The following is a 55,392-nucleotide window of genomic DNA, read 5'->3' on the forward strand; positions in this document are numbered from 1 at the left end:
TGCCCGAGAATTGGGCGAGAGCGCCCGATTGGTCGGCACTACCGCCGGACCCGAAGGCCAGCCGGAGGATGATGTAGGCGATCAGCAGATGCAGGATCCCGCTGACGATGTGGCCGCCGCGCGCGGCCCGTTCGAACAGGTTGCTGTCGGTGGCTTTGTCCACTGCCTGGGTTATTTGGTTGTCGGCCATGAGACACCTCATCACATCCGGGTGTGCCGTGGGTCAGGCCGCCTCAGGAAGAGCGACGCGCTCGCGCAGGAGCTCGATGATCCGTTGCACGGCCGGGTTGCCGCGCACCGCCTGACGGGTGCGCACCGAAATGGTGCGCATCGGAGTCGGGTTGATCAGCGGTCGACTGACCACGCCCGGTGGCAATATGCCGGCACCCAGCGATGGCAGGACCGTGACACCGACACCGGCCGCGACAAAGCTGATCGCGGTCGGATAGTCGTGGGTCTCGATGTGAAAACCGGGACTGAAGCCCACCACCGAGCAGGCATCGAGGATCGCTTGCCTGCACGGCCCGCGGGAGACGTCGTTGTCGACCCACCGCTCGTCGCGCAAGGCGCCGAGGTCGACGTGTTCGCGTCGGGCGAGTGGGTGATCGTCACGCAGCACCACCACGTAGGGCTCGGCGAGTAGTTGTTGGACGTCGTAGCCGCGCAGCGACGTGGACGCGGCGCCGTCGACGTAGATCTCGACGTCCGGATCACCCGAGCTGTCGTGCGCCAACTCGATCAGCCGCAGTTCGACGCGCAGATTGGGGTACTCGCGGGTGAGGGTCGCGATGATCGGGGGTATCCAGGCGGCGCCTGCCGAAGAGAAGTAGCTCACGGACAGGCTGCCAACCCGGCCCGAGCGCAGATCGGCGACCAGGGATTCGAGTTCGGCAAGGCGCTCGAGAACCTTTGCGGCCTCGTCGGCGACCGTCAGCCCGACCGCAGTGGGTTTGATGCCGCGGCCGTCCTTCTCCATCAGGGTCAGGCCGGTCTCTTTCTGCAGCGCCGTCAGGTGCTGACTGATCGCGGACGGGGTGTACCCGAGTGCGGTGGCCGCTTCGTTGATCGAGCCGGCAGCCACCACGGCACGGAAGATTCGCAGGCGATGGACATCCAACATCCTCCCAATGTACAGCTGCACTGAAGTGACACCAAGGAAAAATTACTTGTGCTTATGGGTTGTGTGGGTGAAGGTGGAAGTCATGAAAGCAGGCAACTCGTGAAAGCCGCGCTGGCGAACAACCTGGCCGTGGTGGCGGCCGCGGTGACCGTCCTGCTCTGGGCATCGGCGTTTGTGGTCATCCGGTTTGTCGGGGAGACGTTGTCCCCGGGACCGATGACGGTGGCAAGGCTGGGTGTCGGCTCGGTTGTCCTGGTGATCATCGCGCTGCGCTACCGCCGCCCGCTTCCCCGGGGCAAGGGATTGGTGCTGGTCGTCGGCTACGGACTGGTGTGGTTCGCGGGTTACACGGTGTTGCTCAATTGGGCCGAGCAGCACCTCGACGCCGGGACCGCGGCGTTGCTGGTGAACTTCGCACCGATCCTGGTGGCGATGTTCGCCGGTCTGTTCTTGGGCGAGGGCTTTCCGAGGCAACTGGTGATCGGGATCCTGGTGGCATTTTCCGGGGTGCTCCTCATCGCACTCGGCGGGTCCGGTGGCAGTAACAACGACAAGCTCGGGATCATCCTGGGCCTGATCACCGCTGTGCTCTACGCGATCGGTGTGCTCATGCAGAAGGTGGCGCTGCGAACAGTCGATGCCATCACCGCGACCTGGGTCGGCTGCGTTGCCGGGCTCCTCGCCACCATCCCATTTGCTCCGCAGGCCGTCTCCGAGTTGTCGCAGGCCTCGGCCGGAGCGATCGCGGGAGTTGTCTTCCTGGGTGTGGGACCCACCGCCATCGCCTTCCTCACCTGGGCCTATGCGCTCTCGCGGACGGATGCGGGGAAGATGGCGGCCACCACGCTGGCGGTTCCGGCGATCGCGATCGTCCTGTCCTGGATCTTCCTCGGCGAGGTCCCGACGCTGCTCGGATTGGTCGGTGGCGCGATGGCACTGGCGGGTGTGGCAATCAGTCGCCGTCGCGGTCGAGCCGGTGCGCAATCGCCAGAACCTGTGGTCACCTCCTAATCTCAGGGGTATGGAACGAGATCGGATGGTCGACGTCGCCATCGCCGTCGTGGAGCGTTTCGGCGCAAGGGCGTTGAGCCTGACGTCTGTGGCACGGCACGCCGGTGTCGGCCGGGCGACCGCATACCGGATGTTCGGTGGCCGCGACGAGTTGGTGCAGGCGATCGTCGAACGCGAGGTCAAAAGCCTGGGTGATCTGATCGCGGGCTGGATCGCCTCGGAGACCGAGCCGGCCGCCAAGGTGTCGACGATGGTGGTCAACGTCCTCGCGTATATCAGGGAACACGAAGCGCTGCAATACATTCTGCGCAACGAGCCCGAAGAAATCATTGCCACGATCGTCGCCCGTGGGCCTGATCGTGACGCGGCCACCACCATCGTCGACATCATCGTGGCGAACAGTGTCGGAAATTTCACCGCCGAACCCGAATTGGAGGCCGCGCTCATCCCCGACGCGCGCCGGGCCACGGAGTTCATGGTCCGGGTTGTTTACTCCTACATGCTGATTCCCGGAAGTGCGATGTCAGATGAGGACATCGCGGAGATGGTGGTGCGCTCCACGGTCCGCGCGGTCGAGTGACGCGCGGCGGCCGGGTCTAGGCTGGTCGCATGGGCGCTTCAACGTCGAACAGCATCTATCTGGCATCGCCTGAAGGCGACACGGGCAAGTCGACAGTGGCGCTTGGGGTCTTGCATCTGCTGGCGGCCTCCGGTGGGCGGGTCGGGGTGTTCCGTCCCATTTCCCGGACGAACTCCGGTCGGCGCGATTACATCCTGGAACTGCTGATCGAGCACGATTCCAGCGATCTGAGCTACGAAGACTGTATCGGCGTGACCTATGAGGAGGTCCACGCCGATCCTGATGCCGCCCTCAGCGAGATCGTCAACAGGTTCCATGCGGTGGCGGAGCGTTGCGATTCGGTCCTGGTCGTCGGGTCCGACTACACCGATGTCGCGAGCCCATCGGAACTGAGCTTCAACGCGCGCATCGCAGCGAACCTGCAGACTCCGATGCTGTTGGCGCTCAAGGCGGCTTCCCGCACCGAGGATGAGGTGGTGTCCCTGGCCGAGCTGTGCCTGGCGGAGTTGTCGGCCAATCACGCGCAGGCCGTCGCGCTGATCGCCAACCGCTGCGAGCCGAATCGGTTGGGGGAGGTGAAGGCCGCACTCGAGCTGGCCACCGGGCTGCCCTGCTGGGCATTGCCGGAGGACCCGCTGCTGGTCGCTCCGACAGTTGCGGAGTTGATGTCTGAACTCGACGGCGAAATGTACAGTGGCGATCCGGAATTGCTCGGCCGGGAGGCAGTGCAGGTGATGGTCGGCGGGATGACCGTCGAGCACATCCTCGAACGTCTGACGGAAGGGATGGCCGTGATCACGCCTGCCGACCGGTCCGACGTGCTGCTCGCCCTGGTGGCCGCCAATTCGGCCGATGGTTTCCCGAAGCTCTCCGGCATCATCCTGAACGGCGGTCTCAAGCCCCACCCCAAGATCGCCGCTCTGGTCGAAGGCCTCAACTCCGCGCTACCTATTTTCTGCTGCGAACAGGGAACATACGAAACAGCAAGGGCTGCAGTAAATGCCCGCGCCCGGATGAAAGTCGATTCGGCCCGAAAGATCGACATAGCCTTGAACCTCATGGAAGCGCACGTGGACGCGGTCGCGATGCTGGAGAAGCTCCAGCTACCGATTCCAGAGGTCGTCACTCCGCAGATGTTCGAGTACCAGCTGATTTCGCGTGCCCGCAAGTTCCGCAAACGGATCGTCCTGCCCGAAGGTGGCGACGACCGGATCCTGCGCGCTGCCGGGCGCCTGCTGCGCAGGCAGGTGGCAGATCTGACGATCCTGGGCGACGAACGGGCGGTGCGTGATCGGGCGGCGGAGCTCGGGGTCGACCTGTCCGACGTGGTGGTGATCGATCCGACCACATCCGACCTGCTCGATGAGTTCAGTGCGGTCTATACCGAGCTGCGCAAACACAAGGGGATGGACACGCAGCGGGCCCGCACCATTGTCAAGGACGTGTCGTATTTCGGCACCCTGATGGTGCATCTCGGCTACGCCGACGGCATGGTATCCGGTGCGGTGCACACCACCGCCCACACGATCCGGCCTGCGTTCGAGATCATCAAGACGGCTCCGGGTATTTCGACGGTATCGAGTGTGTTCTTCATGTGCCTCGCCGATCATGTTCTGGCATACGGTGATTGCGCCGTGATCCCGGACCCGACCGCCGAACAGTTGGCCGACATCGCGATCTCGTCAGCGGCGACAGCGGCCCAGTTCGGGATCGAACCACGGGTGGCGCTGTTGTCGTATTCCACAGGCGAATCCGGCAGTGGCGCCGATGTGGAAAAGGTGCGCGAGGCCGCCCGCCTGGCCCGGCAGCGGGCGCCGGAACTGTTGATGGAAGGGCCGATTCAATACGACGCCGCGGTTGACCTCGCGGTTGCGAGTGCGAAGATGCCCGGTTCCGAGGTCGCGGGCCGGGCCACCGTGCTGGTGTTCCCCGATCTCAACACGGGTAACAACACATATAAGGCCGTGCAGCGCAGCGCCAATGCCGTGGCTGTCGGTCCGGTCTTGCAAGGGCTGCGTAAGCCGATCAACGATTTGTCGCGAGGTGCATTGGTGTCAGACATCGTCAACACGGTTGCGATCACCGCGATCCAGGCACAGGGGATCGCCGGTGAGTGAGCCCGATACCGTCCTGGTACTCAATGCCGGTTCCTCTTCGCTGAAGTATCAGCTGGTGCAGCCGGATTCGGGTTTCGTGGTGGCACATGGTGTGGTGGAACGCATCGGGGAGTCGCAGGGACGGGTGCTGCTTGTCCGTGGGGATGTCCGCAACGAATACGTCGGTGAAGTCATCGACCACCAAGACGGGCTGTCCAAGGCGTTCGCACTGTTCAAGTCCTCCGGGCATGACCTGGAATCCGAGGGCATCGCCGCGGTTGGCCACCGGGTGGTTCATGGTGGGCCGGACCTGTATCGGCCGACCGTGGTGGACGAGGATCTGATCGAGGCCATCAAGGGACTCGAAGACATGGCCCCGCTGCACAACCCGGTAAATCTTCTGGGAATCGAAGCCATCCGGAAGTTGCTGCCCGAGGTGCCCTCCGTGGTCGTGTTCGACACGGCGTTCTTCCACGGACTTCCCGAGCATGTCGCCACATATGCGATCGACCGGAAGTTGGCGCTCGAACACAACATCCGCAGGTACGGATTCCACGGCACATCACACGCGTACGTATCGTCGCGGACCGCCGAGTTCTTGGACGTCGAATTGGAAAGTATCAATCAGATTGTGCTGCATCTGGGTAACGGTGCATCTGCGTCTGCCATCGCGGGCGGCAAGCCGGTCGAGACGTCGATGGGATTGACCCCGCTCGAAGGTCTGGTGATGGGGACGCGAAGCGGTGACATCGACCCGGGCGTGGTGATGTACCTCAAACGCGCGGCGGGTCTGGATGTCGCTGACATCGACGCGGTGCTCAATCGTCGGTCGGGGTTGAAGGGTTTGTGTGGGGAGAACGACTTCCGTGTGATCACCCGATCAGTCGAGGAGGGCGACCCGGACGCGACACTTGCCTACAACGTCTATATTCACCGGTTGCGCAAGTACATCGGCGCCTACATGGTGACATTGGGCCGAACCGACACCATCGTGTTCACTGCGGGCGTTGGGGAGAACTCTGTCAATGTTCGTGCGGACGCCATGGCCGGGCTCGAAAACTTTGGCATCGTGCTCGATGCCGAACGCAATGCGGCCAGAAGTCGTGAGCCGAGGATCATTTCAACCGACGATTCCCCGGTCACCGTGCTCGTGGTGCCGACCAACGAAGAACTCGCCATAGCGCGGCAAGCAGTGGAGGCACTCTCATGATCGTTGAAGGCACGCAGGTCTCGCCGGAGTCACCATACGAGGTGACGCAGGCGGAGATCGACGAGGTGGTGGCGGTGATCGGTGGACCGCAGGCCACCTCCGGCGAAGCGCCGCCGAGCTTTGTCAATGTGGTCTTGGGTCCCGCGATCAAGATGTTCCTGACCATCGGTGACGTGCCGTTCATGGGTGTGGTCCACACGGCCGAAACGACGATCTACACAAGACCTTTGAGGGCGGGTGACGTGGTGAACACGAGCGTGACGGTGACGAACGTGCGGGCGAGGGCGGCGATCACGCAGTTCGAGATCGTCTCCATGGTCACCGACCCGGACGGGCACGAGATCGTACGGGTCAACTCGGCATTGATCTGCGAGACCGAGGCAGCCGAATGAGCGATCTCACGGTCGGGACCGAGTTGTTCAACGTGTCCGAGACGATCGACCAGCAGAGAATACGTGCCTACGCGCGGGCCTCGAAGGACAACAACCCAATCCACGTTGACGAAAAGGTTGCAGTCGCAGTCGGTTTGGCCGGTCCGGTGGCACACGGAATGTTGACGGTCGGGATCGGGGTCGGGCATGTGATGTGGTGGCTCGAAGACCAACCACATCGATTCCTCCGTTACGAGACCAGGTTCGTCAAACCCGTTGTGGTGCTGGACGACTTCCCCGCGGAACTCTCGGTATCAGGCGTGGTCGGTGCCGTGTCGGACGAGGAGATCCGGATCGACATCCAGATGAGGCTCAAAGAGACCGGCCAGTTGGTGCTGCGGCCGTTCCGGGTGTTCGTGGGCTGATCAGCGCGCTCAGAACAAGGTATGCGGCCGAACGAAGTTGGCAAGGTCGACGAGGCGGAAGCGTTGGGTGCGGTTGACCGTGCTGCGGGCGAGTCGGCGCAATGACTGTTCGCAGCCGACCCGCAGCCCGTGGTCGTTGAACGGATAGCCGAGGATGTCACCCCGCGCGGACGCGTCGGTGGGGGACTGGTCGGGGCGGCGATGGATCCAGCCGAGTGCGATACCCAGGACCAGGATCACCAGTCGTTGCTTGCGGGGCTCGGCATCCGACATGGACTCGAGTCGCCGTGCAGCCTCGCGTAATTGGTCTTCGGAGACCTCGGCGGGGTCGCGGCCGTGGACCAGGGTGAGGACCGAGGTGCAGTTGGCGGCGTTGTAGTGGCGGCTGGTGGGTGGCACATCGTCGAGCGCCTTGACGGCACCGGGGATGTCGCCCTTCGCAAACCGCATCCGCGCGAGGCCGAACGCGGCGGTGATGATGGCGCGGTCGGTCTGCCACAGCGTGCGGTAGTGGTGCAGCGCAACGTCGTGGTTGCCCATCAGTTCGGCGGTGGCGGCGACGGCGAGCTTGGGCGCAGCCTCACCGGGCATCGCGGAAAGGACGTCGTTGAAGCGTTCGTGCGCGGTCGGTACGTCGCCGATCAACAAGGTCCCCAGCCCGATGAACCAGTCCGTGCGCCAGGACTTTCCGTGGTGTTCGGTCGCGTCGTGCAGGAGATTGAGGGCGGTTTGCGCTTCGCCGAGCTCGAGGTACGCGCGGGCCTCGATCAGGTCGATCTCTCGGGATGGATGATCATCGGACGGGTCGGTGCCGATGACCGACGACAGGCCGCCTTCGCGCGCGCTGCGGATCGAGTCGAGTGTCTGGGTCGGCTCCGACAACACCGTCGAATTCAGTAGCCCGGCAGCCGGATCCGACTGGTCGACCAGTGGGACCGGAAGGGCTGCGACGATGTCGATCGTGTCCAGACTTCTTCTGGTGCGGACCGGTTCGAGGATGCCGTCCACCGGTGCGAGCATCATCTCGGTGCCGAAGGTTGTTCGCTGGGGACTGAAGACCGTCGACAACCCGGGCCGGGGTATCCCGGTGTGGGCTGCCACGGTCTCACGCAACACGTTGAGGAGCTGGCCGGCCATCTCGTCCGCGGAGGCGAATCGCTGGGTGGGATCGGGGTTCGTGGCGCGCTGCAACAGTCGATAGAATGACGGATTCTCTTGGAAAAGCGGCACATCCGCGGGGTCGGGAAGGCCGTCGAGGTAGCGGCCCTTCTCCATCGGCATGTCGACGGTGAGCACCGCCAGCGTGCGTCCGAGGCTGTAGATGTCGGACGCGACCTGCGGCCCGGTCTTGACGATCTCGGGTGCCTGGAATCCGGGGGTGCCGTAGAGGTGACCGTAACCGTTGATCCGGGAGACGGCACCGAGGTCGATCAGCTTGACGTCTTCGCTGCCGATCATGATGTTCTCGGGTTTGATGTCGTTGTACACCAGGCCGACCGAATGCAGATATGTGACGGCGGGCAGGACCTCGAGCAGGTACGCGATCGCCTGTTCCGGTGGCAGTTGCTTTCGGTGCGAACCGGATTCGTCCTCGGCGGACGTGATGTCCTTGAGCGTGCTACCGCCGATGTACTCCATCACGATGTAGCCGAAGGTGTTGTCGCCGACATCGGGATGCTCGACGAAGTTGTAGATCTTGACGATTCCGGGGTGTGAGACCGATGCCAGGAACTGGCGCTCTGCCAGCGCAACGGCCTGTGCCTGAGAGTCTTTCGAGTTCAGCAGTCCCTTGAGGACCACCGGCCGATCGGAGACGTTGTGGTCGATGGCCAGGTAGATCCAGCCGAGGCCGCCATAGGCGATGGCGCCGACGATCTCGTACTGATCTGCGACCATCGTCCCCTTGCTCAACCCCGGGACAAACGAGTAGCGGGCCCCGCAGTTGTTGCAGGTGCCGGTGAGCGGACCGCGGCCCTCACCCGACGACCTGCCAACCGGCCGACCGCACTTCCAGCACAACCGATTTGCCTCGGGGATGACGGCGTCGTCCATCACGGCGTCAAACGGTTCGATGTCGTGGATCCGCGGCACATCCACCAGGCCGCCGCCCATCCGCCTGCGACTACGAGAACTCCGGCTGGTGGGTACCAGGAGGTTCGGCTGGCTCGTGCTGCCGACCGGCGCGCGCAAGGTCGGCTCGGTGAAGTCCGTGTCAGTCCCTACGGCCTGCGTCGGGACTTCGGCGTGACGGACACCGGACGGCTCCGTACCCACCTCGAGATCCCTGAGGGTGGCAGCTTGCGTGCCGACCTCAGGGGTCTTGTCGGAGGAAGGATGATCAGTCAACGGATTCGCGTCCTAATCCCGGTACTCGGGTTGCGGTGGATAGTATTTCGGACCCAGGATCGAGAGCCACTTGTTGTAGATCTCGAACCAGGTGCCGTCGTTGCGGATCTGCTCGAGGATCCCGTTGGTGAACCGCACCATGTCCTCGTCGTTCTTGTTGATGCCGATCCCGTACGGTTCTTCGCCGAGGCTCTGGCCGACCACGTGGACGTATGGATCCTGGGCCGCCATCCCGGCGAGGATCGCGTCATCGGTCGAGACCGCATCCACCTGACCTTGCTGCAACATCACCAGGCAGTCCGCCCAGGAGGACACGGTGTCGACGATGGCATCGGGAACCCGTTGCTGGATGCGGGCGATCGAGGTGGTCCCGCGTGCGGCACAGACCCTTTTGCCTGCCAGGTCGGCAACACCGTTGATGCCGGAGCTCCGCATGGTCAGTATGCGCTGAGATGCTTCGTAGTACACCGTGGAGAAGGCGATCTCTTCGAGCCGGTCACAGGTGATGCTCATGGTCTTGACGACGATGTCGACCGATCCGTCTTTGAGCGCGCTGATCCGGTCGTCGGAGTTGAGGATCCGGAACTCGATTCGTTCGGGATCCCCGAAGATGCCGCGCGCGATCTCCTTGGCGATGTCGACATCGAATCCCTCGATGGTCCCGCTGACCGGATCGCGGAACGAGATCAGGTTCGAGCCGATGTCGAGGCCGACCTTGAGCCAGCCGCGTTTGTAGATGGCCTCCATGCTGCTGCCCGCCGGCATCTGTCCGGGCGTCGGAAGCGGTCCGGGAGCCAGGCTTGCGGTGGAGTCGCAGGATTCGGTGGCCGGTGGCGCTTCCACCGGAACATCGGTACTGACACCGGCCGGGCTGGGCCAGACCGCGGTGGCAGAAGGCGGATCATTCGGCGGTGCCGCGGCGTGCACGCACCCCGCGAGGAGGCTTGCACTCACCGCGATGACGGCGGCGGCCGCAGCCGGACGGAAAGTGCGTCGCGTGGTCATCGATACTCCCGAATCCGTGGTGCGATGCCGACCGCTGACGCGACGCCTGCGGCGATCCCCAGCAGCAGGATTCCCAGTCCGGCGTATCCGATCACAACCCGGGCGGTGTTGATGTCGTCGCGGAAGGTTTCCCGGGTGCGGGTGATGCCGTCGACCAGTGCGTCGTCCAGCGCGGTGTATGCGGCCGCCGAACCGTCCGGGTTGTCCCCGACGGCGATGGCGGTGGCGCCGTTGAAGTCGCCGGCGTTGGTGCGTTCGAGCATCGCTGCGTGGGCGTCGCGCCACAGTGCGAGGGCATCGAGGGCGTCGGTGACGGAGTCCTCTGCGACATCCTTGCTTTCGTCATCGAGATATTCGTTGAGTACCACGTCGATCTGGTTGGAGGCCTCGGTCCAACTCGCCTCGATGTCTTGCTGATCGCCGCGTCGGACAAGCGAGAGGGTTTCGTCCGATCGGGCCTGCTGGGTGAGGATCCGGGCCGAGGTGAGTTCACCGAGGGGAGCCGCACCGAGTTTTTCGGCATCGCTGGTTGCCTTCACCGACAACAGTCCGCCGATCAGCAACCACATCAATCCGATCACCAGGCATCCGATGGCCACGAGCAGTCCGATGTTGAAACGTCGTCGGCTGCGACGTGCGATGTAGAGATGGGTGGCGATCAGCGCGGCCAGGACGAGAGCGAGGGCGAAGTAGACACCCCACGGTGGGCTTGTGAAGTTGGTCCGCGCGTTGCCGATGGCCTCGAAGCGTTCGGTGTACAGACGTTCGGCTGCAGGCAGGATGGTCTCCTGCATCATGTTCGACGCCTCGCCCAGGTATGCCGATCCGACCGGATTGCCAAGGCGATTGTTGATCCGGGCCGACTCGATGAGGCCCGTGTAGACGGGGAGCTGTGTCGACAGGGTGGTCAGGTCCTGCCGGACCTGGGCATTGTCCATGGCGGTACCGCTGACGGACTCGATCATGGCGTTCGCGGCGGTCGCCACCGCGTCGTTGTAGCTCGCCCGAAGTGCGGCCGGTTCCAGGCCGCCGGAGATGAACGCGGTGTTGGCGGCGGCGTCGGCGATCGACAGTGAGCTGTAGAGCACCTGCGACGCCTCGGCCAGCGGTTCGGTCTCGTCGATCATCACTTCGAGTGTGCTGGTGCGCTGGTCGAGGGTGTCTGAGGCATACCAGCCGACCGTGACGCAGGAAATGATCAGGACCGCCATGATGATCATCAGTTTGCCGGGGCTGGTCTTGGCGAGTTCGCGCATGTTGGTGATGGGGTGCGGCGACCGCTCGCGCGTGAGATTCATCAGTTCGCGCCGGGTCAGCGGAGCCGGTCGGTCGGAGTAGGGCTTATCCGCACGCATGAACCGGGTACGCAAAGATGTTGCGTTGCCGCCGGTCACGCGGTCCCTTCTTCCTGGAGCTCGCCGGGTCGAACAGGTCGTGTCCTGATCGGAGTTTTTTTCGAACTGACTGCGACATTACTTCGATTGATCATGGACTTGTTGCAGTGCGACCCCGTGTCACTCGCTGGTTGCAAGTAGCGTGACTACCAACAAACGCGGGCTGGCGAGGAGGTTCTGGTGCGAGGCGACGGCGACGGATGGGTTTTCGACGCGGATGGATCGCGTTACTGGGGCCGTCACGGTGCCGCCGGACTATTACTCTTCACACTTAGTGAAGCGAGTGAAGCGCTGATTCTGTTACAGCATCGCGCGGTCTGGAGCCATCAGGGCGGGACGTGGGCACTGCCGGGCGGCGCCCGCGACTCCCACGAGAGCGCGGTGGACACCGCGGTGCGTGAGGCCGATGAAGAGGCCGGGATCGCCGATGCGGTACTGACCGTGCACACCGAGTTGGTGACACATCGGGCACCCAGCGGCTGGACCTACACCACCGTGATCGCAGAGGTTGCGAATCCGCTGGTCACCACGGCCAACGGTGAGTCGGTGGAACTGCGGTGGGTCAGCTCTGATCAGGTGAACGAATTGCCGCTGCATCCGGCGTTCGGGGCTAGCTGGCCCGATCTGAGGATCCAACTCGGCTCGATCGTCGGCGCGGCCGATACCGGCACCGTCAGCTGAGCCGGTTCGCCGCCGCGATCAGTGCGGCCAGCGCCGAGTCCTCACCGTTGGTGCCCGACCCCATCGACCAGGTCCGTCGACCGTCACGTTCGCAGCGCAGGAGTGTGGTGACACCCCCCGCGTGGTCGTACTGGTGGAGGTCGGCGATCTCGAGTCTGGCGCCGAGCTGATACAGCATGTCGGTGAGTGCGCCGATCGGTCCGGATGCGGTGGCGGCCAGCGCAGAGATCGAGTCGCCGTCGGCGATGGTCGCCTGACAGAACAGCAGGTCATCGGCGCCGCGGTCGGCAGTCCAGTTGCCAAGGCGGAGCGGACCCGAGGTGGGGGCGTAGGTGCTGGTGAAGGCGGACCAGCTCATACCTGCGGCTTCGGCACAGAGGGCCGATGGCAGCGGGCGTCCGAACCGGGCAGTGAAGTGGTCGCGATGCTGATGTTGTGAATCAGTGGAGATCAGAGTGTTCATGAGAGCGGGTCTTCCGGGAAAGAGGATGACCAGCGGATAGCGCAACGGCCCGCAGCGGGGGGCCGGTCGAATCAGACCCCGCTACGGCGGTGAACTACGAGAAGCTGCTTCATCATGATCTCCCCACCATAGCTCTCAGATTTTGATGGATGCAAGCAGATTGTCCTTCAAACGACGGGCAGCAGCCTCCGGGTCGGGCGCGGCCGTGATCGCCCGGACGACCACGATGCGTTGCGCGCCTGAGGCGATGACCTCGGGCAGTCGCTGCTCGTCGATGCCTCCGATTGCGAACCAGGGACGGGCCGGGGCGTGGCCCGCGGTGTCACGGACGAGGTCGAGCCCCGGTGCACTGCGACCGGGTTTGGTGGGTGTCGGCCAGCAGGGGCCGGTGCAGAAATAGTCGACCCCGGGTTCTGTTGCGGCGCTGCGTGCCTCGACGCTCGAGTGGGTGCTGCGTCCGATGATGACGTCGTCGCCGACGATTCGGCGCGCCGCTGCCACCGGCAGGTCGTCCTGGCCGAGGTGCAGGATGTCGGCGCCCGAGAGTGCAGCGATGTCGGCGCGGTCGTTGACCGAGAGCAATGCGCCGTGGCGGGCGGTGACCTCGGCCAGCTCGGCGAGGAGATCCAGCTCATGGGCGGCTTCGAGTGGTCCGAACTCGCGCTCGCCGGGTGAACCCTTGTCGCGGAGCTGGATGATGTCGACACCGCCGGCGAGTGCGCGGTCGGCGAACCGGGCGAGGTCACCGCGCTCGCGGCGGGCGTCGGTGCAGAGATAGAGCCGGGCAGCACTCAAACGAGCACGGGCAGGGGCCGATTGGTTGTGGGCAGTCACAGTCCCCGAATGTACCGGCGTACTCTGTTCGGCAGTACACACACGGGTGCTCGAGGGAATCGCTCGGGCTGAGACCGCAGGACACGAACCGTCCGCGAAACCGTTACACCTGATCCGGATAATGCCGGCGAAGGAAGGACGTGGGATGAAGACCCTCGGAATTGTCGGTGGCGGCGTCATCGGGCTGTCTTGCGCGCTTCGGGCCGCCGAAAGTGGCTGGCAAGTAACCATTTATGACCCCGACCGGGGTGATGCAGCATCGGCGGTTGCGGCCGGAATGCTCGGCATTGCCGGCGAGAGTCGCGTCGGTGAAGACACCTATCTCACCTTTGCCGAACGTGCGATGGCCCGATGGCCTGCGTTCTTGGACAGCCTCGGAGATCCCCGTGTGGTTGCGGCGCGCTCCAGCGTGATGGCCGGAGTGGACAGCGCCGACGTCGGCGAACTCGCGATGGCCGCCGACTGGCTCGGGCAACGTGGTCATCGGGTGCAACCGTTGACCGGTAACGAGATTCGTGAGCTCGAACCGGCGGTGTCGACGCGGGTACGCAGTGGTTTTCTGGCCAGTGGTGAGATGGCCGTGGACAACCGCCGGTTGTTGTCGGTGCTCACCGCGAGTGCGTCCACCCTCGGGGTGCGCTTCGTTCGTGACGAGGTCACCGACCTGGGCGGCCCACCGGACGATCAGCTGTTGCTGACCGCGGGCGTGGGATCGGCGAAACTCTTGCCTGGGTTGCCGGTGTACCCATCGAAGGGGGAGGTGCTCCGGCTCGGCTGGGCGCAGGGGGCGCTTTCACCCCCCAAACACGTTGTCCGAGGGCTGATCAACGGTCGTGCCGTCTACGTTGTGCCCCGATCCGACGGGGTGGTCGTGGGTGCCACCCAGTACGACGGCGATGCGGATCTGCAACCGGTGGTCGGCGGTGTGGCCGATCTGCTGGCGGACGCCATCGAGCTGATGCCGTCGTTGCGCGAATATCGCCTGTTCTCCGCCGATGCCGGGCTGCGTCCGCTGACGCCGGACGGACTCCCGATCATCGGCAGAATCGACGAACGCGTCTGTGTGGCCACCGGACACGGCCGCAACGGCATCCTGATGAGCGCTATCACCGCCGATCTGGTGGCGGACATGCTCGCGGGCAACACTATTGACGAACCGGCCATCGATCCAGGGAGATTCTCATGACAACCGACGTGGTCGTCAACGGCGTTGCCACCGCGCTTCCGGAAGGGATGACCGTGGTCGAACTGCTCGAACACCTCGATCTGCCGCGCACCGGCGTTGCCATCGCGATCGACGGGGTGGTGCGTCCGAAGTCCACCTGGCACACCGCACTCGGATCCTGCAGCAGCGTCGAGATCCTGACGGCGGTGCAAGGTGGATGATCCGCTGATCATCGGTGATCGCACACTGCACTCGCGGCTGATCACCGGCACCGGTGGCGCAGCGAATCTGGCTGTGCTCGAAGAGGCCCTGATCGCCTCGGGAACCGAACTGACGACCGTGGCGATGCGGCGTGTCGACTCCGCGGGCCGGACCGGTGTGCTGGACCTGTTGCGCCGCTTGAACATCGATGTCCTGCCCAATACGGCCGGCTGTCGGTCGGCCGCCGAAGCGGTGCTGACCGCTCAGCTCGCCCGCGAGGCCCTCGGGACCAATTGGGTGAAAGTCGAGGTCGTCGGCGATGACCGCACCCTGTTGCCAGACGGACCGGAACTGGTCGCGGCGACCACTGCGCTGGTCGACGACGGATTCGTGGTGTTGCCGTACAGCAACGACGATCCGATCCTGGCCCGGCGGCTCGAAGACGCGGGCGCCGCGGCCGTCATGCCGTTGGGGTCGCCGATCGGCACCGGACTCGGGATCATCAACCGGCACAACATCGAGATGATCGTGGCGTCGGCGCGGGTGCCGGTGATCCTCGACGCGGGTATCGGGACCGCCAGTGATGCGGCCTTGGCGATGGAGCTGGGATGTTCCGGAGTGCTGCTGGCCTCGGCGGTCACCCGTGCGGCAGACCCGCCGCGCATGGCCGCGGCGATGCAGGCCGCGGTCGTCGCCGGCCGGCTCGCGCATGGTGCGGGGCGTATTCCGAAGAGGTTCTGGGCGCAGGCGTCGTCGCCTCAGATCGATCGCTGATCACACCTGATCCCACGTCTGATTTGTCAGACTGAAGGATGATGCGGTTGACGACAGCTCGATGGCAGACTGTGAGCCATGATCAGTGTTCAGGGATTGACAAAGGTCTACGGCCAGAATCAGGTGGTCAGTAACCTCACCTTCGATGTGAAGCCCGGTCTGGTGACCGGATTCCTCGGACCGAACGGTGCAGGTAAGTCGACGACGATGCGCATGATTCTCGGTCTGGACCGGCCCACCGCCGGAACGGCAACCATCAACGGGAAGCTGTACCGCGACCTGAAGAATCCGTTGACGCAGGTCGGGGCCCTTCTCGACGCAAAGTGGGTGCATCCGAACCGATCGGCTCGCAACCACTTGCGGTGGATGGCGGCAGCGAACGGCATACCTCTTCACCGCGTCGACCAGGTCCTCGCCGATGTCGGCCTGACCGAGGTGGCGGGCAAGAAAGCAGGCGGCTTCTCGCTGGGTATGTCGCAGCGTCTTGGCCTTGCCGCCGCACTGCTCGGCGATCCCGGGGTCCTGCTCTTCGACGAACCGGTGAACGGACTCGATCCGGAGGGCATCGTCTGGATTCGAAAGTTCATGCGCGCCTTGGCTGACCAGGGGCGTACTGTGTTGGTCTCCAGTCATCTGCTCACCGAGATGGCGCTGACGGCAGAGCATCTGATCGTCATCGGCCGCGGACAGTTGATCGCCGACTCATCGGTGAAGGATTTCACCGGTGGGGCGATGGTCACCGTACGTGTGCGGAGCCCTCGGCTCGCCGAACTCCAATCGGCCTTGGCGGCAGCCGGACTGCGGTCCGTGCCGGTCGCCGATGAAGGCTCGGGGCCGGCACTGAACCTGGAGAACGTCACCACCGATCAGATCGGTGACGTCGCTGCAGCCAGCGGGATCGGCCTGCATGAACTCTCCAGTACAACTGCGTCGCTCGAGGAAGTGTTCATGTCGATGACGGCCGGTGCCGTCGAGTACCACGGCAACGAATCGATGGCGACCAGTGCACAGCAACCGCCACCGGGGTGGCAGTCGAATCAGCCACCGCAGAAGACGTGGAATCAGCAGAACGTGAACCAGTACGGAGGGGGCAACTGATGCTGACACATTCAATTGCAGCTGAACGCATCAAACTACTCACCACCAAGTCGCCGTACTGGTGTGTCGGCATCGTGATCGTGCTGGGCCTCGGCATGGCCATACTGTTCGGCCTGGTCGACGACGGAGGGACCAGCAGCGACAGTCTTGACGCCTCAGACTTTCTGTTCGGGGTGAGCGGTTTCGGTGTTGTCGTCCTGATGATCATGGCCGTATTGGCGGTGACGAGTGAATATCGCTTCGGCACGATCCGAACCACTTTTCAGGCCATCCCGAATCGGCACAACGTGTTGTTCGCCAAAGCTGTTGTCTACGGGGGTCTGGCCGCCGGCATCACATTTGTGCTCGCTGTGTTGGCGATCGTGCTGGGTAAATCGTTGTCCGGCAGTGACTTCGATCTGCTCGGATCCGATGCGGTACGGATGTACTGGGGAGTACCGGTCTATGCGTTCTTCTCGGCGCTGATCGCACTGGGCCTGGGTGCGATGATCCGGCAGACAGCCGGTGCGATCGTCATCCTGCTGGTATGGATGCTGGTGCTGGAGAACGTGCTCGCGTCGATCCCGAAGGTACAAGACTGGATTGGGCCGTTCCTGCCGTTCGTCAACGGCGACCACTTCCTCTATGGCGGCGGCAACGGGTCGAGCGTCGATTTCCACTGGAATGAATACGGTTCGCTCGTTTACTACATCGTGTTTGCCGCGGTGGTCTTCGGTGCCGCGATCTATGTCACCGACCGTCGCGACGCCTGAGTCCTCACACTCCGAGGCGCCACAGTGGATTCACCGGTCCGTGGCCTGCCCCGAGCGGGTAGGCCGCGGACAGTGAACGGGTCACCCACGCTTTGGCGAAACGGACCGCGGCCGGCACCGAATAGCCATGGGCCAGTGCACATGTGATCGCTGCGGCCAGCGTGTCGCCGGCCCCGTGGTCGTGGGTGGTGTCGATGCGTTTGGCGGTCAGTTCGATGAAGTCCGATCCGTCGAACAGCAGGTCCGGACTGTTCGGATCAGACCGCAGGTGGCCACCCTTGACCAGTGCCCACTGCGCACCGAGGGCGTGCAATTCCCGGGCGGCAGCTTCCTGACTGGCCCGATCGGTCACCTCGATCCCGGTGATCAGCCTGACCTCGTCGAGGTTCGGCGTGATCACGGTGGCAATCGGAATGAGCTTGCTGCGTAACGAATGCATCGCCTCATCGGCCAGCAGTTGATCGCCGTGCATGGACGCACACACCGGGTCGACAACGAGTGGGATGGACCGGCCGCGGCCGATGTCGAGGTCGCCGGCGACGTCGACGATCGCGTTGATGATGTCGCCGGAGGCGAGCATGCCGGTCTTGGCTGCGCTGATCCCGATGTCGGTGACAACCGAGTGGATCTGGGCGGCCACCACCTCGGGGGGTACCGGATGAAATCCGCTGACCCCCAGACTGTTCTGTACGGTGACCGCCGCCACCGCCGTGGTGGCATGTACGCCAAGCAATGCCATGGTGCGTAGGTCGGCGTTGATGCCCGCGCCGCCACCGGAATCCGTCCCGGCGATGGTCATGACACGGATCGGGCTCTGGCCTGGTTCGGCGAGCGGCAACAGTGGTGTCTCACTCATGTTGCAACCGAATTCGCCTCGGTCAGCGGCAGATACACGGCGCCTCCCTTGTCGCGGAACTCCTGGGACTTGGCCGCCATGTCGGCCGCCAACTTGCGGTCGATGTCGTCCTGGGTCACCAGGTTGTGTTTCTGCGCGTATTCGCGGACATCGGCGGAGATGCGCATCGAGCAGAACTTGGGGCCGCACATCGAGCAGAAATGGGCGGTCTTGGCCGGCTCGGCCGGCATCGTCTCGTCGTGATACTCCACAGCGGTGTCGGGATCGAGCGAGAGGTTGAACTGGTCGTTCCAGCGAAACTCGAAGCGTGCCTTCGACAGTGCGTTGTCCCGTTCCTGTGCTCGCGGATGTTCTTTGGCGAGGTCGGCGGCATGGGCGGCGATCTTGTAGGTGATCACGCCGACCTTGACGTCATCCCGGTTGGGTAGGCCCAGATGCTCTTTGGGTGTGACATAACAGAGCATCGCGGTGCCGGCCTGGGCGATCATCGCGGCGCCGATGGCAGAAGTGATGTGGTCGTATGCAGGCGCGATGTCGGTGGCAAGGGGGCCGAGTGTGTAGAAGGGGGCTTCTTCGCAGAGTTCCTCTTCGAGTCGGACGTTCTCCACGATCTTGTGCATGGGGACGTGGCCCGGCCCTTCGATCATCACCTGCACACCAAAGGATTTGGCGATCTTCGTCAGCTCGCCGAGGGTGCGCAATTCGGCGAATTGTGCGGCATCGTTCGCGTCGGCGATCGAACCCGGACGCAGGCCGTCGCCGAGCGAGAAGGTGATGTCGTATTGCGCAAAGATGCGACAGAGTTCGTCGAAGTGTGTGTAGAGGAACGATTCTTCGTGGTGCGCGAGGCACCAGGCCGCCATGATCGAACCACCGCGCGAGACGATGCCGGTGACGCGGTTCGCGGCCAGCGGCACATACCGCAGCAGCACACCCGCATGCACCGTCATGTAGTCCACACCCTGTTCGGCCTGCTCGATCACGGTGTCGCGGTAGATCTCCCAGGTGAGCTGAGTCGGATCGCCGTTGACCTTCTCCATTGCCTGGTAGATGGGTACGGTACCCACCGGCACCGGTGAATTGCGCATGATCCATTCGCGGGTGGCGTGGATGTCTTTGCCGGTGGACAGGTCCATGATGGTGTCGGCTCCCCATCGGGTGGCCCACACCATCTTCTCGACCTCTTCGGCGATGGACGACGTGACCGCGGAGTTCCCGATATTGGCGTTGACCTTCACGGTGAAGGCTTTGCCGATGATCATCGGCTCCGATTCCGGATGCCGGTGGTTGGCCGGGATGACGGCTCGGCCTGCGGCCACCTCTGCGCGGACGAGTTCGGCGGGCAACTGTTCCCGTGCCGCCACGTAACGCACCTCGTCGGTGATCAAACCTGCTCTGGCCCAAGCTAGTTGGGTGCTGGCACCGTTGATGGGTGCGGGTCGTTGCCAGGTATCGCGAGTCTTCGGGAGGCCGGCTTCGAGGTCGAATTGTGGGTCGGTCTCGGTGTAGGGGCCGGAGGTGTCGTACAGGTCGTGATGCTCACCGTTGGACAGGTGCACGCGCCGGCCGGGAACGCGCAGATGGTCGATCTTTTGGTAGGTCTTCGAGCTGCCACGAATGGGTCCGGTCGTGACTGAATGGACGGCTGTCGCCATGGTATTTCTCCCTACGCCGGCATTATCCGGTCAGGTTCATACGGTCGACGGCCGCCTGCCGTCCTCTCAGCCCTCGGATCGAAGAGCCCCCGTGCTTGTGAAGTTGTTCTCGGCGTAGCTTACGTCACCGTCCGGAGTTTTGGTGGGCAGGATCCGTTCGGGTAGTTGGTTCACGGCATTGTTCCGGGCCCATCGGTCATACTCGGCAAATGGTCTATGGGGTCCTCGCGGCCGTGTTCGCCGCGCTCGCGTACGGCACCTCGTCCGTATTGCAGGCCTACGGTGCGCGCCAGTCCAAACAAGATGCGGTGGCAAGGGGCGATACCGGGTTCGAGACCGCCACCGGCGGTCCGACCATGCGCGCCACCATCGCTGCAGTACTGACCGGTGCGTTCATCGTCGGTACCGTTCTCGATGTCCTCGGTTTCGCGGGCAACGCCGTGGCCTCGCGCCTGGCTCCGCTGTTCTTGTCTCAGACCATCGTCAGTTCGTATCTGGTTGTCACGGCGATCCTCGGGATCTTTGTCCTCGACATCAAACTGCTGCTCCGGGACTGGATCGCGATCGGCGCGGTGGTGGGGGCGCTCGTCGCGATCGGACTGTCGGCAGATGAGGACGGGACCGGTCACGATGGGATGTGGTTCCACTGGGGTGTACTCGTGGTGGCGTTTGCCTTGGCGGGTCTGTCCTTCGGGCTCGTCCGGTGGCTCGGTTCGCGGGCGGCGATCGCCGCCGGACTCGGTGCCGGTGCCATGTTCGGGGTGGTCGCGGTGTCGGTGCGGATCCTCAACGGGATCTCCGATTTCAATATCATCGAGATCCTGTCCGACCCGGCCGCCTACGCGATCCTGTTGACCGGTGCCGGCGGCTACTACCTGAACACCGTTGCGTTGCAACTCGGCTCGGTGAATGCGGCGACGGCGGCGGTGGTGGTCGGTGAGACGGTCCTGCCCGCGATTGTCGGCATCATCTGGCTCGGCGACGATGCCGTGCCGGGACGGACCTGGCTCGCTGTCACCGGGTTCGTCGTGGCGGTGGCCGGGGCGATGGTGATCGCGTGGTCCGGTGCCGCGCAGGCCGCCAACGCCGCCGAAGCAGGCAAAGACGTTGATGCTGCCCGGCTGGCAGACTGACCGCGCCCTGCCTGTGAGCATTACTTATCGAATAGCCCGGTACGTCTGAATTCTTCGCACGTAAACTACCTGTTTATGACAGCGCCCAATAACGCCGCCGCCTCAGTTTCGCGTGATCTCGCAAGGATCGCCAGGGCGCTGCGCGCGGGTGCGAACAAGAGTGCACTGCCGTTGAGTTCGTTGTCGGCGCTGTGGGTACTGCTCGACACCGGGGTACCGATTCGACTGTCGACGCTGGCCGAACGCGAGAATCTCACGGTGCCGACGATGTCGCGGATCGTCACCGGTCTCGAACGAGACGGTCTTGTGGTGCGTACCGCAGATCCGGCGGACGGCCGGGCGAGCCTGCTGGCGCCGAGCGAGACCGGAATCGAACTGGGCAACGGCAATCGGTCTCACCGGGTTCAGGTGCTGGAGAAGGCTCTGGCCGGGCTGGACGAGACCGAACGGGATGTCCTGGCGCGGGCCTTGCACAAGATCGCCGAGGAGTTGGCCGAACGCCCCGAGCAGTGAGTGCTCAGTCGCCGAGCTCCATGATCACCGGAGCATGATCGCTGGCGCCCTTGCCTTTTCGTTCTTCACGGTCGATCTCGGCGTGGGTGACCCGGGCTGCCAGTGCCGGTGAACACAGACTGAAGTCGATGCGCATTCCCTGCCGCTTGGGGAACCGGAGTTGGGTGTAATCCCAATAGGTGTAGACGCCGGGTCCGGGTGCATGAGGCCGCACCACATCCGCGTAGCCGGTCTTGACCATTGCCTCGAATGCGTTGCGTTCGGGTTCGGAGGTGTGCGTCTTGTCTTCGAAGAACGCCGGATCCCACACGTCGTCGTCGGTGGGTGCGATGTTCCAGTCCCCGGTCAGCGCGATCTGTGCCTGCGGATCATCGGCCAGCCATTTGTCGGCGTTGTCGCGTAGCGCAGCCAGCCATTCGAGCTTGTACGCGTAGTGCGGATCGGTGAGGGAGCGGCCGTTGGGTACATAAAGGCTCCATACCCGCACACCGCCGCAGGTGGCGCCGAGCGCTCTGGCCTCCAGGACCGGAGCCACTTCAGGGTCCTTGGTGAATCCGGGCTGGTTGTCGAACTGGCGCGCGACGTCCTCGAGGCCGACGCGCGAAGCGATCGCCACGCCGTTCCACTGGCTGAAGCCGAAGGTGGCGACCTCGTACCCGGCGGCCTCGAAACCCATCGCCGGGAACTGCTCGTCTTTGCATTTGGTCTCCTGCATCGCCAGGACGTCGATGTTCGACCGTTCGAGCCAGTTGACCACCCGCTCACTGCGGGCGCGGATGGAGTTGACGTTCCAGGTGGCGATTCGAAGCATGCAGCAAGTTTTTCACACCGGTGTGTCCGCGCAGGTCTGCGCCCGGTGATTGTGGATCCCGTGGGCGTAAGGTGAGCCAATCGGGACCTATCAGGTTCTCAATCAAGGGATCGCCACATGGCAGACAAATCGCCCCGTCAAGGTATGAAGACCGGCAAGTCCCTGAAAGAAAAGCGCGCCATCAAAAAAGGCAAGTCCGATGCCGCGCCTGGCGAGACCAACTTCACTGGCAGCAAGAAACGCTGAGGTGCCCAGACTTTCTGTTGGGATACTGGCGCATTCGGCCAAAGAGAACGAGCGTCGACTGCCTGTCCATCCGCGGCATTTCGTGGACCTCGATGAGGACCTGCGCCCATACATTCAGCTCGAACACGGTTACGGCGAGCATTTTGGCGTCACCGACGCCGATCTGCTGCCGTATGTCGGACGAATTGCGTCCCGCGCGGAATTGATCGCCGACTGCGACGTCATCCTGCTTCCCAAGGTGCAGGCTGCTGATCTCTTGGAAATGCGTGTCGGACAAACGATCTGGGGCTGGCCGCACTGCGTGCAGGACACCGCCCTCACCCAGATCGCCATCGACCGTCGATTGACGCTCATCGCATTCGAGGCGATGAACCATTGGGGGGCCGACGGTCGCTTTGCCCTCCACGTCTTCCACAAGAACAATGAACTGGCCGGCTACTGCTCGGTGCTGCACGCGCTGGAGCTGGCAGGCAAGACCGGCGACTACGGTCGCCGGCTCAAGGCCACCGTCATCGGTTTCGGAGCCACCGCACGCGGTGCGGTGACCGCACTCAATGCGCACGGCATCGGCGAGGTGCACGTGTTGACCAACCGTGACGTCGCGGCGGTCGGCTCACCGATCCACGGAACCCAGATCGTGCAGCTCGAGTACGGCGAGCGCGGTGACCCGGCCAGTATGTCGGCGCAGACGCCGGATGGCATGGTGTCGGTGGCCGAGTTCCTCTCAGGTAGCGACATCATCGTCAACTGCGTCCTGCAGAACACCGACATGCCGCTGACCTTTCTCGACGAATCCGACCTGGAGGCGTTCGAAGCGGGCAGCATCATCATCGATGTTTCTTGCGACGAAGGCATGGGCTTCAGCTGGGCCCGCCCGACGACGTTCATCGAGCCGTCGTTCACCGTCGGCAACAATGTCCTCTACTACGCGGTTGACCACAGCCCTTCCTACTTGTGGGACTCGGCGACCTGGGAGATCAGTTCGGCGTTGCTGCCGCATCTGAGTGTGATCATGGATGGGCCTGCGGCCTGGGATGACGCACCTGTCATCTCGCGGGCGATCGAGGTCCGCGAAGGTGTGGTCTCGAATCCATCGATCCTGTCGTTCCAGGACCGCGAAGAGGTGTACCCCCACGTGTTCCGGTCGGATCGCGCTGTCGCCGCCGTCGGCTGATCATCGGACGAAACAAGGTCGCAAGCTGGCGCTAACCTCGTCGCTGCAAAGGCTCGATACCGTTCGGCATGACCCATGCAACCGAGATCTCGGAGTCCTCCGAATATCTTCAGAAGCGTCAACTGCGTAAGGGCACAGCCGGGTGGGTTCTCCTCGCCGGGCTTGGTGTCAGCTATGTGATCTCCGGTGATTACGCCGGATGGAATGCCGGTCTGCTCGAAGGCGGATTCGGTGGTCTGCTCATCGCGTCGGTGATCATCGCCGCGATGTATTTCGCGATGGTGCTGGGGATGGCAGAGATGTCATCGGCGCTGCCTGCCGCCGGTGGTGGTTACACCTTTGCCCGGCGGGCGTTGGGGCCGTGGGGTGGGTTTGCCACCGGCACGGCGATCCTGATCGAGTACGCGATCGCCCCGGCAGCCATCGCCACCTTCATCGGCGGCTACGTCGAATCGCTGGACCTGTTCGGGATCTCCGACGGTTGGTGGGTTTACCTCGCTGTGTACGTGGTCTTCATCGGCATCCACCTCGTCGGTGCGGGCGAGGCCCTCAAGGCGATGTTCGTCATCACCGCGATCGCGCTTGTCGGGCTGGTCATCTTCGGTATCGCCGCCATCGGGAGTTTCGACACGGGGCTGCTCACGGACATCGCCGCTGATCCGGATGCAACCGGATCGTCGGATTTCCTGCCGTTCGGCTATTTGGGCATCTGGTCCGCGATCCCGTTCGCGATCTGGTTCTTCCTGGCCATCGAAGGCGTGCCGCTGGCCGCGGAAGAAGCCGAGAACCCCGAGAAGAACGTGCCGCGCGGCATCATCGCGGCCATGGGCGTCCTGCTCCTGACCGCTGCACTGGTGTTGTTCCTGGCCACCGGCGCGCTCGGCGCGCAGGGTGTCGGCGAATCGGCGAACCCGCTGGTCGACGCGATCGACGGCAGTGCCGCAACGGTCGTCAACTACATCGGGCTGGCCGGTCTGGTCGCGAGCTTCTTCTCGATCATGTACGCCTACTCGCGTCAGCTGTTCGCATTGTCACGGGCCGGCTATCTGCCGACGGCACTGTCGGTCACCAACAGCCGGAAGGCACCGACCTGGGCGCTGATCATCCCGGGCATCATCGGATTCGCGCTCACCTTCACCGGCGAGGGCGCAATCCTGTTGAACATGGCCGTCTTCGGGGCCGCGCTCAGCTACGTGCTGATGATGGTCAGTCACATCGTGCTCCGGGTTCGTGAGCCTGATATGCCACGTCCGTACAAGACCCCGGGTGGGGTCTACACCACCGGTTTCGCTCTCGTGATCGCCATCGCCTCGGTGATCGCCACCTTCCTGGTCGACACCACGGCGGCGCTCTGGTGTCTGGGCGCGTTTGTCATCTTCATGGCCTACTTTGGTTTGTACAGCCGCAAACACCTGGTGGCGAACTCGCCCGACGAGGAGTTCGCCTTGCTCGCAGAGGCAGACGAGGAAATGGAATAAGGCGTGACGATCTATCGACACACGCTCGCCGGCACCACCTACATCTTCGACGGGTTGGTGGAGTTGCTGGCGAAAGCGACACCGGCCCGTAGCGGGGACGAATTGGCCGGGTGTGCAGCCGAGTCGGATACCGAACGGGCGGCCGCACAGTGGGCCCTTGCCGATGTGCCGTTGACGGTGTTCTTGACCGAGGACGTGGTTCCGTACGAGACCGATGAGGTCACGCGGTTGATCATGGATACCCATGATGCGCAGGCATTTTCGACCGTTGGATCGTTTACTGTCGGGGAGTTCCGGGACTGGTTGCTGGACGTGGCGGCCGGACCTGCGGCCGACGCCGCTGCGACGTTCACTTCGGTGTCTCGAGGGGTGACGCCGGAAATGGCGGCGGCGGTGAGCAAGCTGATGCGCAATCAGGATCTGATCGCGGTGTCGCGTGCGGTCTCGGTGGTGTCGGCGTTCCGGACCACCATCGGTCTGCCGGGAACGCTGGCGACCCGACTACAACCGAACCATCCCACAGACGATCCGACGGGGGTCGCCGCGGCAACTCTCGACGGATTGTTGCTCGGCTGTGGGGATGCGGTGATCGGGATCAATCCGGCGACCGATTCACCGCACGCGACATCGGAGTTGCTGCATTTGCTCGACGACATCCGGCAGCGGTACGAGATTCCGGTGCAATCGTGTGTGCTCTCGCATGTCACCACCACGATCGGTTTGATCGAGGCGGGGGCGCCGGTGGATCTGGTGTTCCAGTCGATAGCCGGAACCGAAGGCGCCAACAAGGGTTTCGGTGTCGACCTCGCGGTGCTGCGCGAGGGGAACGAGGCAGGGAAGTCGTTGCAGCGCGGGACCGTCGGCAACAATGTGATGTATCTGGAGACGGGGCAGGGGTCGGCGTTGTCGGCGGGCGCTCACATCGGGACCGGTGGAAAGCCCGTTGATCAACAGACATTGGAGACGCGCTCGTATGCTGTTGCGCGCGAACTCGATCCGCTGCTGATCAACACAGTGGTCGGGTTCATCGGCCCCGAATACCTGTACGACGGCAAGCAGATCCTGCGCGCCGGTCTCGAAGACCACTTCTGTGGGAAGTTGCTGGGTCTGCCGATGGGGGTGGATGTCTGTTACACCAATCATGCCGAAGCCGATCAGGACGACATGGACAACCTGTTGACGCTGCTCGGGGTCGCCGGTGTGCCATTTGTCATCACCGTGCCCGGCGCCGACGATGTGATGCTCGGGTACCAGAGTTTGTCGTTCCATGACGCGTTGTATGCCCGCCGCACACTGGGTTTGGCTCCGGCCCCCGAGTTCGCCGCCTGGCTTGACCGGATCGGCATGCTCGGTCCGGACGGCCGGGTGCTGGATCTGGCACCGGAAGCGTCGCCGCTGCGCTCGCTCGCCGGTCCGGTGGCCCGATGAGTGAACTGTGGGATGCGCTGCGTCTGCGCACGGCGGCACGAATCGGGCTGGGGCGCACCGGGGATTCGCTTCCGACGACGCGGGTGCTCGAGTTCGCCACTGCGCACGCGGCGGCCAGGGATGCGGTTCACCAGCCACTTGACGTCGACGCGCTGGTTGTCGACGTCGCGGCGGTGGGTCTGGGGGAACCGCTGTTGGTGACTAGCCGGGCTGCCGATCGCAGTGAGTACCTGCGCAGGCCGGATCTGGGTCGGATGCCGGCAGATCTGGATTCCGTGGATGAAATCGGTGCCGATATCGGCATTGTTCTGGCCGACGGGTTGTCTCCGATTGCGCTCGCCGAACACGGCGCGGGCTTGCTTTCGGCTTTGAAAGAGGTTTTGGCACCGAGCTATTCGCTCGCCCCACCGGTGATCGCCACCCAGGCCCGGGTGGCGTTGGGTGATCACATCGGGGCGGCCCAGAAGGTCGGAACATTGATCGTCATCATCGGCGAGCGTCCGGGACTGTCGGTCGCCGACAGCGTCGGGATCTACCTGACACACTTGCCGACGCCGGGGCGGGCCGATTCGATGCGCAACTGCATCAGCAACATCCACCCACCCGGCGGTCTGGGCTACGCCGACGCCGCCCGGGTGTGTGCGGCGCTGGTGGAAGGTGCCCGCACACTGGGACGCAGCGGCTTTGAACTCAAGGACAACAGTCGCTCGCTGACCGCTGACTGAGGTTCGGATGATGGTCAGCGCAGGGGGTTTCGATGAGTAGGCCGATTCCCGATGTACCGATTGCTGCGGTCGATGTTGCGACGCTCGGCATCAGCCCCGGCGGTCAGCCGTACGTTGTGACGCTGGCCGGAGTGCTGGGCGGCGGCAGCGGCTTCGTCGACCACAATGGCCACCCTGACATCGATCGGCTCCGCGTCGCGCTCAGCCCGCGGATCGAGGCGGAGGTCGACCTGCACCAGCGTCCCGATCGTCGGGACGGGCAATGGTGGTGGACGTATGCAGCGGCCGATCCCGCGGTGCACATCACCATCGAGGAAGCGCTCCCCGGTGAAGGGTTCGAAGATGTATGCAGCCGTTTGGTGATGACACCACTGGGCCCCAATCACCCGCTCTGGCACATCGCGCTCGTCCCGGCCGCTCGGCCTGGCCGCTGCGGAATGGTGGTGCGGCTACACCACGCGCTGGTCGATGGCGCTCGCGCGAGCGCATTGATGGAGCGCCTTTTCGGGGAGGATTCGGTGGAGCACGATGCCCGGCCGGTGAGAGTTGTTGAGCGCGAGGCGGGTTCCGTGCCGTCGTCCGCCTCGCGGCTGGCCTTTCGGGTGCGTTCGATCATGCAGTCGCGCATCAGGTCTCGGATACTGCTCGGTCCCGTGAGTGCGGGCCGGGCAGTGTCGTCCGCCAGTGTCGATCTTGCGGCGCTCGAGGCAGCTGCCCAACGCTGCGGCGCAACGGTCAACGACGCCTACCTGATCGCGGTGGGACAGGGGCTCGCTGTTGTGATCGAGCATGCGGGAGAACCGATTCCGGAATCCCTCGCGATTTCGGTTCCGGTGCGAATCGACGCGCACGGCCCCGCGCACAATGCCGTCGGCTTGATGATTGTCGATGTGCCACTTTCCGATCCGTTGTCCGCACTTGCGGTGGTCGCTGCGCGGACGGCTGCCTCGAAGGCCCTTGCGCGGGCCTCGGGGACCGTCATCCGCTCGGCCCTACTGGCACGCGGATTCAATGTGCTCGCCCGGCACCAGCGCATGATCGCGACTGTCGCGTCCAATGTGCGGGGTCCGAGCCGCCCACTGGTGCTCGATGGCGCGCCACTTGTCGAACTGTGGCCCTTGGGGCCGCTTGCCGGCAACGTACGGGTCGGATTCACAGCAGCGTCCTACGCCGGCCGGTTGTGGATCGGCATCGAAACCGACTCCGAGTACATCCCCGACGTGGCGGAGATTGCGGCGGCGGTCGAACGGACGCTGGCGGCCATCGCCGCCGATTGAGGTCCGGGAGCCTCCGCATGGACGTCGGGGGATGGCCCTGACGGATTTGGTCATCCAGCGCAAATAAGGGGTCCTTCGCGTTACATTTGATGTGCTTTTGACGACATGGGTACCAGATGGCATTCAAGCCTGAGGGAGAACCGTCGATGAAACTCGTTGCAGCCAGACGCTCGGGCGCTCGAATCGGAATGCGTTCACTCGCCGCGACTGTCGGTGCGGCGATGCTGATCGCCGGCGGCCTGACCATCGGTTCTGGTGCCGCAAATGCGGCACCAGCTCGTCAGACAATGTGGATCGACTCCTGTGGCATGCCCGGCCCGATCAAGGTCAACTACTGGGCGCGGCCAGAGAACTACAAGACGGTGGTCCTCCTCGACGGATTGCGGGCGACCAACGATGTCAGCGGATGGGAGCACAACACCCGGGTTCAGGACATGGCCGATTCCGGCGTCAACGTGGTTCAGCCCATCGGCGGGCTGGCCAGCTGGTATGCCGATTGGGACGCCCCGAGCAACCTCAACAACCAACAGTTCCGGTACCAGTGGAACTGCGTGATCACGTGGAGCCTGGTTCAGGCTATGGACGCGCAGGGACTTCGCGGACCAAGTGGCAGGTACGCCATCGCCGGAATTTCGATGGGCGGCGGCCCTGCACTGGTGATCGCTGCCAACAATCGACAAAACTTTTCGCATGCGTTTTCCATGTCCGGCGTCCTGGCGTTGTCGGTGCCCGGCACCCGCAGTGCGGTGCGCTTGATACTCATCGATGCGGGCATCGAAGCCGGTGTTGGTCCGTTCAACTCAGACAGCATGTTCGGTCCGCCATGGAGTCCGCGATGGGCGGACAACGACCCACTCATCCAAGTGCCGAAGATGCACGGGCTCAAAGTACGGGTCGCCGCGTCTACCGGACTGTGGGGTCAATACAACACCGATCCCATCAACTCCCTCAAGGGTTCGCCCCTCGAGGTGCTGGCCCTTGCGCAAACCCGCGCATTTGAGGCCCAGGCGGCGATCAACCGGCTGCCCATCACCACCGATTACCCGATCACCGGCACACACGACTGGGGATACTGGTCGGAGATGCTGTGGCGGGCGAAGGACTCCGGCTGGTTCCGCTGAGGCTCTCCGGGCCGAATTCGCGCCACTTACCTGCGTACGCGCCGGTTGCAGCGGGCGCGTGTGCGGGTAACTGGCGCGAATTTCGCCACGGGGGTTCGTCCGGTCAGAGTTCGGGACCCTGCGCGCGGAGGTTGTCGACGTCGTCCATTGCGGATCGTAGTTTGCCCAGCCATTCATCGGTGTGGGCACCGACGAGTTTGACCGACCATGCCAGTGCGTCGGCACGTGATCGTGCGACCCCGGCGTCGACAAGGGTGTCGAGGACCTGTCGTTCCGGCTGACGCAGTCGCGTCATCACGGGAACGGCGATGTGGGTGAACAGGATCCGCTCGTCGCCGACCTTGACGCCCCATGAAACCTTCCGGGCATAACGGGCCTGGGCCTCGTCGGCGATGGACATCCGCTCGCCGCGGGTGTCCTCACGGAAGCGTGATGCGCGGCCTTGTGCTGCAGCTGTCGCGGTCTTTTCGGTGCCGCTGTCGTCGGTGCCGGTGTCCGGCGGTGTGAGGGTGCCGATGACGGTGATCTCGTCGCGGTCGACCGTCACCTCGACGGGTCCGTCGAACCAGTCGTCGGGCAGTCGTCCGGTGAACCATGCACCGGCATCGCCGGCGTCCGGGAGCTGCGCCTGTTGCCAGCCTCCGCGGCGTCCACCGGGTCCTCTGGATCCTGGATGTGTGCCTTTCATGATGCCTCCTTGGTAGGTGATTACATGATTACACCGTTACAGCGTTACGTCATCCAGGTTCGCTGTGGGCGGATAGAGGAGTTCGAGGAGAGTCGGCCGTTTACGCTGGCCCCATGGCTCTCACCTGGGACGACTCGGCGGACGGGGTGCTAACGCTCCCATCCGGCAAGCGGGTGCGGGGACGAGGATTACGCGACCCGATGCCGGCTGGTCCGCAGCCCGAGTTCGGGCTGTACCTACTCGGTCACCAGCCCCCGGCCGTGCCGTGGCGTGGCCGATGGCTGCGGTGGCGGGATTTCTGGCTACCGTCCGATCGGGCCGCCGCCGCCGATGCATTGCGAGAGGTGTGGGAGCGCGCCGAAATCGAACGGGTGGAGGTGGCCTGCCTCGGCGGTCGCGGACGGACCGGTACGGCGCTGGCCGCCCTGGCGGTGATCGATGGTGTGCCCGCACCGCAGGCCGTCGACTACGTCCGGGCGAACTACCGCGAGGATGCCGTCGAAATGCCTTGGCAGCGAAGGTATGTTGCCCACTTCGGATAGGTCGACTACTCGGGACCGTGCTCGATCCGAGGTGGCCGGAGTTCGAGCTGTCGCACCAGATCGTCCAGTACTCGTTGCGTCTGATCGTGCCCGCCGGTGATACCCAGTTCGTTCTCCATGACCAGGGTTCGGGTCACGCAGGTCACCGCGACCGACACGGCGACCGGTGGGAGGTCTCGTGGATCGATGCCGCGAGCGCCCATCAGCATGGCGAACGCGGCTGTCTCGATCTCGCGGAAGCGCAGGCCGTACTCCGCGATCTCGGAGCGGATCGCCTTGCGGTGATTCGACAGCGCCATGAACTCCATCTGGAGTGCGGTACCCATCGGGTCGCTGTGCAGTTGCAGAATTGCCCGCATCGGTTGCTCGTCGGTGAGCGCCCGCTTGAGGCGTTTCAGGTTGGCCTCGGCGCCGTCCCGGAAGACGGCCAGATACAGATCGTCCATGGTCGGGAAGTAGTAGTGGACCAGGGGTGGCCTGATTCCGGCCCGCGCCGCAACCCGTCGTGAGGTGGCTGCCGCGTAGCCCTCCTCGAGCATGATCTGAGCGGTCGCCCGCACCAGCGCGTCGCGGGTTTCGGACTCGCCTGCGCCGTCATTCTTCCGCCGCCGCACACCCGCTGTCACGCCAAAAGACCTGGCGTTTTATGACACTGCGAAGGAGGGCAAAACCTTGACCGACTTCTCCGAAAACTGCTATACATACCGCAATCCTACAAAGCTGAGCGAGTGCACAAAAGTATGTCGATCATGCGCAATGTGAACGGACAGAGGGGTGCCGGTGAGCACAACTGAAATTTCAACCGCCCGGTACGTCGGGGCCCGGGTGCCACGGGTCGAGGACGCCCGCCTCGTGGCAGGCGCGGGGTGCTATGTCGACGACATCACCCGGCCAGGCATGCTGCACATCGCGTTTGTGCGCAGCACCGTCGCGCGCGGCCGGATCCTGGGCATCGACACCTCGGAGGCGCTGGCGATCGATGGGGTCAAGGCCATCTACCTTGCCGCCGATATCAATCCGGGTGTCCACGAACTCCGCTATTCACTCGACGGAATGGTCGGTGGGACGTCACAGTGGCCGTCGCTGGCCGAAGACGAGGTGCGATTCGTCGGCGACCCGATCGCCATGGTGATCGCCACCAGTCGGTACATCGCCGAGGACGCCGTCGACATGGTGATCGTCGACTACGACGTGTTGCCGCCGGTGGTGAATTACCGAACTGCACCGGACGCCGACGGGCTCGTTCACGCCGAGTTCGCACGGAATCTGGCGATCGAACTCCCCGGACGTCCGGCATCGGAGATGGATCCGATCTTCGACGCGGCGGCGCACGTCGTTCGCCGAACCGTATACCAGCAGGCCCATTCGCCGATGCCGATGGAAACCCGCGGCATCGTCGCCGAATGGTCCTCGCCCAGTGGCGAGATGACGATCTGGCTCTCCAGCCAGTCACCGCACGAAGCGCGCGGATTTGCTTCCCGGATACTCGGTGTCCCCGAGCATCGGGTCCGCGTGGTGTGCAAAGACACCGGAGGTGGATTCGGCCAGAAAGTGGTGCCGCAGCGCGAAGAGACCTGCGTGATGATCGCCGCGAAGAAGATCGGTGTCCCGGTCAAGTGGATCGAGGATCGGCAGGAACATCTGATGTCGGCGGGCATGGCGCGTCAAGAGCACGGCGCAGCCCGGATGGCCTTCGATTCCGACGGCAAGATCGTCGCCGCCGAACTCGATCATGTACAGAACATCGGGGCATACCCGATTCCGTCGCCGCTGACCGGTGCGGGCGCGGTGGGAATGTTGTTCCCGGGACCGTACCGGGTTCCGCAAGCAACGTTCGGCCTGAAGTTGGTGTACACCAACACTGTTGGACGCGTCGCGTACCGCGGCCCATGGCAGTACGAGTCGATGGCAAGGGAAGTGCTGCTCGACGCCGCCGCCCGGCAGATGGACATCGACCCGATCGAGCTACGACGCCGCAACCTGCTCCGCGCCGACGAGATGCCGGTGAGCAACGCGTTGGGGATGCCCTATTCGGATGCGACCCCACTCGAGACCTTCGAGAAGGCGGTCGAGGCGCTCGACTATCCGGCATTCCGGCGCGAGCAGGAGACGGCGCGGGCCGAAGGTCGGTATCTGGGTGTGGGGACCTGTACCTACATCGAACCCACCTCGGCCTCAACACCGTTCATGGCAACCGAGGGTGCCACGATCCGGGTCAATCCGTCGGGGACCGTCGACGTTTTCGTGAACGGTGGTTCCGCGGGTAACAGCGTCGAGACAACCGTGGTGCAGTTGACCGCGGACGCACTGGGTGTGGCGATCGAAGACGTCCACACCATTCAGGGAGACACCGCGGTGACGCCGTTCGGTGCCGGAACCCAGGGCAGCCGTTCGGGTTCGATGACCGCGGGCGCGGTGGCCGTCACCGCGAGCGGCCTGCGGGAGAAGATCCTGGCAATCGCCGCCCACAAGTTGGGTGCCGATGTCGCCGACGTCGACTTCATCCGCGGCCATGCCTCGGTACGAGGTGGGGACGGGCCGGGCATTTCTCTCGCCGAGATCGCCGATATCGCGTATTACCAACCTGATTCGCTCCCCGCGGGAGTGTCTCCGGGCCTCGAGTCCAGTGGCCGCTACAAGGCGCAGGCTCCGATGATCTGGGCCAATGCCACCCACGTGTGCACCTGTGAGGTCGATATCGAGACCGGTGAAGTCACCCTCCTGAGGTTTATCGTCGGCGAGGATATCGGCCCGATGATCAACCCGAACGTGGTGGAGGGGCAGATCCGGGGCGGAACGGTGCAGGGCATCGGCGGCGCACTCTACGAGCACTTGGCCTACGACGAATCCGGAAACCCGGTGACCACAACATTCATGGACTATCTGATGCCCACCGCAACCGAAGTGCCCAGCAACATCGAGATCGTGCACGTCGAGACGATGGGCCCCGGTCCGGGCGGTTTCAAGGGCGTGGGCGAGGGTGGGGCAATCGGTTCGGCGCCGGCCGTGGTCAACGCCGTCGCCGATGCCTTGGCGCCGTTCGGTGTCGAGGTCAGTGAGTTACCACTGAGTCCGGCGAGGATCGTCGCGATGGTGGATGCGGCACGTGCGGGATCGGTGACCCGATGAAGCCCGCAGCGTTCGACTACCACCGGCCGGCCACCGCATTCGAAGCCGTCAGCCTGCTCGCCGAACTCGGTGACGAGGCCAAATTCATTGCGGGCGGCCAGAGTCTGATGCCGATGCTGGCCCTGCGCCTTGCCGCATTCGAGCACCTTATCGACATCAGCCGGTTGTCCGGCCTCGAAGGCATCGAAGTGCGCGGTGAATCCGTCTGGATCGGTGCAGGCACCAGGCAAAGTGCCATTGGCCGGTCCGAGACGGTGACGGAATCGGTGCCATTGCTGGCGCGGGCGACACCGCTGATCGGGCACTTTCAGATCCGGAATCGCGGCACCATCGGCGGTTCGATCGCTCACGCCGATGCCGCAGCCGAGTATCCGGCGGTGGCCATCACGCTCGACGCGCAGATCGAATTGCTCTCACCGCGTGGTGCGCGGACGGTGCCGGCCGTGGACTTCTTCACCGGTATGTGGAGCACCGCCATGGTCGAAGACGAATTGCTGACCGGCGTCACTTTCCCGGTATGGGAGGGTAGATGCGGGTTCGCGGTTGATGAGTTCGCCCGTCGCCAAGGTGATTTCGCGATCGCCGGGGCGACTGTGGCGGTACGGATCGACGACAAATCCCGGATCGAAAAATGCGCCATCGGTCTGTTCGGTCTCGGCCCTGCGGTCACCCGCGCCACCGCGGCGGAACAGGCGCTGATCGGTGTTTCCGTCGACGAGATCGACACCAAAGAGATCGGGGAACTCGCGGTGTCGGGGCTCACCTCGGTTCCGGCGGATCTGCACGGCTCCACCGATTATCGAACCCGGGTCGGGGCAACACGAGTCAACCGTGCGCTCGATCGCGCGCTTTTGGAGGCGAAGAATGGCTGATGTAGAGATCAAGGTCTGGGTGAACGGCGCGCTGTATCACGCATCGATTGCACCCCGACTCACGCTGGCCGACTTTCTGCGGGTCGACTGTGGTTTGACCGGAACGCATCTCGGCTGTGAACACGGCGTGTGTGGCGCCTGTACCGTGCTCGTCGACGGCGAGGCGGTTCGTGCCTGCCTGCTCTTCGCGGTCCAGGTGGACGGCGCCGAGATCACGACGATCGAGGGTATGGCGTCCTCTGACGGTGAGCTCTCCACAGTGCAGTGCGCATTCCGTGACCACCACGGTCTCCAATGTGGTTTCTGCACACCGGGTTTTGTGGTGTCCGCGACAGCCTTCCTGCGTGAGACACCCGATCCGAGCGAAACCGAGATCAGGGAAGCGCTCTCCGGTAACATCTGCCGGTGCACGGGGTACCAGGGAATCGTGGAAGCCGTTCGTGCGGCGGCCGATTCGATCAACGGAAGTGAAAGGCCCGCATGAAGCTCGAGAACCAGTTCAGCATCGGCGTTCCGGTCGAGGAGGCATGGCAGGTGCTGCTCGACATCGAACGGGTTGCCCCCTGCGTCCCCGGCGCCACGCTCACCTCCAACGAAGGTGATCAGTTCAAGGGCAAGGTCAAGGTCAAGCTGGGGCCGATCGCGTTGAGCTACGCGGGAATCATCAAGTTCCGCTCCCGCGACGAAGAGGCCAAGATCGCCGTCCTCGAAGGTAGCGGCCGTGAAGCACGAGGCAACGGCACCGCGAGTGCGGTGGTCACCTGCCGTCTTGTCGATGCAGGCGGGCACACCGATGTATTCGTCGAGACCGAACTCGACATCACCGGGAAGCCCGCACAGTTCGGGCGCGGCGCGATGGCCGAGGTGGCGGGCAAACTGATCGGACAATTCTCCGAGAACCTTGCTGCAGAGATCGAGAGCGACCAGGCCGCCGCGACAGTGGCCGAGACACCCGCTGCCGAGACCTCTGAAACACCGGCCGCGGCGCCGGTGGCCGAAAAGCCGGTGGCGCCGAGGAAGCCCGCCGAGCCGATCGACCTGATCGAGGCGTCGGGATTCGGCGGCATCGTCACCCGGACCGCCGTGTCGGTGGGGGTATCCCTGGTGGCGACCGCGCTGATCGTTCTCTACCGCCGCCGCCGAGCCCAGTAGTCGGACCGTCACCCAGCCGCTCGACGCTAGCGGTACTCGACGTAGCCGTAGGAATGGTGTAGACCAAAGCCCAAGCGGCGGTACCACTCCCGGGCGTGATGGTTGGTGGTTTCGACCTGCAGGTAGGTCGATGTCGCGCCGCCTGCGCCGCCCCACGACTCGATCGCGGCCATGATCGACCGTCCGTGGCCCTGGCCCCGGTGTTCGGGATCGGTCTGCAGTGCTGAGACACCCAGCCATACTTCGTCTTTGAGGCCGGTGGTGATCGCGCCGCGGCCGATGGCAACCACATTCCCGCGGGAGTCGCGTACCTCGGCAAAGCCGAGACGTCCGTCCTGCGATGCGCAGACAACGGCTCGTGCTGTGGACAGGTCCGAGATCGTCCGCCCTGCGGCGTAGACCGCCATCCACTTGTCGGTGGGTTGATCGGTGATCGTCACGGGGTGATCGGGCTGAGTAATCGCCGTCGTGCCGATCGGTGCGGTCAGTACGTCCACCGGGCTTGTGTAGTCGTCCTCGGGCACGTGGGACCCCGGGACCAGCCGGGACACCACGGAAAGCATCACCGGCAGATCCCGCGCGGCGTACCACCGGCCCAACCGCTGCAGGGTCTGCGAGTCGAGACGTGCGCCCATCTCCAGCGGCACCGCGGAGTTCGCCCGCCGCGTGAATCCGGCGCCGGCGCGGGCGAACCAGCCGTCGATCATCTCCGATTCCAGTCCGGGCCAGGCCCTGGCGGCCGCGAGCTCCAACGACCGGATCTCCGAGTTCCGCACCGGCTTGTCGGAGAGCACCTTCACCGCGACGACCAGTTCGGCCGGGATGTGCAGCAATTCGACGCCACGACGGACCCGGAGTTCCGGGTCCGTGGATTCGAGGATGCCGGTGACGTCGCTCAGGGTCGCGGTCTCGTCGGCGCGCCAGTCGGCGGGCGCTCCGGGTCCTTTCCGGAAGCGCACCACCACGCGGTCGCCCGCAGCCGGGGTCACCTAGTCGTCGTCATCTTCGTCGTCGTGCCCGAACGGATCGGACTCCGAGCCTGGCAGCCAGGACAGACCGGGCACGCCCCACCCACTGCGTTTGATGGTCTTTTTGGCGGCCCGGGCGTTCCGTCCGACCAGAACGTCGGTGTAGAGGTAGCCGTCGAGGTGTCCGACTTCGTGCTGAAGCATCCGGGCGAAGAAGCCTTTGCCCTCGACCTCGACGGGGTCACCATTGCGATCGACACCGGTCACCTTTGCCCATTCGGCGCGCCCGGTGGGGAACTGCAATCCCGGGACCGACAGGCAGCCCTCGTCGTTGTCATCCGGGTCGGGCATGGTCTCGGGAATTTCTGACGTCTCGAGGACGGGGTTGATCACTTCGCCGCGTCGGCGCGGCCCCGTCCGGCCATCACCCTCGGGGCAGTCGTAGACGAAGAAACGCCGACCCACGCCGACCTGATTTGCGGCGAGTCCAACACCGTTGGCCGTGTCCATTGTTTCGTACATGTCGTCGAGCAATGCCACCACGTCAGCGGGTGGTTTGCCTTCGGCGTCGAGGGTGACGATCTCAGTGGGATTGTGCAGCACCGGATCACCGACGATGCAGATCGGAAGAATTGCCATGAGGGTCAGATTACTCGGCATGCCATCAAGCGAAATCCACTGGCGGCGTGGTTAGATGTACCACGAACCACACTGATGTAATTCGTGACATAACTATCGTCAAGTTGGTGTTGGCGACGGGGTGGAGTAGGACCGATTCTCAAGGGAGCGAGATGGACGGCGCAACCGCGCGAGACCAGAAGAATTCCGGACTTGCGGACAACATCAGCCAGCACCATGCAGAGTTGGGGCCCGGCGAGGTTGGAGCCGATGGGCTGACTCGGCGCGACCATGAGGTCTTGGCATTCGAGCGTCAATGGTGGAAGTATGCCGGCGCCAAAGAAGAGGCCATCAAAGAGTTGTTCGGCTTGTCCGCAACCCGCTATTACCAGGTGCTCAATGCACTCGTCGACCGTCCTGAGGCGCTGGCTGCCGACCCGATGTTGGTCAAGCGACTACGTCGACTGCGGGCCAGTCGGCAGAAGGCCCGTGCGGCCCGCCGCCTCGGTTTCGACGTCACCTGATGGCTCGGCTTTGCCGTTCCTGATGACTCGGCTCTGCCTTCCTGACGACTTGTCGGACCCGCCGCGTGCGGATGGCTGGGGAAGTTTCGTAAGGTTGACCCAATGACCAAGTCCGACCAAACTGATCCGCCGGAATCTCCGACGCGTCGGGAGAACCCTCACCTGCCACTACGCGCCGGGGCAATGCTGTTGCTGTCGGTTGCCGTGGTGTTCATCGGACTCGGTTGGCACTCTGCTGCCACTGGCGACTCCGACCCCGAAGCCGGCCTCCAAGCTGCGCAGAGTCGGCAGTCGACTTCTGTGGCGCCCTCATCGGCTGCGCCGCAAGCCCCGGCGACCGAGACCACGCCCACGGCCACGACCTCGGCGCGGCCATCGACCTCCACCTCAGCTGACCCCAGCCGTCCGGAGGTCTGCATCTTCAATGCAGGCACAGTCAGCGGCCTTGGCCAGACGTTCACCAAAAAGGTCGAAGACCTGGGCTGGGAGACCGCGGAACCGACGAATCTGCAGTCGGCGAGCATCACCGAGAACACGATTTTCTACACAGCCCGACAGCGCGCTGCCGCCGAGCAACTTGCCGAAGATCTCGGTGGCGACGTCTCGGTTGATCCGCGGCCATCGGCGTTCAGCCAGTGTCCGGGTGGGTTGCCACTCATCGTCGTGACCCGGTGATGATCCCGACCGGAACGGAAAGACGAAGCCGGAGGCGGAGCTCGGCATCAACACGGATATGATTTTTCTGACCTACTACCGACGGTAGAACCGGTGGATTCGTACGCCCAACCCCAAGGGAGCTCAATCATGGCGCAGCGCTCGCTCAAGAACCTCAGCACTGTGTGGCGGGCCGCCGCGCTGGTGGCACCGGCAGCGATGGCTGTACTTTTTGTGGCCGGTTGCAGCCCGGATGAGAACCCCACCAAGGAACGCGGGACGACGCCGAGCGTCGTGACCGGTGATCCGGCGCCGATTGACGTCGGCGCGATCGGTGATCCGAGTGAAGGTGGCGAGGCCACCGCGGAACTGCGCACAGCCGATGGCCAGTCGGCAGGCACGGCCAGCTTCGACACCAACGAAGAGGGCTCGGTTGTCGTCACCGTGAAGGCCGAGAACCTCGCACCCGGTTTCCACGGCATGCACGTCCACGCAGTGGGCAAGTGTGAGCCCGACTCGACGCCTCCGACCGGTGGCGCCGCCGGGGACTTCCTCTCCGCAGGCGGACACCTGCAGGTCGATGGCAACACCTCGCATCCGGCCAGCGGCGACCTCGTTTCGATTTACATCAATGATGAGGGCACCGGTGAAACCGTCACGGTCACCGATGCCTTCGACATCGAGCAGATCCTGCAGACCGCGATCGTGATCCACGAGAAGCCGGACAACTTCGGCAACATTCCAACCAAGTACGCACCGGCGCCTGACGAGGAAACGCTGATGACGGGTGACGCAGGCAAGCGGATCGCCTGCGGCGTCATCGAAGAGGCCTGAGATAAACAACTCTCGATCGATCGACTTCAAGGCTTCGCCGCGGCCCACGCTCGGCGTGGAATGGGAGTTCGCCCTCGTCGACAAGCAGACCAGGGATCTGTCGAACTCTGCGGCGCAACTGTTCGAAGAGGTCAGCCGACTCGACAACCCGAGTTCCGGCGACCGAATCCACAAAGAGTTGCTGCGCAACACCGTTGAACTCGTCACCGGAATCTGCGACAACACCGGGGAGGCGATCGCCGACCTCTCCGAGTCGATGGCGGTGGTCCGCCGGATCGCCGACGGTATCGGCGTCGACCTGTACGGCGCCGGCACACACCCTTTTGCGGAGTGGTCCACGCAGCAGCTGACACCCTCACCCCGGTACGCCGAGATGATCGAACGCACCCAGTGGTGGGGTCGTCAGATGCTGATCTGGGGTGTCCACGTGCATGTCGGGATCAACCACCGCGACAAGGTCTTACCGATCGTGTCGTCGCTGCTGAACCAGTACCCGCACCTGCTTGCGTTGTCGGCGTCGTCGCCGATGTGGGCGGGCCAGGACACCGGATACGCCAGTAATCGCGCGATGATGTTCCAGCAGCTTCCCACCGCGGGCCTGCCGTTCCAGTTCCAGAAATGGGCCGAGTTCGAGCATTTTGTCGGTGATCAGATGACCACCGGAATCATCGAGCACCTCAACGAGATCCGCTGGGACATCCGGCCTTCGCCCACTTTGGGGACGGTGGAGATCCGGGTCTGCGACGGCGTGTCCACCGTTTCCGAACTCGCCGGACTGGTGGCGCTCATCCACTGCCTGGTCGTGGATCTCGATCATCGGCTCGACGCCGGTGAGACGCTGCCGGTGATGGCGCCCTGGCTGGTGCAGGAAAACAAGTGGCGGGCCGCACGTTACGGGCTCGACGCCATCATCATCACCGACGCACAGTGCAACGAGCGTCTTGTCACCGACGACCTCGACGACATGTTGACCAGGTTGGCCCCGATTGCGGTCGAACTCGACTGCGTCGACGAATTGGCTTCGGTGGCAGACATGCCGCGTCGGGGTGGCTCGTATCAGCGGCAGCGGAAGATCTACGCGGAGACCGGTGACATGGTTGCGGTCGTGGACGCGGTGGTCGGCGAACTCAGTCGCTGAAGGTGCGCTTACGCCACCACTGATCGACTTGTCCCAGTTCGGTTTCCGGTTCCGCACCGGTGAGCCACTCCGATTCGATCCGGAACCAGTTGGCGGTCGCGCCGAGCTGGCCGAGCATGGCGCAGGTGTAGAACTCGACCCGCCTGGCCATCAGGTGTTCCTCCGGGAATCGTTGCCTACGTGCGGGTTCGGCGTAGTCATGGGCGGGATGGACCGCCGCCACCATGGCGCTGTTGGCGATCTCGGGTGTGATGGTCAGTGTCACGTCGTCCATATGCCACCACGTGGAGTCCTGGACGTAGGCCAGGACGTCGGCATCGGTGATGTTGTCCTCGTCGATCAGGATGTCGCCGCGCCGCAATATCCGGGCGACCTGTTCGGAGTCACCGGCGCGGGCGGCAATCAGTGCCGCTCGCTCGAGTTGTAAAGCGCGTTTGGACATCGTCTTGCTGGATCCGAAGTCGAGGAAGGCGACCCGGCCGTCGTCGGCGAGCATGATGTTGCCCGGATGTGGGTCGCCGCAGAACGTGGCGTCGGTGTGGATGCTGCCGCAGTAGAACCGGTAGATCACTTCCCCGACCTGGTCGCGGGTCTCCGAATCCAGTTTCGCCACCTCGTCAAAGGTGATGCCACTGACCAGCTCCGTGGTCAGAACCTTTGAACTGCAGAGACTGTCGATCACATCCGGGATCTGGATGAAGGGGTGCCCCTGATAGCGCACCGCGAGCCTGCGCTGGTTGTCGGCCTCGGCCGCGTAGTCGAGTTCGGCGACGATGTTGCCGGTGATCTCACGAACGAACGAGTGTGGATCCGCCGTGGGTAGAAGGCCCTTGTACAGGCGCAGCGCAATGGCGAGATTCTTCAGATCGGCACGCACCACCCGGTCGATCCCGGGGTACTGCACCTTGATCGCGACGTCGCGGCCGTCGGTGAGCCGGGCCCGGTACACCTGCCCGATGGATGCGGCGGCGATCGGGACGGGATCGATCTCGGCGACGGCAGACATCCGGTCACCGAGTTCGGCACGGACCACGGCGAGCATCGTCTCGTTCGCCACTCGGGGAGCGTTGTCGCGGAGTATCGCGAGTTTCTGGTTGAACGCGGGTCGGGCAGACTGCGGCACCATGTTCAGGTCGAGCAGCGAGAGGAACTGCCCGACCTTCATCGCCGCGCCCTTCATGGACCCGAGGACGGTGATCAGCTCGTCGGCAGCGGCGAGGGCATCACGCTCTGCGCGTCGGCGGCGTTCGTCGGGTGAGCCGCCCAGGGTGGCCGCGCGCGAACGGACTCGCCGGATCGCGGTGTGTGCAGCCACTTTTCCGAGCTCGCCACCGCGGCGCAGTGCCGACGCAGATGGCGCGGGTGTGGACGGGGACGGTTCGGGGTCCATCAGTTCGGCAGCGCCATCAGTCGGTGCGATGCGTCTCGATCTCGTCCTCGCGGATGAGATCGTCGCGCATCCGCTGCTCCTGGTACGCCAGTTTGCCGACCCGATGTGCGATGACCGGCGCGGTGACCAGGGCAAACATCGCCGATAGCACCAGCATGCCGAAATCGACGGTGTTCCAGAGGCGGATCATGGCGGCGATCAGGACCAGGAGCAGTCCGAGTGTCTGAGGTTTGGTGGCCGCGTGCATGCGGGTCAGCGTGTCCGGGAAACGCAGGATTCCGATGGAGGCCGTGAATGCCATCAGTGATCCGCTCAGGACCAGGATGGAGACGATGATGTCGGAGATCATGCGCTAGACCTCGTTGTCCCGGACGCGGAAGCGGGCGACCGCAACGGTTCCGACAAAGCCGAGCAGCGACAGCGCGACAATCCCGGACACCACAGTCGAGTCCATGGAGTAGGCCGCCCACACCGCCAGTGAACACGTCGCCACCGCCACCGCGGTGTCGAGTGCGACGAGCCGGTCGAGCGTGTCGGGGCCGATCAGCATGCGTGCGGTGGTGAGCACCGACGCGGAGAGCAGGAGACAGGCAGCGATGATCCAGACAACGTTCACTTCATGACTCCGCTCGTGTAGTCGTCGTCGATTCCGTGGTACGGGCTGGCATGCCATTCACTATCGCGTTCGAAGGCCTTGATGAACAATCGTTCGACGGTTTCGACCTGCTCGTGGAAGGCTTTCACCTTTTCCGGTGAGCTGGCGTCGATGATATGGACATACAGCAGTCGGCGGCTGTGGTCGATCTCGACCACCATGGTTCCGGGCACCAGATTCAGATAGTCCACGGCAAGGGTCAGTACCAGGTCCGACTTGATGGCAAGCCGGACACGCAACACCGCGCTCAGGGGTGGTTTGGCGGGCCGGATCGCCAGCCAGCCGACCTGCAAACTCGACTTGAAGAGGTCGATCAGTAGGCGGGAGATCAACTCCACCACCGTCAACGGGTGGATGCGGCCTTCAACCGGGACCCGCGGCAGCGGCAGCAGGATGAGTACCACGATCGCGACGCCGATGCCGGCGATGACGTTGGCGAGGTCGAACGTACCCCAGAGCAGAACCCAGACGAAGGCGAGCCAGGAGATCGTCCACACCCGGACCGCGACTTCGCGGCGGTCCGAACCGAACCATCGCTTGATCTGGATGCGGTTCCTGATCAGGATCCCGGTCCTGGTCAGATGCCAGGCGATGAAGATGACGGTGAACCGCCAGGCGTTCACCAGGTGCGCACGTATCGGACCGCGCGGGGACGGCGGTTGTGGTCGTGACGATGCGGTTGGCCCGGTCACCGGCCACCTCCCAGCACGGCGTCGAGGTAGATGCTCGAGTCGGTGAGATCGGCGGCGGCCTGATCTGTGAACTCGAAGATGGGTCCGGCCCACAGGGTCAGGATGATGCCTGCGACCACCATCGCGATGGTGGGGACCACCATGCCGATGGGCATCCGGCCGACATCCACACGGTCGTCGAAGGCGACGTCATCGGCGTCGGATCCGTCGAGCAGCGGCGAGGGGCCGGCATCGGCCATGTCACCTTCGGGGGCGTCGGCGCGCGGGCGCCAGAAGGCCTTGGTCCAAACCCGGGCCACCACGTAGAGCGTGAGCAGGCTGGTCACGACCGAACCGACGACCAGGAACCAGGCGAGCACGCTGCCGTCCTGGACGCCGGCTTCGATGAGCGCGACCTTGCCGATGAACCCGGAGAACGGCGGGATGCCACCGAGATTCAGTGCCGGGATCAAGAACAGAGCTGCCAGTAGGGGACTGGCCGCCAGACCACCCAGGCGGCGCAGTGAGGCGGAGCCGGCCTGTCTCTCGATGAGTCCGACCACGAGGAACAGGGTTGTCTGCACCAGAATGTGGTGCGCCACATAGTAAATTGCGCCGGACAGTCCGAACTCTGTGGACAGCGCGAGGCCGAAGATCATGTAACCGATGTGGCTGACCAGTGTGAACGACAACAGTCGTTTGATGTCGGACTGGGCTATCGCACCGAAGATGCCCACCAGCATCGTCAGCAATCCGGCCACCATCAGGACCTTGTCCATGGAACCGCCCGGGAACAGCAGCGTGTGGGCCCGGATGATCGCGTACACACCGACTTTGGTCAGCAAGCCGGCGAACACCGCGGTGACCGGCGCCGGAGCGGTGGGATAGGAGTCGGGCAACCAGGTCGACAGCGGGAACACGGCCGCCTTGATGCCGAAGGCAACCAGCAGCACCGCATACAGCGCACCCTTGGTGCCATCGGGTACGTTCTGCAGGCGGATCGCCATCTCGGCCAGGTTCAGGGTTCCGGTGGCGGCGTAGGCGAACGCGATGCCCGCGAGGAACACCAGCGACGAGACCATCGAGACCATCACGTACGACACACCGGCCCGTACCCGGTCCGCGCTGGCACCGAGCGTCAGCAACACATAGCTGGCTGCCAGCAGTACTTCGAACGAGACGTACAAGTTGAACAGATCGCCGGCGAGGAAGGCGTTGCAGACTCCGGTGCAGAGCAGCAGATAGGTCGGCAGGAAGATCGAGACCGGCTGGTCGACGGTGCCGTCGCGGATACCCTGGCCGACCGCGTAGAGCATGACGCAGAGCAGGACCGCGGTCGAGACCACGAGCATCAGGGCCGAGAGCTGGTCGGCGACAAGCGTGATACCCAATGGGCCGAGATCGCCGCCCTTGGAATCCCAGCCACCGATGTGCAGGGCGTAGGTACCGTCGCGGTTGGTCAGATACAGCAAGAGGCAGGCGGAGATGAAGGCGATCGAGATCGCCACGATGGTCACCACACGCTGAAAACGGGGATAGCGGCCCATGATCAGCGTGAGCACGGTGCCGATCATCGGAACCAGCACCGGCGCCACGATCAGCGTGGGGAACCAGGCATTCGACAACGTCATGTGTCTGAGCCCCCTCTGGTGTCCGGCGCGGTTTCCTCGAGATCTGCCGCCATTTCGTCGGCGAGGTCGTCGGGGTCGGGAAGGATGTCGGTTTCGTAGATCTCGGCGCGACGGGCCTTGATCTGCTCTTCGGTCAACGGATTGCCTGCATCGTCGAACATGTCGCCGCGCCTGGTGTCGAGGCCGGTGACCGGGTCGTCGCTGCGGTCGCGGTCGGGTGCGTCCGCGCTGCGTTGGTGCTGGACCTTCAGATCTTCCGGATCGTCGTCGACCTCGTCGTCGGTGTTGATCATGAAGCTGCGGTAGGCGAGCGACAGGATGAACGCGGCCATGCCCATCGTGATGACGATCGCGGTCAGGATCATGCCCTGCGCCAGCGGATCGGCGTCTTGAGTTCGGTCCCCCGAACTACGTCCGATGATCGGGGGGTTTCCCATTCCGCCGGAGATGGTGATGATCAGCAGGTTGATCGAGTTGCCGACCAACAACAACCCGAGCAGCATCTTGATGAGGCTGCGTTCGAGGAGCAGGTACACGCCGCAGGCTGCCATCAGGCCGACCACGATGAGTAGTCCGAGGTTGACACTCATGCGTCGACCTCCTGTGTCTCGCGGCGGACCCGTGGAGCGTCTTCGTCGAGGCGGGCGCCGAGGCTGCGCAGTACATCGAGGACCAGGCCGACAACGATGAAGTAGACGCCGAGGTCGAAGAACAGTGCGGTCACCAGTTTCACGTCGCCGAAGATCGGGAGTGTGAACTCGATCGTCGCCGATGACAGTGCTGGTGCGCCGACGAAGACCGAGGCCACCGCCGCGGCCACCGAAAGACCCAGTCCGATACCGAGGATTCGGCCGGCATCGATCGGGATGGCTTCGCCGAGTTCGTAGCGGCCGCCCGCGAGGTACCGGAGCACCAGGGCGAGTCCCATCGTCAGACCACCGGCGAATCCGCCGCCGGGCGCGTTGTGTCCGGCGTAGAAGAAGTAGAGCGACAACACGACCATCGTCGGGAAGATCAGCCGTGTGGTGGCCTCGAGCACCAGCGACCGGTGCCGCGGATCGCGGAAGTTGCTGCCGCGTAGCCAGGTCGTCCGCTCACCGAACTGTTGGGTGCCGTCGTATTCGGTGCGCGGCGCTTGATCGCGGGTGGCGTCGGCGACGCTGGGGGCCGATCCGAACCGCCGGTGCCGGAAGACCATCGAGGCGACACCGGTCGCGGCCACCAGGAGGACGGAGATCTCGCCGAGGGTGTCCCAGGCGCGGATGTCGACCAGCAGGACGTTGACCGTGTTGGAGCCGTTGCCGTACTTGTATGCGGCGTAGGGCAACTCGGTCGACATCGGAATCGTGGTGCGGGCGGCCGCGGCGAACAGGCCGACCGTGACCAGGAGCGCGCCGAACGCCAGGCCGAGGAGCGCGCGCAGCGGCTTGAAGCCGGTGGCGTGCCGCGTCTCGGCTTCGGCAGGCAGCTTGCGCAACACCAGGACAAAGATGACCAGCGTCAGTGTTTCGACCAGGAACTGCGTCAGCGCCAGATCGGGTGCGCCGTGGAGGGCGAACAACACACCGCAGCTGTAGCCGGTGACGCCGACGACCAACACGGCGGCAAGGCGATTGCGCAATACGGTGGCCGCGATCGCGGACGCGACCATGATGCCGCCGATGACCAGCTGAACAGGTGATTCGAACCCGTTCAGCTCCAGCCGGTTTCGCGAACCGACGAACAGCACGATGGTCGGTAGCAGCACCAGGGTGACGACGATGATGCCCTGTGTCCGCGGCAGTGAGCCGCGCTGGGTGTTACGGGTCAGGTTGACCGAGAGGGTATCTGCGCCGCGAAGGACCGCGTCGTAGATCCGGTCGGCGTTGCCCAGTGCCGGCTTCACGAATCCGAGGCGACCCAGTTCGCGAACCAGCACGAACAGAGCGATGCCACCGACCACGGCGACTCCGGTCAGTGCCAACGGCAGATTGAATCCGTGCCAGAGCGCCAGGTGGACGATCTTCTCGCCGTAGTCGGGGACGGTCTCGGCGTAGGGCTCGAAGCTTTCGCCGATCAGGCCGGCGAGCGGGCCGGATACGACGCCTGCCAAAGCCAGGACGCCTGCCGGGATGAGGAATGCAGCAGTCGGCTTGTGCAGGCGCGCGACAGCCGGACTCGGCGTCGACTTGCGCTTGCGGCCGAACGCGCCCCAGAGGAAACGCAGCGAGTAGGCAACGGTGAGAATCGAACCCATCACCAGCACGACCACCACAACCGGTCCCTGCCAGGAGTTCAACGCGCCGGTATCCCAGATCTCCGAGAAGGCGGTCTCTTTGCCGACGAATCCGAGAGTGATCGGCAGCCCGGCCATGCTGGCAGCGGCCAGCGTCGCGATCGCGGCAAGCCACGGGGACTTGGAGCCGAGCCACGCGAGCTTGCGCAGGTCGCGGGTACCGGTGGAGTGATCGATGATGCCGACGACCATGAACAGGGCGGCTTTGAAGAGGGCATGTGCGACCAGCATCGTGAGCCCGGCCATCGCGACATTGGCATCGCCGATACCGACCAACACCATCAGGAAGCCGAGCTGCGAGACGGTACCGAAGGCCAGCACGAGTTTGAGGTCGTATTCGCGTAGGGAACGGAAGCCGCCGAGCAGCATGGTCAGCATGCCGAGGCCGACGACCAGGATGTGCCAGGACACGAGGTCGGAGAATCCCGGTGCCAGTCGGGCGACGAGGAAGATGCCGGCCTTCACCATCGCCGCGGCGTGCAGGTAGGCACTGACCGGGGTGGGTGCGGCCATCGCGCCAGGAAGCCAGAAGTGGAACGGGAAGATGGCGGACTTGCTCAGGGCGCCGATCAGGATCAGCACGATCGCGATGGTGACCGACGTTCCGGCAGGCGGGTCGGCGACGATCTCCGACAGTGAGTACGTGCCGGCGATCTCACCGAGCAGAACGATGCCGACCAGCATGGCCAGGCCACCTGCCGTGGTGACCAGCAGTGCCTGGGTGGCGGCGCGACGGCTGGTGGCGCGTACCGCGTAGAAGCCGACGAGTAGGAACGACAGGACCGTGGTCAATTCCCAGAAGATGTAGAGGACCAGCATGTTGTCGCTGCAGACCAGGCCGAACATGGCACCTGCGAATGCGACCATCTCGCCACCGAAGCCGGCGACCCGGCGCCGGGTCTCGGTGAAGTACTCGGCGCAATAACAGAGCACCAGGGCTCCGACCCCGAGGACCAGGACCGACATGATCGCGGCCAGGGTGTCGAATCGCAGGTCGATGTTCATCTGCAGTGCGGGCACCCAGGTGATCGACTCGGTGCGGATGCCACGGGATTCGTCGGGCCAGTTCGCGAAGACCCAGATGAGCCCGCCGAAGGGTGCCAGGGCCAGAACGTAGAAGCCGCGCCTGCCCAGCCAGGTGATGATCGCAGGCGCCAGCACAGCCGTGATGGCCAAGGCGGCCAGGACTGCAATCAAGGGGCACTCCGTCGATCAGGTGGGCGGTGTGTCGGCGCACGAGGCCTCAGGGAACAAACTGCGCGATACCTGCTGTCGCGCTACCTGCTGTGGGGTGTTCGGCCTCGTTCTCTGCGGTCCAGTCTACCGTTGCTGCTGCTAGGTGCCGTATTCGGGCTTCGATTCGTTTCCGAATGCAAGTAATCGCCCAGGTCACCGTAAAGCTGTCCGCCGGTCGGTAGGACAGTTGACGACCTCACCACCTAGTCTGTCTCCATGATTCGGGTGCGCGTGGTTGTGATGCTGATCCTGGCGGGTTTGATGTTGCTTGTCGGAGCGTGCGGCAGCGACGACAAAGAGGCCGATTCGACGTCGGCAGGATCGCTGGCGCTGCCCGGTGACTTCCCTTCCCAGGTGCCGGTGATCGAGGGTGCGGTGCTGGCTGTCGGAGGCACGGCCAAGGACGGCTGGAACCTGACCGTGGCCGGCCGGGCCGACGCGGGCGACCCGTTCGACAACGCGTCGACGCAACTTCTCGACGGTGGTTTCACCGAGCAATTCCAGCGCCAGGAAGGCGCCGAGTCCGTGAAGGGTTTTGTGGCCGAGGCGGACGGCAAGCGTTACACCGTGGTGATCGGCACGACCGAGGCATCGGTCAGCGGCCCGACGGCCATCACCTATCAGGTGTCGCAGTCGTAGCCCGTCTGCTCTTTGATTGTGGCCAGGCGGCCAGGGCCGCGAGAGTCTCCGCTGACGGCGGGGTCACGAGGTGCGCCATCAAGCTGTCCAGTAGCTGACTCACATGCACCGCATACGGCGGAACCCGTAGCCCCAGCATGCGGGTGCGATGCCGATCCGCGCACACGTGCAGGCTTGTCGCCGATGCCTGGCGAATCCGTATTTCCCGCAAACGTTTTGGTATGTCACTGATCAGTGAGTCGACCCGTGCGGTGTACGCGTCCTCGACTGTCCGATTGGACGAGGGAAGCCTGTCCAAGGGGTGGACCTTGTGTCCGAGTTGTTCGAGGAACTGCAAGTAGTAACAGTCTTCGTCTTCGGCGAGTTCGATCAACGGTAGATGGTGTGCCTCGATCACCCCGCGCAAGTCGTCAGCGGGTGTTCGGGCCTGGAGCAGTGCCCGCCTGCGGTCCAGATCGTCGAGGCGGTTGACCAGGATGGCCTCGACCAGGCCTTCTTTTGATCCGAAGTGATATTGCACTGCCGATTTGTTCGCCATGCCCGCTTCGGTCCCGATCTGGCGCAGCGGTACCCCGTCGATTCCGTGGACCGCAAAAAGGCGCTCGGCGGTGAGCACCAGTTGCTGTTTGGCGGACCGACCGACCGGGGGCATCGACATCAGACCATGAAACCATGATGGACAAAATTAGGTCTAGGGACTTAAAGTTCAGGCACTCGACCTGAAAGTGAGTACCAAAAATGGAAAATCTGGCTCCTTCCGCCTATCGCGACGTGATGATGTCGGCCCCCCCGATCGGCTCGACCCCGTTCGTTGATGCGCAGCAGCGGTTTGTCTTCGGCGAGGTGTGGGCGCGGCCTGGATTGAGCCGCCGCAACCGCCGCTGGGTCACATTGACCTGTGTCGGCGCCGCCGACGCGCAGCAGCCGATCGAGGATCAGGTCATCGCCGCGCTGAGTAGCGGTGACATCACCATCGACGAGATGCTGGAGTTCGTCCTGCATTTCGCGGTCTACAACGGCTGGCCCAAGGCGTCACACCTCGAGGGCGTTGTGCGACGGCAGTGGGCGATATTGGAGCAGGGCCGGGGCCGCTCGGGTGTGGTGGCCCCGCAAGAGAACACGCAATTGGGATTGTCCGACTGGGACGAGCGGATCGAGCGTGGCGTGCAGGAGTTCCGTGACGTCAATCTGATCGAGGCTCCCGGTCCCGACACGCCGTACATGCACGCCGGCATCCTGAACTTTGTATTCGGACACGTCTGGCAGCGCCCCGGTCTCAGTCGGCGTGATCGACGATTCATCACCGTTGCCTCTGTGGCGGTGTGTGATTCGGCGTTGCCACTGACGTCGCATACCGGATCGGCCCTCGAATCCGGCGACATCACCAAGGCCGAGATGGACGAGGTTGTGCTCCAACTGTCGGCGTACTCCGGCTTCGCCAAAGGTGAAGCTCTCCATGCAGTTGCGGAACAAGCCTGGGCAAGGATCGCCCGGCCACTGGAAAAGGAAGCGTGAAAATGTCAGGACTTGAAGGTCGCGTTGCGTTCATCACCGGTGCCGCCCGTGGGCAGGGCCGCGCTCACGCCGTGCGGTTGGCACGCGAAGGTGTCGACATCATCGCTGTGGACATCTGCGAGAACGTCGACTCGATGACGTACCCCAATGCAAGCGAGGCGGATCTGGCCGAAACCGTGCGGCTTGTGGAGCAGCAGGATCGCCGGATCGTCGCCCGCAAGGCGGATGTGCGGAATTACGAGGAGCTTTCGGCTGCATTTGGTGAGGGGCTGGCCGAGTTCGGACGGCTGGACATCGTGATCGCCAACGCCGGGATCATCAGGATGGGACCGGAATCGGAGGACTTCCTCGCCGATTGGAACGACGTCATCGACACGAACCTGTCCGGGGTGTTCCATACCGTCCGTGCCTCACTGCCCGCGCTCCGCGAAGGTGGCCGTGGCGGATCGATCGTGATCACCAGCTCCACTGCGGGATTGAAGGCGTCGGCATCACTCAATGCCAGTGGCATGGCCTATGCATCCGCCAAACGCGGACTTGTCGGGCTCATGCAGGGACTGGCCAGTTATCTTGCACCCGAATGGATTCGGGTCAACACCATTCATCCGACGGGTGTGGCCAGTGGTATGACGATGAACGAGGCCATGACGAAGCTGTTCGAGGAAGCATCGGCCGGTGGCTCCAACTCCATCTCGGGAATGCAGAACGCACTCCCGATTCAGATGCTCGAGCCCGAAGATGTTGCCAACGCAGTGGCTTTCCTGGTCTCCGACGAAGCCAAGTTCATCACCGGAACCGAATGGGCCCTGGACGCGGGCTTCATGATCCGCTGAACATGCGTATCGGCAACTCTGACCGCAGGATGGATTGGATGGAAGCATGAGCACAATACCGGTTTCTGAAGCGTTACCTTCGGCGTTGTTGATCGGAGGTGATCGGGTCACCGGGTCGTCGGGCGGGACGTACGATCACATCTATCCGGCGAATGGGTTGTGTAATGCGACTGTCGAACTCGCCGGATATGACGAGATCGATCGTGCAGTGTCAGCGGGGCGAGAGGCCCAGCGTGAGTGGATCTCCATGCCCCCGGCGCAAAGGCGTGATCTCATGTTCGACCTTGCCGACGCCGTCAAGCAGGACGTTGATCGACTGGCGCGCCTGAATGTTCACGATTTTGCCGTGCCGGTTCGAACCAGCCCCGGTCACGTGATGCTTGCCGAGAGCTTCATTCGGTACTACGCCGGGTACGTCGACAAGGCTCATGGGTCGAGCACCCCGGTATCGAGCAGGTTCGACATCAATCTCATCGAGCGTGAGCCCTATGGCGTGGTCGGCATCATCGCGCCATGGAACGGCCCGATGGTGGTCGTCGGCCTGAACGTTGCTCCCGCCTTGGCCGCTGGGAATGCGGTAATTCTCAAACCATCGGAGTTGTCGCCGTTCAGCCCTCTGCGGTTCGGCGAGCTGTGTCTCGACGTCGGAATGCCGCCAGGGCTTGTCAACGTGCTGCCGTCGGGACCCGAGGGTGGCGACGCGCTTGTCCGTCACCCCGGGATCGGGAAAATCCACTTCACCGGTGGCGGCGACACGGCCCGCAAGATCATCGCCGCCGCCGCACCCAATCTCATTCCGGTGGCCACCGAGTTGGGTGGCAAATCCGCGGACATCGTGTTCGGGGATGCCGACCTCGACCAGGCGGCGATCCTTGCAGCTTGGCAGGGCCCTTTGGGCCAATCAGGGCAGAGTTGTGCATGTGCGAGTCGGATCCTGGTGCAGGACAGCGTCTACGATGACTTCCTCGAGCGATTTCTGAACGTGATCTCGGCTGCGCCGATCGGGGACCCTTTCGACGCGGCCACCCTGGTCGGCCCCGTGGTCAGCCAGGCTGCGGCCGACCGGATCCTCGGTGTGATCGACCGTGCTGTTGAAGAAGAGATGGGTGAACTGATCACCGGAGGTCATCGGATCGGTGGTGACCTCGGCTCCGGGTTCTACATCGAGCCGACAGTGTTCGTCGATGTCGACAACACATCGCCGTTGGCGACTGTCGAAACCTTCGGACCGGTGGTGTCGGTGATGCGTTTTACCGATGAGGCAGAAGCCGTCGCTCTGGCGAACGACACCACTTTCGGTCTGAATGCGTACGTTCAGACGACCGACCTTGCACGCGCGCATCGTGTTGCGCGGCAACTGGAGTCGGGCTCGGTGTGGATCAACAGGAACAGCGACATCTCGCCTCAGGGGCCGTATGGCGGCTACAAACAAAGTGGCACCGGCCGCGCAGGCGGACTGGAAGGACTCCACGAGTTCTTGCAGGTCAAGAACATTCGAATCGGTATGTGAAACTGTCGTTCAACCAGAACCGGCGACGAGCCATCTCGTCGCCGGTTCTGGTTGCTCCTGCCTTGTTCAGCGTTCCTCGATGCTGATCGCCTGGCGGGGACAGACGGCTATCGCCGCGCGGATCGACTTCTCGGATCCTTCTGGAGGAAACTCAACCCAGATGGCCATGTCGTCGTCGCCGATGTCGAAAATGTCAGGCGCGGTCTGGACACAGAGTGCGTGGCCTTCGCAACGATCCTTGTCGACGGTGAGCCTTGGACGCGATGTGGTCATGTCCATCACTCCCCGGGTTGGGTGAAGAGCAGATGGAGTTCTGAAAGACCACGCAGCAGGAAAGTCTTTTCGTAGCTGTACTGGCGATTGCCTGCCGGTCCGTGCTTGTCCTCGTTGATGGCGATGTTGCCGGTGTTCGCGAGGTAGCGTTCGACCGTGGCGGTGGCTTCCGCGCGTGCCAGGGGCGCTCCGGGACAGGTGTGCGCCCCGCGGCCGAATGCGATGTGTTCCCTGTTGTTTTCGCGAGCGAGGTCGAACACATCCGGATTCTCGAACTTGCGGTCGTCGCGGTTACAGGCACCTGGATGGACCATGAGGGTCGTACCGGGCGGCACGTCGACGCCCCCGAGGTTGACGGCCATCTTCGTGAACCGGAAGTCGCTCTTGGTGGGACTTTCCAGTCGCAGGACCTCTTCGATGAACGGTGCTATGACCTTCTTGTCTTCACGCAACTTCGCCTGCAGCTCTTGGTCTTCGGCGATGATGCGAAGCGCAGATCCGATCAGGCGTGCGGTGGTGTCCTGGCCGGCACCGAAGAGGAAAGATGCCAATCGTACGACCACCTCGGGCTCCGGAACGGAGCCGTCGGGATAGGTGGCGGTTGCGAGTTGGGTGAGTACGTCCTCCTGTGGGTTCTCGCGACGATCGATGACGTACTCCATGAATCGCTCTTCGCAATACTCGAGCAGGTTGGTCTCGACGGTTTCTGAGCCACCCAGCGCACCAACAACTTTGGCCTTGAAGTTGCTCATGCGGAGATTCTCGCGATCTTCGTCCGGCATGCCGAGCAGGTCGGCGATCACCAGAGTGGTGAAGGGCCGGGAATAGTCGGCGATCACCTCGCTGGCGCCAGTCGCAACATCCTCGATGAGGCACTGGTCGGCGATGGCGGACATCGCTTCGGCGTTCTCCCGTAGACGACGCGGGGTCATGATGCGACGGAGCAGTCCCCGTTCGCGCTCATGTGGCGCGCCGTCCATCGTGATCAGGTACTCGTGGAAGAACCAGTGCTCGCGGTTCTGCTCGACATAGTCGCTGATGTCGTCGCCGTCGGGCTGGCCCTCGAGCGGTGGGAACGGGCCGGCAACGGAATTGCAGGCAGAGAACACCTCGGGGTCCCGATAGACCTCGATGGCTTCCTCGTAGCCGGTGACGGCCATGACACGGGGCATGGCGATGGGATGTACCGGGCACCGAGACCGCAGCTCGTCGAAATAGGGATACGGGTCGTCCGCCAGTGCGGGTTCGCTGAAGAAGTCTGCCTTGGTGATGTCAACCATCGGAGGCCTTTCGGTGGTGGGCTGTGAGACTGCCGAAGCAAAAATTGATCGATCGATCAGAATGTTACAGTGAGTCATGCATAGTGCGGGAGTGAATTTGAAGTCAAGATCGTGTTCGGGCTCGCGATGCTTGAAGTCCGTACGCGTCTTTGTCGGCGGGGGACGCTGAATGGCAACGCCACGCACGAAGCGTGATCCGGATGCGGTCAATGCCCGCACCCGTTTGATGGAAGCGACGATCGAGGTCATTCTCGAAGAGGGTTACGCCGCGGCGACATCCAGGAAGGTCGCCGCCAGGGCAGGCGTCAAGCAGGCGTTGGTGTACTACTACTTCCCGACGATGGACGACCTGTTTCTCGCCGTGGTCCGTGGAGGCGCCGAGGTCACGTACGAGCGTCAACGTCGCGCGCTGGAACAGAATG

The 55,392-nt window shown here is 63.9% G+C and carries 59 protein-coding genes and 1 riboswitch (2 of these 60 only partly in view); of the genes, 35 read left to right on the forward strand and 24 right to left on the reverse strand.

Annotated elements, in window-relative coordinates; translation table 11 throughout:
• Positions 1-190 carry the beginning of a DUF1206 domain-containing protein gene (locus tag AC1TPF_RS20755; RefSeq protein WP_482145187.1) on the reverse strand. It extends 629 nt beyond the left edge of the window, so the window shows 190 of its 819 coding nt (coding positions 1-190); it begins with the start codon at positions 188-190; the stop codon falls past the left edge of the window.
• A 33-nt stretch (positions 191-223) separates the two neighbouring features.
• Positions 224-1,120: a LysR family transcriptional regulator gene (locus AC1TPF_RS20760; protein WP_482141278.1), complete on the reverse strand. Its 897-nt coding sequence runs from the start codon at positions 1,118-1,120 to the stop codon at positions 224-226.
• Positions 1,121-1,174: 54 nt separating this feature from the next.
• Here AC1TPF_RS20760 and AC1TPF_RS20765 point away from each other — a divergent pair, with 54 nt between their 5' ends.
• The 6 genes from AC1TPF_RS20765 to AC1TPF_RS20790 are packed head-to-tail and all read left to right on the forward strand — an operon-like array spanning position 1,175 to position 6,813.
• Entirely contained in the window at positions 1,175-2,131 is a 957-nt protein-coding gene (locus tag AC1TPF_RS20765; RefSeq protein WP_482145549.1) for a DMT family transporter, read from the forward strand.
• Positions 2,132-2,141: 10 nt separating this feature from the next.
• Positions 2,142-2,711: a TetR/AcrR family transcriptional regulator gene (locus tag AC1TPF_RS20770; protein ID WP_482141276.1), complete on the forward strand. Its 570-nt coding sequence runs from the start codon at positions 2,142-2,144 to the stop codon at positions 2,709-2,711.
• A 29-nt stretch (positions 2,712-2,740) separates the two neighbouring features.
• The gene (gene pta / locus AC1TPF_RS20775; protein ID WP_482141274.1) at positions 2,741-4,828 is read left to right on the forward strand and encodes a phosphate acetyltransferase; all 2,088 of its coding nucleotides are present in this window, start codon (positions 2,741-2,743) and stop codon (positions 4,826-4,828) included.
• On the forward strand, positions 4,821-6,017 hold the full coding sequence (locus tag AC1TPF_RS20780; RefSeq protein WP_482141272.1) for an acetate kinase: 1,197 nt from the start codon (positions 4,821-4,823) through the stop codon (positions 6,015-6,017). The genes pta and AC1TPF_RS20780 overlap by 8 nt, the downstream gene beginning before the upstream one ends.
• Complete coding sequence (locus AC1TPF_RS20785) at positions 6,014-6,409, forward strand: FAS1-like dehydratase domain-containing protein (protein ID WP_482145188.1); 396 nt, start codon at positions 6,014-6,016, stop codon at positions 6,407-6,409. Before AC1TPF_RS20780 ends, AC1TPF_RS20785 begins: the two co-directional genes overlap by 4 nt.
• Positions 6,406-6,813 (forward strand): MaoC/PaaZ C-terminal domain-containing protein, encoded by a 408-nt coding sequence (locus AC1TPF_RS20790; RefSeq protein WP_482145189.1) that lies wholly within the window; start codon positions 6,406-6,408, stop codon positions 6,811-6,813. Before AC1TPF_RS20785 ends, AC1TPF_RS20790 begins: the two co-directional genes overlap by 4 nt.
• Before the next feature lie 9 nt (positions 6,814-6,822).
• Here AC1TPF_RS20790 and AC1TPF_RS20795 read toward each other — a convergent pair whose 3' ends face one another.
• From AC1TPF_RS20795 to AC1TPF_RS20805, 3 genes are read right to left on the reverse strand one after another with little or no spacing between them, the layout of a single operon-like run.
• On the reverse strand, positions 6,823-9,159 hold the full coding sequence (locus tag AC1TPF_RS20795; protein ID WP_482145190.1) for a serine/threonine-protein kinase: 2,337 nt from the start codon (positions 9,157-9,159) through the stop codon (positions 6,823-6,825).
• A gap of 12 nt (positions 9,160-9,171) precedes the next feature.
• Positions 9,172-10,164, reverse strand: a complete 993-nt coding sequence (locus AC1TPF_RS20800) for a glutamate ABC transporter substrate-binding protein (RefSeq protein ID WP_482141264.1) — start codon at positions 10,162-10,164, stop codon at positions 9,172-9,174.
• Positions 10,161-11,519 carry an MCP four helix bundle domain-containing protein gene (locus tag AC1TPF_RS20805; protein ID WP_482141483.1) on the reverse strand — a complete coding sequence of 453 codons (1,359 nt, stop codon included), beginning with the start codon at positions 11,517-11,519 and terminating at the stop codon, positions 10,161-10,163. The genes AC1TPF_RS20800 and AC1TPF_RS20805 overlap by 4 nt, the downstream gene beginning before the upstream one ends.
• 219 nt (positions 11,520-11,738) lie before the next feature.
• Between AC1TPF_RS20805 and AC1TPF_RS20810 the strand changes: the two genes are divergently transcribed.
• Positions 11,739-12,239 carry an NUDIX hydrolase gene (locus tag AC1TPF_RS20810; RefSeq protein ID WP_482141262.1) on the forward strand — a complete coding sequence of 167 codons (501 nt, stop codon included), beginning with the start codon at positions 11,739-11,741 and terminating at the stop codon, positions 12,237-12,239.
• Here AC1TPF_RS20810 and AC1TPF_RS20815 read toward each other — a convergent pair.
• A complete protein-coding gene (locus AC1TPF_RS20815; protein ID WP_482145191.1) occupies positions 12,232-12,702 on the reverse strand; it encodes a 2-isopropylmalate synthase in 471 nt (156 codons plus the stop codon). The two genes, AC1TPF_RS20810 and AC1TPF_RS20815, sit on opposite strands and share 8 nt — an antisense overlap.
• 135 nt (positions 12,703-12,837) lie before the next feature.
• A complete protein-coding gene (thiE, locus tag AC1TPF_RS20820; protein WP_482145192.1) occupies positions 12,838-13,536 on the reverse strand; it encodes a thiamine phosphate synthase in 699 nt (232 codons plus the stop codon).
• 32 nt (positions 13,537-13,568) lie between these two features.
• Positions 13,569-13,691: riboswitch (TPP riboswitch) on the forward strand.
• On the opposite strand from thiE, the gene thiO reads away from it, so the two are divergent.
• The 5 genes from thiO (at position 13,682) to AC1TPF_RS20845 (ending at position 17,526) form a co-directional block, all read left to right on the forward strand.
• The gene (gene thiO / locus AC1TPF_RS20825) at positions 13,682-14,722 is read left to right on the forward strand and encodes a glycine oxidase ThiO (RefSeq protein ID WP_482145193.1); all 1,041 of its coding nucleotides are present in this window, start codon (positions 13,682-13,684) and stop codon (positions 14,720-14,722) included. Its footprint overlaps the riboswitch before it by 10 nt.
• A complete protein-coding gene (gene thiS / locus AC1TPF_RS20830) occupies positions 14,719-14,922 on the forward strand; it encodes a sulfur carrier protein ThiS (RefSeq protein WP_482141255.1) in 204 nt (67 codons plus the stop codon). The genes thiO and thiS overlap by 4 nt, the downstream gene beginning before the upstream one ends.
• Positions 14,915-15,676 (forward strand): thiazole synthase, encoded by a 762-nt coding sequence (gene thiG, locus AC1TPF_RS20835; RefSeq protein ID WP_482141253.1) that lies wholly within the window; start codon positions 14,915-14,917, stop codon positions 15,674-15,676. Before thiS ends, thiG begins: the two co-directional genes overlap by 8 nt.
• A 78-nt stretch (positions 15,677-15,754) precedes the next feature.
• A complete protein-coding gene (locus tag AC1TPF_RS20840; RefSeq protein ID WP_482145194.1) occupies positions 15,755-16,774 on the forward strand; it encodes an ABC transporter ATP-binding protein in 1,020 nt (339 codons plus the stop codon).
• Positions 16,774-17,526 (forward strand): ABC transporter permease, encoded by a 753-nt coding sequence (locus AC1TPF_RS20845; protein ID WP_482145195.1) that lies wholly within the window; start codon positions 16,774-16,776, stop codon positions 17,524-17,526. Before AC1TPF_RS20840 ends, AC1TPF_RS20845 begins: the two co-directional genes overlap by 1 nt.
• A 4-nt stretch (positions 17,527-17,530) precedes the next feature.
• Here AC1TPF_RS20845 and thiD read toward each other — a convergent pair whose 3' ends face one another.
• Positions 17,531-18,382, reverse strand: coding sequence for a bifunctional hydroxymethylpyrimidine kinase/phosphomethylpyrimidine kinase (gene thiD, locus AC1TPF_RS20850; protein ID WP_482145196.1), 852 nt, complete (start codon positions 18,380-18,382; stop codon positions 17,531-17,533).
• A complete protein-coding gene (thiC, locus tag AC1TPF_RS20855; RefSeq protein ID WP_482145197.1) occupies positions 18,379-20,037 on the reverse strand; it encodes a phosphomethylpyrimidine synthase ThiC in 1,659 nt (552 codons plus the stop codon). The genes thiD and thiC overlap by 4 nt, the downstream gene beginning before the upstream one ends.
• A 209-nt stretch (positions 20,038-20,246) precedes the next feature.
• Between thiC and AC1TPF_RS20860 the strand changes: the two genes are divergently transcribed.
• Complete coding sequence (locus AC1TPF_RS20860; RefSeq protein ID WP_482145198.1) at positions 20,247-21,170, forward strand: hypothetical protein; 924 nt, start codon at positions 20,247-20,249, stop codon at positions 21,168-21,170.
• Between the two features lie 75 nt (positions 21,171-21,245).
• A complete protein-coding gene (locus tag AC1TPF_RS20865; RefSeq protein ID WP_482141241.1) occupies positions 21,246-21,683 on the forward strand; it encodes a MarR family winged helix-turn-helix transcriptional regulator in 438 nt (145 codons plus the stop codon).
• A gap of 4 nt (positions 21,684-21,687) precedes the next feature.
• Here AC1TPF_RS20865 and AC1TPF_RS20870 read toward each other — a convergent pair whose 3' ends face one another.
• Positions 21,688-22,494 carry an exodeoxyribonuclease III gene (locus AC1TPF_RS20870; RefSeq protein ID WP_482141239.1) on the reverse strand — a complete coding sequence of 269 codons (807 nt, stop codon included), beginning with the start codon at positions 22,492-22,494 and terminating at the stop codon, positions 21,688-21,690.
• Between the two features lie 117 nt (positions 22,495-22,611).
• Here AC1TPF_RS20870 and AC1TPF_RS20875 point away from each other — a divergent pair, with 117 nt between their 5' ends.
• From AC1TPF_RS20875 to AC1TPF_RS20905, 7 genes are all read left to right on the forward strand, one after another.
• Positions 22,612-22,740: a hypothetical protein gene (locus tag AC1TPF_RS20875; RefSeq protein WP_482141238.1), complete on the forward strand. Its 129-nt coding sequence runs from the start codon at positions 22,612-22,614 to the stop codon at positions 22,738-22,740.
• The gene (locus AC1TPF_RS20880; protein ID WP_482141236.1) at positions 22,694-23,914 is read left to right on the forward strand and encodes a N(5)-(carboxyethyl)ornithine synthase; all 1,221 of its coding nucleotides are present in this window, start codon (positions 22,694-22,696) and stop codon (positions 23,912-23,914) included. Before AC1TPF_RS20875 ends, AC1TPF_RS20880 begins: the two co-directional genes overlap by 47 nt.
• A gap of 68 nt (positions 23,915-23,982) precedes the next feature.
• Positions 23,983-25,392 carry an ethanolamine permease gene (gene eat / locus AC1TPF_RS20885; protein ID WP_482141234.1) on the forward strand — a complete coding sequence of 470 codons (1,410 nt, stop codon included), beginning with the start codon at positions 23,983-23,985 and terminating at the stop codon, positions 25,390-25,392.
• A gap of 3 nt (positions 25,393-25,395) precedes the next feature.
• On the forward strand, positions 25,396-26,820 hold the full coding sequence (locus tag AC1TPF_RS20890; protein ID WP_482141233.1) for an ethanolamine ammonia-lyase subunit EutB: 1,425 nt from the start codon (positions 25,396-25,398) through the stop codon (positions 26,818-26,820).
• Positions 26,817-27,545 (forward strand): ethanolamine ammonia-lyase subunit EutC, encoded by a 729-nt coding sequence (gene eutC / locus AC1TPF_RS20895; protein WP_482141231.1) that lies wholly within the window; start codon positions 26,817-26,819, stop codon positions 27,543-27,545. The genes AC1TPF_RS20890 and eutC overlap by 4 nt, the downstream gene beginning before the upstream one ends.
• Positions 27,546-27,577: 32 nt before the next feature.
• Positions 27,578-28,822: a wax ester/triacylglycerol synthase domain-containing protein gene (locus tag AC1TPF_RS20900; RefSeq protein ID WP_482141229.1), complete on the forward strand. Its 1,245-nt coding sequence runs from the start codon at positions 27,578-27,580 to the stop codon at positions 28,820-28,822.
• A 146-nt stretch (positions 28,823-28,968) separates the two neighbouring features.
• The gene (locus AC1TPF_RS20905; RefSeq protein WP_482141227.1) at positions 28,969-29,943 is read left to right on the forward strand and encodes an alpha/beta hydrolase; all 975 of its coding nucleotides are present in this window, start codon (positions 28,969-28,971) and stop codon (positions 29,941-29,943) included.
• A gap of 103 nt (positions 29,944-30,046) precedes the next feature.
• On the opposite strand, the gene AC1TPF_RS20910 is transcribed toward AC1TPF_RS20905, so the two are convergent.
• Positions 30,047-30,631 carry a hypothetical protein gene (locus tag AC1TPF_RS20910; protein WP_482141225.1) on the reverse strand — a complete coding sequence of 195 codons (585 nt, stop codon included), beginning with the start codon at positions 30,629-30,631 and terminating at the stop codon, positions 30,047-30,049.
• 113 nt (positions 30,632-30,744) lie between these two features.
• On the opposite strand from AC1TPF_RS20910, the gene AC1TPF_RS20915 reads away from it, so the two are divergent.
• Positions 30,745-31,173: a protein-tyrosine phosphatase family protein gene (locus AC1TPF_RS20915; RefSeq protein WP_482141224.1), complete on the forward strand. Its 429-nt coding sequence runs from the start codon at positions 30,745-30,747 to the stop codon at positions 31,171-31,173.
• A gap of 5 nt (positions 31,174-31,178) precedes the next feature.
• On the opposite strand, the gene AC1TPF_RS20920 is transcribed toward AC1TPF_RS20915, so the two are convergent.
• A complete protein-coding gene (locus tag AC1TPF_RS20920; RefSeq protein ID WP_482141222.1) occupies positions 31,179-31,799 on the reverse strand; it encodes a TetR/AcrR family transcriptional regulator in 621 nt (206 codons plus the stop codon).
• Between the two features lie 148 nt (positions 31,800-31,947).
• Between AC1TPF_RS20920 and AC1TPF_RS20925 the strand changes: the two genes are divergently transcribed.
• Genes AC1TPF_RS20925 through AC1TPF_RS20940 form a run of 4 tightly spaced genes read left to right on the forward strand, consistent with a single transcriptional unit; the run spans position 31,948 to position 36,326 of the window.
• Positions 31,948-34,302: a xanthine dehydrogenase family protein molybdopterin-binding subunit gene (locus tag AC1TPF_RS20925; RefSeq protein WP_482141220.1), complete on the forward strand. Its 2,355-nt coding sequence runs from the start codon at positions 31,948-31,950 to the stop codon at positions 34,300-34,302.
• On the forward strand, positions 34,299-35,174 hold the full coding sequence (locus AC1TPF_RS20930; protein WP_482141218.1) for an FAD binding domain-containing protein: 876 nt from the start codon (positions 34,299-34,301) through the stop codon (positions 35,172-35,174). The genes AC1TPF_RS20925 and AC1TPF_RS20930 overlap by 4 nt, the downstream gene beginning before the upstream one ends.
• Entirely contained in the window at positions 35,167-35,658 is a 492-nt protein-coding gene (locus AC1TPF_RS20935) for a (2Fe-2S)-binding protein (protein ID WP_482141216.1), read from the forward strand. Before AC1TPF_RS20930 ends, AC1TPF_RS20935 begins: the two co-directional genes overlap by 8 nt.
• On the forward strand, positions 35,655-36,326 hold the full coding sequence (locus AC1TPF_RS20940) for an SRPBCC family protein (protein ID WP_482141214.1): 672 nt from the start codon (positions 35,655-35,657) through the stop codon (positions 36,324-36,326). The genes AC1TPF_RS20935 and AC1TPF_RS20940 overlap by 4 nt, the downstream gene beginning before the upstream one ends.
• 26 nt (positions 36,327-36,352) lie before the next feature.
• Here the strand turns inward: AC1TPF_RS20940 and AC1TPF_RS20945 are convergent, their stop codons facing one another.
• Positions 36,353-37,315 carry an N-acetylglutamate synthase, CG3035 family gene (locus tag AC1TPF_RS20945; protein ID WP_482141212.1) on the reverse strand — a complete coding sequence of 321 codons (963 nt, stop codon included), beginning with the start codon at positions 37,313-37,315 and terminating at the stop codon, positions 36,353-36,355.
• The gene (locus tag AC1TPF_RS20950) at positions 37,316-37,933 is read right to left on the reverse strand and encodes a peptide deformylase (protein ID WP_482141210.1); all 618 of its coding nucleotides are present in this window, start codon (positions 37,931-37,933) and stop codon (positions 37,316-37,318) included.
• 152 nt (positions 37,934-38,085) lie between these two features.
• On the opposite strand from AC1TPF_RS20950, the gene AC1TPF_RS20955 reads away from it, so the two are divergent.
• The 4 genes from AC1TPF_RS20955 (at position 38,086) to AC1TPF_RS20970 (ending at position 41,062) form a co-directional block, all read left to right on the forward strand.
• Positions 38,086-38,436 carry a DUF3263 domain-containing protein gene (locus tag AC1TPF_RS20955; RefSeq protein ID WP_482141208.1) on the forward strand — a complete coding sequence of 117 codons (351 nt, stop codon included), beginning with the start codon at positions 38,086-38,088 and terminating at the stop codon, positions 38,434-38,436.
• 102 nt (positions 38,437-38,538) lie between these two features.
• A complete protein-coding gene (locus AC1TPF_RS20960; RefSeq protein WP_482141206.1) occupies positions 38,539-39,111 on the forward strand; it encodes a LytR C-terminal domain-containing protein in 573 nt (190 codons plus the stop codon).
• A 129-nt stretch (positions 39,112-39,240) separates the two neighbouring features.
• Positions 39,241-39,924: a superoxide dismutase[Cu-Zn] gene (gene sodC, locus AC1TPF_RS20965; RefSeq protein WP_482145199.1), complete on the forward strand. Its 684-nt coding sequence runs from the start codon at positions 39,241-39,243 to the stop codon at positions 39,922-39,924.
• Position 39,925: 1 nt separating this feature from the next.
• Entirely contained in the window at positions 39,926-41,062 is a 1,137-nt protein-coding gene (locus AC1TPF_RS20970; RefSeq protein ID WP_482141481.1) for a glutamate--cysteine ligase, read from the forward strand.
• Here AC1TPF_RS20970 and AC1TPF_RS20975 read toward each other — a convergent pair.
• The 7 genes from AC1TPF_RS20975 to AC1TPF_RS21005 are packed head-to-tail and all read right to left on the reverse strand — an operon-like array spanning position 41,052 to position 48,881.
• A complete protein-coding gene (locus AC1TPF_RS20975) occupies positions 41,052-42,452 on the reverse strand; it encodes an ABC1 kinase family protein (RefSeq protein ID WP_482141202.1) in 1,401 nt (466 codons plus the stop codon). The genes AC1TPF_RS20970 and AC1TPF_RS20975 overlap by 11 nt on opposite strands.
• A gap of 16 nt (positions 42,453-42,468) precedes the next feature.
• Positions 42,469-42,801, reverse strand: a complete 333-nt coding sequence (mnhG, locus tag AC1TPF_RS20980; RefSeq protein ID WP_482145200.1) for a monovalent cation/H(+) antiporter subunit G — start codon at positions 42,799-42,801, stop codon at positions 42,469-42,471.
• 3 nt (positions 42,802-42,804) lie between these two features.
• Entirely contained in the window at positions 42,805-43,068 is a 264-nt protein-coding gene (locus tag AC1TPF_RS20985; protein WP_482141199.1) for a monovalent cation/H+ antiporter complex subunit F, read from the reverse strand.
• On the reverse strand, positions 43,065-43,799 hold the full coding sequence (locus tag AC1TPF_RS20990) for a Na+/H+ antiporter subunit E (protein WP_482141197.1): 735 nt from the start codon (positions 43,797-43,799) through the stop codon (positions 43,065-43,067). The genes AC1TPF_RS20985 and AC1TPF_RS20990 overlap by 4 nt, the downstream gene beginning before the upstream one ends.
• On the reverse strand, positions 43,796-45,409 hold the full coding sequence (locus tag AC1TPF_RS20995) for a Na+/H+ antiporter subunit D (protein ID WP_482145201.1): 1,614 nt from the start codon (positions 45,407-45,409) through the stop codon (positions 43,796-43,798). Before AC1TPF_RS20995 ends, AC1TPF_RS20990 begins: the two co-directional genes overlap by 4 nt.
• Positions 45,406-45,999, reverse strand: a complete 594-nt coding sequence (locus AC1TPF_RS21000; RefSeq protein WP_482145202.1) for a Na(+)/H(+) antiporter subunit C — start codon at positions 45,997-45,999, stop codon at positions 45,406-45,408. The genes AC1TPF_RS20995 and AC1TPF_RS21000 overlap by 4 nt, the downstream gene beginning before the upstream one ends.
• The gene (locus AC1TPF_RS21005; RefSeq protein WP_482145203.1) at positions 45,996-48,881 is read right to left on the reverse strand and encodes a Na+/H+ antiporter subunit A; all 2,886 of its coding nucleotides are present in this window, start codon (positions 48,879-48,881) and stop codon (positions 45,996-45,998) included. Before AC1TPF_RS21005 ends, AC1TPF_RS21000 begins: the two co-directional genes overlap by 4 nt.
• 255 nt (positions 48,882-49,136) lie before the next feature.
• On the opposite strand from AC1TPF_RS21005, the gene AC1TPF_RS21010 reads away from it, so the two are divergent.
• Positions 49,137-49,559: a hypothetical protein gene (locus AC1TPF_RS21010; protein WP_482145204.1), complete on the forward strand. Its 423-nt coding sequence runs from the start codon at positions 49,137-49,139 to the stop codon at positions 49,557-49,559.
• On the opposite strand, the gene AC1TPF_RS21015 is transcribed toward AC1TPF_RS21010, so the two are convergent.
• Entirely contained in the window at positions 49,534-50,217 is a 684-nt protein-coding gene (locus AC1TPF_RS21015) for a TetR/AcrR family transcriptional regulator (RefSeq protein ID WP_482141187.1), read from the reverse strand. The two genes, AC1TPF_RS21010 and AC1TPF_RS21015, sit on opposite strands and share 26 nt — an antisense overlap.
• Positions 50,218-50,297: 80 nt before the next feature.
• Here AC1TPF_RS21015 and AC1TPF_RS21020 point away from each other — a divergent pair, with 80 nt between their 5' ends.
• From AC1TPF_RS21020 to AC1TPF_RS21030, 3 genes are read left to right on the forward strand one after another with little or no spacing between them, the layout of a single operon-like run.
• Positions 50,298-51,074 (forward strand): carboxymuconolactone decarboxylase family protein, encoded by a 777-nt coding sequence (locus AC1TPF_RS21020; protein WP_482141185.1) that lies wholly within the window; start codon positions 50,298-50,300, stop codon positions 51,072-51,074.
• A gap of 2 nt (positions 51,075-51,076) precedes the next feature.
• The gene (locus AC1TPF_RS21025) at positions 51,077-51,907 is read left to right on the forward strand and encodes a mycofactocin-coupled SDR family oxidoreductase (protein ID WP_482141183.1); all 831 of its coding nucleotides are present in this window, start codon (positions 51,077-51,079) and stop codon (positions 51,905-51,907) included.
• A gap of 46 nt (positions 51,908-51,953) precedes the next feature.
• Positions 51,954-53,417, forward strand: coding sequence for an aldehyde dehydrogenase family protein (locus tag AC1TPF_RS21030; protein WP_482145205.1), 1,464 nt, complete (start codon positions 51,954-51,956; stop codon positions 53,415-53,417).
• 66 nt (positions 53,418-53,483) lie between these two features.
• On the opposite strand, the gene AC1TPF_RS21035 is transcribed toward AC1TPF_RS21030, so the two are convergent.
• The gene (locus AC1TPF_RS21035) at positions 53,484-53,690 is read right to left on the reverse strand and encodes a ferredoxin (RefSeq protein WP_482141179.1); all 207 of its coding nucleotides are present in this window, start codon (positions 53,688-53,690) and stop codon (positions 53,484-53,486) included.
• Between the two features lie 5 nt (positions 53,691-53,695).
• Positions 53,696-54,970 carry a cytochrome P450 gene (locus AC1TPF_RS21040; protein WP_482141177.1) on the reverse strand — a complete coding sequence of 425 codons (1,275 nt, stop codon included), beginning with the start codon at positions 54,968-54,970 and terminating at the stop codon, positions 53,696-53,698.
• A 169-nt stretch (positions 54,971-55,139) separates the two neighbouring features.
• On the opposite strand from AC1TPF_RS21040, the gene AC1TPF_RS21045 reads away from it, so the two are divergent.
• Positions 55,140-55,392, forward strand: partial view of a TetR/AcrR family transcriptional regulator gene (locus tag AC1TPF_RS21045; protein WP_482141175.1) — the 5' end (the start) only. It continues 353 nt past the right edge of the window; 253 of the gene's 606 nt are visible here — the first part of the coding sequence; the start codon lies at positions 55,140-55,142; its stop codon lies beyond the right edge, outside the window.

This window comes from Williamsia sp. Y853 (assembly GCF_056786495.1).

Excerpts from the sequence above, each read along its gene's own strand:
- AC1TPF_RS20760 (WP_482141278.1), bottom strand. The coding sequence starts at position 1,120 with ATGTTGGATGTCCATCGCCTGCGAATCTTCCGTGCCGTGGTGGCTGCC.
- AC1TPF_RS20765 (WP_482145549.1), top strand. The coding sequence starts at position 1,175 with ATGGGTTGTGTGGGTGAAGGTGGAAGTCATGAAAGCAGGCAACTCGTG.
- AC1TPF_RS20770 (WP_482141276.1), top strand. The coding sequence starts at position 2,142 with ATGGAACGAGATCGGATGGTCGACGTCGCCATCGCCGTCGTGGAGCGT.
- pta (WP_482141274.1), top strand. The coding sequence starts at position 2,741 with ATGGGCGCTTCAACGTCGAACAGCATCTATCTGGCATCGCCTGAAGGC.
- AC1TPF_RS20785 (WP_482145188.1), top strand. The coding sequence starts at position 6,014 with ATGATCGTTGAAGGCACGCAGGTCTCGCCGGAGTCACCATACGAGGTG.
- AC1TPF_RS20790 (WP_482145189.1), top strand. The coding sequence starts at position 6,406 with ATGAGCGATCTCACGGTCGGGACCGAGTTGTTCAACGTGTCCGAGACG.
- AC1TPF_RS20800 (WP_482141264.1), bottom strand. The coding sequence starts at position 10,164 with ATGACCACGCGACGCACTTTCCGTCCGGCTGCGGCCGCCGCCGTCATC.
- AC1TPF_RS20805 (WP_482141483.1), bottom strand. The coding sequence starts at position 11,519 with ATGCGTGCGGATAAGCCCTACTCCGACCGACCGGCTCCGCTGACCCGG.
- AC1TPF_RS20815 (WP_482145191.1), bottom strand. The coding sequence starts at position 12,702 with ATGAACACTCTGATCTCCACTGATTCACAACATCAGCATCGCGACCAC.
- thiO (WP_482145193.1), top strand. The coding sequence starts at position 13,682 with ATGAAGACCCTCGGAATTGTCGGTGGCGGCGTCATCGGGCTGTCTTGC.
- thiS (WP_482141255.1), top strand. The coding sequence starts at position 14,719 with ATGACAACCGACGTGGTCGTCAACGGCGTTGCCACCGCGCTTCCGGAA.
- AC1TPF_RS20840 (WP_482145194.1), top strand. The coding sequence starts at position 15,755 with ATGATCAGTGTTCAGGGATTGACAAAGGTCTACGGCCAGAATCAGGTG.
- AC1TPF_RS20845 (WP_482145195.1), top strand. The coding sequence starts at position 16,774 with ATGCTGACACATTCAATTGCAGCTGAACGCATCAAACTACTCACCACC.
- thiD (WP_482145196.1), bottom strand. The coding sequence starts at position 18,382 with ATGAGTGAGACACCACTGTTGCCGCTCGCCGAACCAGGCCAGAGCCCG.
- thiC (WP_482145197.1), bottom strand. The coding sequence starts at position 20,037 with ATGGCGACAGCCGTCCATTCAGTCACGACCGGACCCATTCGTGGCAGC.
- AC1TPF_RS20860 (WP_482145198.1), top strand. The coding sequence starts at position 20,247 with ATGGTCTATGGGGTCCTCGCGGCCGTGTTCGCCGCGCTCGCGTACGGC.
- AC1TPF_RS20865 (WP_482141241.1), top strand. The coding sequence starts at position 21,246 with ATGACAGCGCCCAATAACGCCGCCGCCTCAGTTTCGCGTGATCTCGCA.
- AC1TPF_RS20870 (WP_482141239.1), bottom strand. The coding sequence starts at position 22,494 with ATGCTTCGAATCGCCACCTGGAACGTCAACTCCATCCGCGCCCGCAGT.
- AC1TPF_RS20875 (WP_482141238.1), top strand. The coding sequence starts at position 22,612 with ATGGCAGACAAATCGCCCCGTCAAGGTATGAAGACCGGCAAGTCCCTG.
- AC1TPF_RS20880 (WP_482141236.1), top strand. The coding sequence starts at position 22,694 with ATGCCGCGCCTGGCGAGACCAACTTCACTGGCAGCAAGAAACGCTGAG.
- eat (WP_482141234.1), top strand. The coding sequence starts at position 23,983 with ATGACCCATGCAACCGAGATCTCGGAGTCCTCCGAATATCTTCAGAAG.
- eutC (WP_482141231.1), top strand. The coding sequence starts at position 26,817 with ATGAGTGAACTGTGGGATGCGCTGCGTCTGCGCACGGCGGCACGAATC.
- AC1TPF_RS20900 (WP_482141229.1), top strand. The coding sequence starts at position 27,578 with ATGAGTAGGCCGATTCCCGATGTACCGATTGCTGCGGTCGATGTTGCG.
- AC1TPF_RS20905 (WP_482141227.1), top strand. The coding sequence starts at position 28,969 with ATGAAACTCGTTGCAGCCAGACGCTCGGGCGCTCGAATCGGAATGCGT.
- AC1TPF_RS20910 (WP_482141225.1), bottom strand. The coding sequence starts at position 30,631 with ATGAAAGGCACACATCCAGGATCCAGAGGACCCGGTGGACGCCGCGGA.
- AC1TPF_RS20915 (WP_482141224.1), top strand. The coding sequence starts at position 30,745 with ATGGCTCTCACCTGGGACGACTCGGCGGACGGGGTGCTAACGCTCCCA.
- AC1TPF_RS20930 (WP_482141218.1), top strand. The coding sequence starts at position 34,299 with ATGAAGCCCGCAGCGTTCGACTACCACCGGCCGGCCACCGCATTCGAA.
- AC1TPF_RS20935 (WP_482141216.1), top strand. The coding sequence starts at position 35,167 with ATGGCTGATGTAGAGATCAAGGTCTGGGTGAACGGCGCGCTGTATCAC.
- AC1TPF_RS20940 (WP_482141214.1), top strand. The coding sequence starts at position 35,655 with ATGAAGCTCGAGAACCAGTTCAGCATCGGCGTTCCGGTCGAGGAGGCA.
- AC1TPF_RS20950 (WP_482141210.1), bottom strand. The coding sequence starts at position 37,933 with ATGGCAATTCTTCCGATCTGCATCGTCGGTGATCCGGTGCTGCACAAT.
- AC1TPF_RS20955 (WP_482141208.1), top strand. The coding sequence starts at position 38,086 with ATGGACGGCGCAACCGCGCGAGACCAGAAGAATTCCGGACTTGCGGAC.
- AC1TPF_RS20960 (WP_482141206.1), top strand. The coding sequence starts at position 38,539 with ATGACCAAGTCCGACCAAACTGATCCGCCGGAATCTCCGACGCGTCGG.
- sodC (WP_482145199.1), top strand. The coding sequence starts at position 39,241 with ATGGCGCAGCGCTCGCTCAAGAACCTCAGCACTGTGTGGCGGGCCGCC.
- AC1TPF_RS20975 (WP_482141202.1), bottom strand. The coding sequence starts at position 42,452 with ATGGACCCCGAACCGTCCCCGTCCACACCCGCGCCATCTGCGTCGGCA.
- mnhG (WP_482145200.1), bottom strand. The coding sequence starts at position 42,801 with ATGATCTCCGACATCATCGTCTCCATCCTGGTCCTGAGCGGATCACTG.
- AC1TPF_RS20995 (WP_482145201.1), bottom strand. The coding sequence starts at position 45,409 with ATGACGTTGTCGAATGCCTGGTTCCCCACGCTGATCGTGGCGCCGGTG.
- AC1TPF_RS21000 (WP_482145202.1), bottom strand. The coding sequence starts at position 45,999 with ATGAGTGTCAACCTCGGACTACTCATCGTGGTCGGCCTGATGGCAGCC.
- AC1TPF_RS21010 (WP_482145204.1), top strand. The coding sequence starts at position 49,137 with ATGATTCGGGTGCGCGTGGTTGTGATGCTGATCCTGGCGGGTTTGATG.
- AC1TPF_RS21015 (WP_482141187.1), bottom strand. The coding sequence starts at position 50,217 with ATGTCGATGCCCCCGGTCGGTCGGTCCGCCAAACAGCAACTGGTGCTC.
- AC1TPF_RS21020 (WP_482141185.1), top strand. The coding sequence starts at position 50,298 with ATGGAAAATCTGGCTCCTTCCGCCTATCGCGACGTGATGATGTCGGCC.
- AC1TPF_RS21025 (WP_482141183.1), top strand. The coding sequence starts at position 51,077 with ATGTCAGGACTTGAAGGTCGCGTTGCGTTCATCACCGGTGCCGCCCGT.
- AC1TPF_RS21030 (WP_482145205.1), top strand. The coding sequence starts at position 51,954 with ATGAGCACAATACCGGTTTCTGAAGCGTTACCTTCGGCGTTGTTGATC.
- AC1TPF_RS21035 (WP_482141179.1), bottom strand. The coding sequence starts at position 53,690 with ATGACCACATCGCGTCCAAGGCTCACCGTCGACAAGGATCGTTGCGAA.
- AC1TPF_RS21040 (WP_482141177.1), bottom strand. The coding sequence starts at position 54,970 with ATGGTTGACATCACCAAGGCAGACTTCTTCAGCGAACCCGCACTGGCG.